This is a genomic window from Deltaproteobacteria bacterium (genome assembly GCA_029858205.1).
GTDB lineage: Bacteria > Desulfobacterota > GWC2-55-46 > GWC2-55-46 > DRQE01 > JAOUFM01.
The window spans coordinates 1-57,671 of record JAOUFM010000002.1 but is presented as its reverse complement, the minus strand read 5'-3'; the positions used below and the strand labels follow the sequence as shown (position 1 = coordinate 57,671).

50 protein-coding genes and 2 pseudogenes (1 of these 52 running past the window's edge) are annotated in these 57,671 nt (G+C 52.7%); 18 read left to right on the top strand and 34 right to left on the bottom strand.

Features of this window, described 5'->3' with window-relative positions:
• The 13 genes from OEV59_01735 to OEV59_01675 form a co-directional block, all read left to right on the top strand.
• Positions 1 to 1,001, top strand: partial view of a hypothetical protein gene (locus OEV59_01735; GenBank protein ID MDH4226464.1) — the final stretch only. The gene continues 2,173 nt to the left of window position 1, outside the view; the window shows 1,001 of its 3,174 coding nt (coding positions 2,174-3,174); its start codon lies off the left edge, out of view; it ends in the stop codon at positions 999 to 1,001.
• Between the two features lie 323 nt (positions 1,002 to 1,324).
• Positions 1,325 to 3,814, top strand: a complete 2,490-nt coding sequence (locus OEV59_01730; protein ID MDH4226463.1) for a hypothetical protein — start codon at positions 1,325 to 1,327, stop codon at positions 3,812 to 3,814.
• A 172-nt stretch (positions 3,815 to 3,986) separates the two neighbouring features.
• Complete coding sequence (locus tag OEV59_01725) at positions 3,987 to 5,774, top strand: hypothetical protein (protein ID MDH4226462.1); 1,788 nt, start codon at positions 3,987 to 3,989, stop codon at positions 5,772 to 5,774.
• Between the two features lie 11 nt (positions 5,775 to 5,785).
• Positions 5,786 to 6,253 (top strand): hypothetical protein, encoded by a 468-nt coding sequence (locus tag OEV59_01720; protein ID MDH4226461.1) that lies wholly within the window; start codon positions 5,786 to 5,788, stop codon positions 6,251 to 6,253.
• 13 nt (positions 6,254 to 6,266) lie between these two features.
• Complete coding sequence (locus tag OEV59_01715; GenBank protein ID MDH4226460.1) at positions 6,267 to 6,434, top strand: hypothetical protein; 168 nt, start codon at positions 6,267 to 6,269, stop codon at positions 6,432 to 6,434.
• Positions 6,435 to 6,473: 39 nt separating this feature from the next.
• On the top strand, positions 6,474 to 6,920 hold the full coding sequence (locus tag OEV59_01710) for a hypothetical protein (protein MDH4226459.1): 447 nt from the start codon (positions 6,474 to 6,476) through the stop codon (positions 6,918 to 6,920).
• Between the two features lie 14 nt (positions 6,921 to 6,934).
• Positions 6,935 to 7,633, top strand: a complete 699-nt coding sequence (locus OEV59_01705; GenBank protein ID MDH4226458.1) for a hypothetical protein — start codon at positions 6,935 to 6,937, stop codon at positions 7,631 to 7,633.
• A 12-nt stretch (positions 7,634 to 7,645) separates the two neighbouring features.
• On the top strand, positions 7,646 to 8,437 hold the full coding sequence (locus tag OEV59_01700) for a hypothetical protein (GenBank protein ID MDH4226457.1): 792 nt from the start codon (positions 7,646 to 7,648) through the stop codon (positions 8,435 to 8,437).
• Between the two features lie 47 nt (positions 8,438 to 8,484).
• Positions 8,485 to 9,273 (top strand): hypothetical protein, encoded by a 789-nt coding sequence (locus tag OEV59_01695; GenBank protein ID MDH4226456.1) that lies wholly within the window; start codon positions 8,485 to 8,487, stop codon positions 9,271 to 9,273.
• 58 nt (positions 9,274 to 9,331) lie between these two features.
• Complete coding sequence (gene glgA, locus OEV59_01690; protein ID MDH4226455.1) at positions 9,332 to 10,783, top strand: glycogen synthase GlgA; 1,452 nt, start codon at positions 9,332 to 9,334, stop codon at positions 10,781 to 10,783.
• 168 nt (positions 10,784 to 10,951) lie between these two features.
• The gene (locus OEV59_01685) at positions 10,952 to 11,188 is read left to right on the top strand and encodes an ANTAR domain-containing protein (GenBank protein ID MDH4226454.1); all 237 of its coding nucleotides are present in this window, start codon (positions 10,952 to 10,954) and stop codon (positions 11,186 to 11,188) included.
• 5 nt (positions 11,189 to 11,193) lie between these two features.
• A complete protein-coding gene (locus OEV59_01680) occupies positions 11,194 to 11,910 on the top strand; it encodes a gamma-glutamyl-gamma-aminobutyrate hydrolase family protein (GenBank protein ID MDH4226453.1) in 717 nt (238 codons plus the stop codon).
• Positions 11,911 to 12,048: 138 nt separating this feature from the next.
• Complete coding sequence (locus tag OEV59_01675; GenBank protein ID MDH4226452.1) at positions 12,049 to 13,329, top strand: ammonium transporter; 1,281 nt, start codon at positions 12,049 to 12,051, stop codon at positions 13,327 to 13,329.
• An 18-nt stretch (positions 13,330 to 13,347) separates the two neighbouring features.
• On the opposite strand, the gene OEV59_01670 is transcribed toward OEV59_01675, so the two are convergent.
• The 21 genes and pseudogenes from OEV59_01670 to OEV59_01570 all read right to left on the bottom strand — a co-directional run bounded on the left by OEV59_01670 (position 13,348) and on the right by OEV59_01570 (position 35,224).
• Positions 13,348 to 13,584: a sulfurtransferase TusA family protein gene (locus OEV59_01670; GenBank protein ID MDH4226451.1), complete on the bottom strand. Its 237-nt coding sequence runs from the start codon at positions 13,582 to 13,584 to the stop codon at positions 13,348 to 13,350.
• Positions 13,585 to 13,591: 7 nt separating this feature from the next.
• Positions 13,592 to 14,086 carry a DsrE/DsrF/DrsH-like family protein gene (locus tag OEV59_01665; GenBank protein ID MDH4226450.1) on the bottom strand — a complete coding sequence of 165 codons (495 nt, stop codon included), beginning with the start codon at positions 14,084 to 14,086 and terminating at the stop codon, positions 13,592 to 13,594.
• 64 nt (positions 14,087 to 14,150) lie between these two features.
• Complete coding sequence (gene thiE, locus OEV59_01660; GenBank protein ID MDH4226449.1) at positions 14,151 to 14,819, bottom strand: thiamine phosphate synthase; 669 nt, start codon at positions 14,817 to 14,819, stop codon at positions 14,151 to 14,153.
• Between the two features lies 1 nt (position 14,820).
• Positions 14,821 to 16,626: a pentapeptide repeat-containing protein gene (locus tag OEV59_01655; protein ID MDH4226448.1), complete on the bottom strand. Its 1,806-nt coding sequence runs from the start codon at positions 16,624 to 16,626 to the stop codon at positions 14,821 to 14,823.
• Positions 16,627 to 16,670: 44 nt separating this feature from the next.
• Positions 16,671 to 17,594, bottom strand: coding sequence for a site-specific DNA-methyltransferase (locus OEV59_01650; GenBank protein MDH4226447.1), 924 nt, complete (start codon positions 17,592 to 17,594; stop codon positions 16,671 to 16,673).
• Between the two features lie 67 nt (positions 17,595 to 17,661).
• Positions 17,662 to 19,080: a sigma-54 dependent transcriptional regulator gene (locus tag OEV59_01645; GenBank protein ID MDH4226446.1), complete on the bottom strand. Its 1,419-nt coding sequence runs from the start codon at positions 19,078 to 19,080 to the stop codon at positions 17,662 to 17,664.
• Positions 19,077 to 20,159, bottom strand: coding sequence for an ATP-binding protein (locus OEV59_01640; GenBank protein ID MDH4226445.1), 1,083 nt, complete (start codon positions 20,157 to 20,159; stop codon positions 19,077 to 19,079). The genes OEV59_01645 and OEV59_01640 overlap by 4 nt, the downstream gene beginning before the upstream one ends.
• A gap of 109 nt (positions 20,160 to 20,268) precedes the next feature.
• The gene (gene mtnA / locus OEV59_01635; GenBank protein MDH4226444.1) at positions 20,269 to 21,306 is read right to left on the bottom strand and encodes an S-methyl-5-thioribose-1-phosphate isomerase; all 1,038 of its coding nucleotides are present in this window, start codon (positions 21,304 to 21,306) and stop codon (positions 20,269 to 20,271) included.
• Positions 21,307 to 21,389: 83 nt separating this feature from the next.
• A complete protein-coding gene (locus tag OEV59_01630) occupies positions 21,390 to 22,982 on the bottom strand; it encodes a transglycosylase SLT domain-containing protein (GenBank protein MDH4226443.1) in 1,593 nt (530 codons plus the stop codon).
• Positions 22,983 to 22,994: 12 nt separating this feature from the next.
• Positions 22,995 to 24,506 (bottom strand): B12-binding domain-containing radical SAM protein, encoded by a 1,512-nt coding sequence (locus OEV59_01625; protein ID MDH4226442.1) that lies wholly within the window; start codon positions 24,504 to 24,506, stop codon positions 22,995 to 22,997.
• Between the two features lie 131 nt (positions 24,507 to 24,637).
• Positions 24,638 to 27,478, bottom strand: coding sequence for an excinuclease ABC subunit UvrA (gene uvrA, locus OEV59_01620; GenBank protein MDH4226441.1), 2,841 nt, complete (start codon positions 27,476 to 27,478; stop codon positions 24,638 to 24,640).
• 247 nt (positions 27,479 to 27,725) lie between these two features.
• Complete coding sequence (locus OEV59_01615) at positions 27,726 to 28,100, bottom strand: hypothetical protein (protein ID MDH4226440.1); 375 nt, start codon at positions 28,098 to 28,100, stop codon at positions 27,726 to 27,728.
• A 5-nt stretch (positions 28,101 to 28,105) separates the two neighbouring features.
• On the bottom strand, positions 28,106 to 29,197 hold the full coding sequence (locus tag OEV59_01610; protein MDH4226439.1) for an ankyrin repeat domain-containing protein: 1,092 nt from the start codon (positions 29,195 to 29,197) through the stop codon (positions 28,106 to 28,108).
• A 31-nt stretch (positions 29,198 to 29,228) separates the two neighbouring features.
• Positions 29,229 to 29,537 (bottom strand): annotated as a pseudogene (locus tag OEV59_01605) (redoxin domain-containing protein).
• Positions 29,538 to 29,555: 18 nt separating this feature from the next.
• Complete coding sequence (locus OEV59_01600; GenBank protein MDH4226438.1) at positions 29,556 to 29,786, bottom strand: hypothetical protein; 231 nt, start codon at positions 29,784 to 29,786, stop codon at positions 29,556 to 29,558.
• A gap of 31 nt (positions 29,787 to 29,817) precedes the next feature.
• A complete protein-coding gene (gene lptG / locus OEV59_01595) occupies positions 29,818 to 30,888 on the bottom strand; it encodes an LPS export ABC transporter permease LptG (protein MDH4226437.1) in 1,071 nt (356 codons plus the stop codon).
• Positions 30,888 to 32,060, bottom strand: coding sequence for an LPS export ABC transporter permease LptF (gene lptF / locus OEV59_01590; GenBank protein ID MDH4226436.1), 1,173 nt, complete (start codon positions 32,058 to 32,060; stop codon positions 30,888 to 30,890). Before lptF ends, lptG begins: the two co-directional genes overlap by 1 nt.
• Before the next feature lie 546 nt (positions 32,061 to 32,606).
• Positions 32,607 to 33,011, bottom strand: a pseudogene (locus tag OEV59_01585) (very short patch repair endonuclease).
• Positions 33,011 to 33,934 carry a DUF4928 family protein gene (locus tag OEV59_01580; GenBank protein ID MDH4226435.1) on the bottom strand — a complete coding sequence of 308 codons (924 nt, stop codon included), beginning with the start codon at positions 33,932 to 33,934 and terminating at the stop codon, positions 33,011 to 33,013. Before OEV59_01580 ends, OEV59_01585 begins: the two are co-directional and overlap by 1 nt.
• On the bottom strand, positions 33,934 to 35,058 hold the full coding sequence (dcm, locus tag OEV59_01575; protein MDH4226434.1) for a DNA (cytosine-5-)-methyltransferase: 1,125 nt from the start codon (positions 35,056 to 35,058) through the stop codon (positions 33,934 to 33,936). Before dcm ends, OEV59_01580 begins: the two co-directional genes overlap by 1 nt.
• Positions 35,030 to 35,224: a hypothetical protein gene (locus OEV59_01570; GenBank protein MDH4226433.1), complete on the bottom strand. Its 195-nt coding sequence runs from the start codon at positions 35,222 to 35,224 to the stop codon at positions 35,030 to 35,032. The genes dcm and OEV59_01570 overlap by 29 nt, the downstream gene beginning before the upstream one ends.
• 1,108 nt (positions 35,225 to 36,332) lie before the next feature.
• Here OEV59_01570 and OEV59_01565 point away from each other — a divergent pair.
• Positions 36,333 to 38,261, top strand: coding sequence for an aconitate hydratase (locus OEV59_01565; GenBank protein ID MDH4226432.1), 1,929 nt, complete (start codon positions 36,333 to 36,335; stop codon positions 38,259 to 38,261).
• A 94-nt stretch (positions 38,262 to 38,355) separates the two neighbouring features.
• Here OEV59_01565 and bioD read toward each other — a convergent pair whose 3' ends face one another.
• From bioD to bioA, 3 genes are all read right to left on the bottom strand, one after another.
• Positions 38,356 to 39,039, bottom strand: coding sequence for a dethiobiotin synthase (gene bioD / locus OEV59_01560; GenBank protein ID MDH4226431.1), 684 nt, complete (start codon positions 39,037 to 39,039; stop codon positions 38,356 to 38,358).
• A gap of 109 nt (positions 39,040 to 39,148) precedes the next feature.
• On the bottom strand, positions 39,149 to 39,883 hold the full coding sequence (locus OEV59_01555; protein ID MDH4226430.1) for an ankyrin repeat domain-containing protein: 735 nt from the start codon (positions 39,881 to 39,883) through the stop codon (positions 39,149 to 39,151).
• Positions 39,880 to 41,253, bottom strand: a complete 1,374-nt coding sequence (gene bioA / locus OEV59_01550; protein MDH4226429.1) for an adenosylmethionine--8-amino-7-oxononanoate transaminase — start codon at positions 41,251 to 41,253, stop codon at positions 39,880 to 39,882. The genes OEV59_01555 and bioA overlap by 4 nt, the downstream gene beginning before the upstream one ends.
• Positions 41,254 to 41,388: 135 nt before the next feature.
• Between bioA and OEV59_01545 the strand changes: the two genes are divergently transcribed.
• Positions 41,389 to 41,958: a hypothetical protein gene (locus OEV59_01545; GenBank protein ID MDH4226428.1), complete on the top strand. Its 570-nt coding sequence runs from the start codon at positions 41,389 to 41,391 to the stop codon at positions 41,956 to 41,958.
• 80 nt (positions 41,959 to 42,038) lie between these two features.
• Here OEV59_01545 and OEV59_01540 read toward each other — a convergent pair whose 3' ends face one another.
• The 7 genes from OEV59_01540 to bioB all read right to left on the bottom strand — a co-directional run bounded on the left by OEV59_01540 (position 42,039) and on the right by bioB (position 50,692).
• Positions 42,039 to 42,608: a LemA family protein gene (locus OEV59_01540; GenBank protein ID MDH4226427.1), complete on the bottom strand. Its 570-nt coding sequence runs from the start codon at positions 42,606 to 42,608 to the stop codon at positions 42,039 to 42,041.
• Between the two features lie 106 nt (positions 42,609 to 42,714).
• Positions 42,715 to 44,727, bottom strand: coding sequence for a hypothetical protein (locus tag OEV59_01535; protein MDH4226426.1), 2,013 nt, complete (start codon positions 44,725 to 44,727; stop codon positions 42,715 to 42,717).
• Positions 44,728 to 44,897: 170 nt separating this feature from the next.
• The gene (locus OEV59_01530; GenBank protein ID MDH4226425.1) at positions 44,898 to 46,955 is read right to left on the bottom strand and encodes a hypothetical protein; all 2,058 of its coding nucleotides are present in this window, start codon (positions 46,953 to 46,955) and stop codon (positions 44,898 to 44,900) included.
• Between the two features lie 43 nt (positions 46,956 to 46,998).
• Positions 46,999 to 47,817, bottom strand: coding sequence for a methyltransferase domain-containing protein (locus OEV59_01525; protein ID MDH4226424.1), 819 nt, complete (start codon positions 47,815 to 47,817; stop codon positions 46,999 to 47,001).
• 2 nt (positions 47,818 to 47,819) lie between these two features.
• Positions 47,820 to 48,563: an alpha/beta hydrolase gene (locus tag OEV59_01520; GenBank protein ID MDH4226423.1), complete on the bottom strand. Its 744-nt coding sequence runs from the start codon at positions 48,561 to 48,563 to the stop codon at positions 47,820 to 47,822.
• Positions 48,556 to 49,710, bottom strand: coding sequence for an 8-amino-7-oxononanoate synthase (gene bioF, locus OEV59_01515; GenBank protein ID MDH4226422.1), 1,155 nt, complete (start codon positions 49,708 to 49,710; stop codon positions 48,556 to 48,558). The genes OEV59_01520 and bioF overlap by 8 nt, the downstream gene beginning before the upstream one ends.
• Positions 49,711 to 49,714: 4 nt before the next feature.
• On the bottom strand, positions 49,715 to 50,692 hold the full coding sequence (gene bioB / locus OEV59_01510; protein MDH4226421.1) for a biotin synthase BioB: 978 nt from the start codon (positions 50,690 to 50,692) through the stop codon (positions 49,715 to 49,717).
• A gap of 451 nt (positions 50,693 to 51,143) precedes the next feature.
• Here bioB and OEV59_01505 point away from each other — a divergent pair, with 451 nt between their 5' ends.
• Together OEV59_01505 and OEV59_01500 are read left to right on the top strand one after the other, a co-directional pair.
• A complete protein-coding gene (locus tag OEV59_01505; protein ID MDH4226420.1) occupies positions 51,144 to 52,295 on the top strand; it encodes a HAMP domain-containing histidine kinase in 1,152 nt (383 codons plus the stop codon).
• Positions 52,296 to 52,445: 150 nt separating this feature from the next.
• Positions 52,446 to 53,522 (top strand): tellurite resistance/C4-dicarboxylate transporter family protein, encoded by a 1,077-nt coding sequence (locus tag OEV59_01500; GenBank protein ID MDH4226419.1) that lies wholly within the window; start codon positions 52,446 to 52,448, stop codon positions 53,520 to 53,522.
• 1 nt (position 53,523) lies between these two features.
• Here OEV59_01500 and OEV59_01495 read toward each other — a convergent pair whose 3' ends face one another.
• Together OEV59_01495 and OEV59_01490 are read right to left on the bottom strand one after the other, a co-directional pair.
• Positions 53,524 to 54,795 (bottom strand): replication-associated recombination protein A, encoded by a 1,272-nt coding sequence (locus OEV59_01495; protein ID MDH4226418.1) that lies wholly within the window; start codon positions 54,793 to 54,795, stop codon positions 53,524 to 53,526.
• A 60-nt stretch (positions 54,796 to 54,855) separates the two neighbouring features.
• Complete coding sequence (locus OEV59_01490; protein ID MDH4226417.1) at positions 54,856 to 55,461, bottom strand: thioredoxin family protein; 606 nt, start codon at positions 55,459 to 55,461, stop codon at positions 54,856 to 54,858.
• A 149-nt stretch (positions 55,462 to 55,610) separates the two neighbouring features.
• Between OEV59_01490 and OEV59_01485 the strand changes: the two genes are divergently transcribed.
• Positions 55,611 to 57,011 (top strand): TldD/PmbA family protein, encoded by a 1,401-nt coding sequence (locus tag OEV59_01485; protein MDH4226416.1) that lies wholly within the window; start codon positions 55,611 to 55,613, stop codon positions 57,009 to 57,011.
• An 8-nt stretch (positions 57,012 to 57,019) separates the two neighbouring features.
• On the opposite strand, the gene OEV59_01480 is transcribed toward OEV59_01485, so the two are convergent.
• Positions 57,020 to 57,667 (bottom strand): phospholipid scramblase family protein, encoded by a 648-nt coding sequence (locus OEV59_01480; protein MDH4226415.1) that lies wholly within the window; start codon positions 57,665 to 57,667, stop codon positions 57,020 to 57,022.
• Positions 57,668 to 57,671 lie beyond the last annotated feature (4 nt).

Below are 57,671 nucleotides of genomic sequence, written 5' to 3'. Positions count from 1 at the left end.
ATGGAGCGGTAAGCGATCAATTCGGTTTTTCAGTCGCATCATCCTCTGACGGCAATACTGTCGCAGTCGGCGCGCCTTACGACAATATTGGTTTTGCTGATCAGGGCTCTGTGTATGTAAATAAGTGGAACGGAAGCTCGTGGGTCGAGGCAAAGCTTACGGCATCTGATGGCGCGCAATGGGACTACTTTGGCTATTCAATTTCCGTGTCTTCTGACGGTAATACTGTCGCGGTCGGCGTGCCCGGGGACGATGTTGGGGTGAAGCAAGACCAGGGCTCTGTATACGTATACAAGTGGAACGGAAGCTCGTGGGTCGAGACCAAGCTTACAGCCTCCGACGGGCTGACATCGGATTTCCTGGGCATTGCAATCGCCGTGTCTTCCGACGGAAATACTGTCGTATCCGGCGCGTATTACGGCGATGGCGTTGCAGCAATGAGCGGCTCCGCGTATGCTTACAAGTGGAATGGAAGTTCGTGGGTGCAAACAAAGCTTACTGCCTCCGATGGAGCGGGAAGCGATCAATTCGGCGGTTCAATCTCGGTGTCTTCTGACGGCAATATTATTACAGTCGGCGCGGATTTGGACGATGTTGGCGCGAATATAGACCAGGGCTCAGCGTATGTATATAAGTGGAACGGAAGTGCGTGGGTTGAGACAAAGCTGGTTGCATCCGACGGGCTGGCAGGGGATTACTTCGGCTATTCAATCTCCATGTCTCCTGACGGGAATGTGGTCGCAGTCGGCGCGACTGTTGACGATAGTACATTTATAGACCAGGGCTCTGCGTATGCATACAAGTGGAACGGCAGTTCGTGGATAGAGACCAAGCTTATTGCCACGGACGGGCTGGCAGCCGATTGGTTTGCCACGGCTATCGCCGTGTCCTTTGACGGCTCTACGATTGCAATCGGCGCGTATGGTGACGATATTGGCACGAATACACTCCAGGGTTCGGCGTACGTATTTAAGTGGGACGGCTCGACCTGGGTGAGGTAAGGTAGTTATAACGCCGTGTTGCGGGGCATAGTAGCAGGATACAGGCGGGTTTTACCGTATCCCCCCCTTTTTTTTTGCTGCTGTGAACATGCGGTTGGCGCGAGTATGACCGGCAGAGGATAAACGTATATTGCGTGCTGTTTTTCCTGCGGCGTGAAATAAGGCATGGTCGTATGTCTACGGGAATGCGAAAATGTAATGTCATGTAAAAAGTGTTGCAATTGGTTTGTGGGCATGGTAGTTTGCCGCGGTATTCTTTTGTTAAAAGCAGGAAGCTGGGCAAGGTATTGTAATCCATAAACCATGACAAGGAGAGCCGCAGCATGAAAAACATTGTGAAGCACCTGTTGTCAGCATTCGCCATACTTATTTTCTTCGCGTTGCCGTCTTACGCTGCAGTGCCGGGCACCATGAGCTATCAGGGCAAGCTTACAAACAACGGGTCAGGCACGCCTGTCACCGGCCCGGTTAATATTACATTCAAGATATATAATGTGGCTTCCGGCGGCTCTGCTCTCTGGACAGAGACCATAAACAGCGTCCAAGCGGCGAACGGTATCTTTACCGTTACGCTTGGGCAGACCACGCCGATTACGTCGACAATAATAAATGTGGCAGACCTTTATATAGGCGTAACAGCAGGCTCGGACCCTGAGATGACTCCGAGACAAAAGCTATCGCTCGTGCCATTTGCGGTTAGGGCTGCGGAGGCCGATAGTGTTGCTTGGAGCGGCATAACAAGCGTTCCAGCGGGCCTTAGTGACGGTGATAACGATACGCTCGGAGGGCTTACCTGCGCTAACGGGCAGGTTGCAAAGTCGAACGGAAGCGCGTGGATATGCGTGGCAGATGCCGACACGACTTACACCGCAGGCACAGGGCTTATGCTTACGGGCACGCAGTTTAGCGTCGCAACACCGCTTTCTCTTAGCGGCGCTAACGCCGGAGGAAGCATAATAACCGGCTCGAATTCGAGCACAACCATGAATTCATTCGGTGTAAAAGGCGAGAGCACTGCCTTAAGCGGTTTTACTCATGGCGTTATCGGCACGAGTTCCAGTCCTAACGGTGTCGGCGTGACAGGTAATGCGAGCAATACAACCGGAAATAATTGGGGTGTATACGGAGTAAGTAACAGTTCCACCGGTTACGGCGTGTATGGAGGTAATGCGTCAACAGGTTATGCCGGGTATTTTAACGGCAAGACGCATGTGCAGGGAAATTTGACGACGAGCGGTAACCTTACGGTCAGCGGTATGATATCCGGTGACGGGTCCGGGCTTACCGGTGTTACGGCTGCTGCATGGGGCAGCATAACAGGCATGCCAGCGGGCTTTAGCGACGGCACGGATAACGACACGACCTACGCCGCAGGAACGGGGCTCATGCTTACAGGCACGACCTTTGGCGTTGTACCCGCAGGAATAACGTCAAGCCATATTGCCGACGGAACGATTGCATTGGCCGATTTAAACCAGAACGGCTGCACGACCAACCAGATAATGAAATGGAACGGCGGCGCGTGGGCGTGCGCGGCAGATGTTGATACCGATACGACATATTCAGCAGGCACGGGGCTTATGCTTACCGGCACATCATTTAGCGTTGCGGCTCCTCTTTCTCTTAGCGGAGCAAATGCCGGGGCGGGTATAATAACCGGCACGAACACGAGTGCAACCTCTTCTTCAGCCGGCTTAAGCGGTATTAGCACTTCCACGACCGGCCTAATCTACGGCGTATCCGGCCAAAGCGATAGCATGAGTGGCAGAGGCGTGTATGGTGTGGCTAGCGCCGCGAGCGGCTTTACGATGGGCGTAGCAGGTCAAAGCGTCAGCACGGGAGGCACAGGCGTAGTTGGATGGGCAAATGCTGCGAGCGGCCCTACGACGGGCGTAGCAGGTCAAAGCGACAGCACGGAAGGCACGGGCGTGCTGGGTGCGGCTAACGCAGTAACCGGTATTACCTATGGTGTATATGCCCATAGCGCCAGCACGAGCGGCACGGGCGTGCTGGGTATGGCGACCGCTGCAAGCGGCGCTACCTATGGCGTATATGGCCATAGCAACAGCACGAGCGGCGTGGGTGTGCAGGGTTATGCGAGCGCAGGAACCGGTATTACCTATGGCGTATATGGCCGGAGCAGTAGCCTTTCGGGCTTTGGCGTGTATGGATTTAACTCGGGCGGCGGGTATGCCGGGTATTTTAGCGGTAATACCTACGTGTCGGGAAATTTTACTGCAAGTGGTACAAAGAGCTTTATTCAGCCTCATATAAATGACCCCGGTAAGCAGATAAACTACGTTGCTACCGAGAGCCCGGAGGCGATGGTCACATACCGCGGCACGGCAAAGCTTGTTAACGGAGAGGCAACTGTAATACTGCCCGATTATTTCGCAATCGTGGCAAACGGCTCTACAGTGCAGGTGCAGGTAACGCCAAAGAGCGCCGACACCTACGGCATAGCGGTGATAGGCGAAACCAACGAGACCATAAAGGTGAAGGAATTCAAGAACGGCACAGGCAACTTCGAGTTCAATTACTTTGTCACTGCCACGAGGGCAGGGTTCGAGGCGCATGAGCCTGTTGAGCCAAATAAGAACTTCAAGCCAATGGCAAACGAGACAGTAAACGAGTTTGAGAAGAGGTTCGCGGGCAGCGACCTCGGAACCACTGCCATAAGGAACATGCTCATCAGTAACGGCATACTCAAGGCCGACGGCAAGGTGGATATGGCGGTTGTCGGCAAGCTCGGCTGGACATTTGCAAAGGGTGATTCGAGCGGCGCTACCGTGGCGTCCAGCAGCGCGAAGTAAGGCTATTGTTAGTGCGCCGTAAGGCGCGCTTTCTTGCGGACGTGAACACGCGGCAACCGCGTAAACGAAGCTGGAAAACAGTTGATTTTCTTTTTAATAGGAAGTAAACTCGTATATATAGACCGGGGGGCTTATGAGACGAAAAATTCATGGTTTGGTTAGGATGTTGTTGGTGGCCACCGCAGTCATTGCCTTGCCGTTATATGCTGCGGCAGAGGAGATGACCAGCACGAATTACAAGCTCAATCCGGACGTAATAGGCTCCTCCGGCGGCGAGATGTCAAGTCCGAGCTATAAAGTCAACGCCACCTCCGGCCAGGCTGCCGCAGGGGCGCTAATTGGCGCAAGCGGCGCGACGTATGCCGGATACTCAGGGTTTTGGAACACCGCGACCCTCGGCATCGTGCAGCCGGTCGGCTCGATGCAGGTAGACGGCGGCGCAACGTACGCATCAACGGCAGCGGGGCGCACCCTTACGTTCTCTCCGACCACCCCGAACGGCGCAATCACAGAGATAATGTTAAGTAACGACGGCGTCTTTGATACCGAGACATGGGCCGCGTATTCGGCCTCCATGCCGTGGGCGCTTACCTCAGGCGATGGGTCAAAGACCGTTTATGCAATGTTTAAAGATACAACAGGCATAGTGTCCGAGGTCTCAAGCGATGCGATAATACTCGATACTACCGCTCCAACAGGCGGCTCGCTTACGGCAACGCCTGCCAACTACCAGATAGATCTTAGCTGGTCCGGGTTCTCGGACGCGCAAAGCGGAATAATCAAGTATAAGCTTCTTGGTTCAACGGGCTCTGTTCCGGCAGATTGCTCAAGCGGCACGGTGCTTCTCGATAACAGCTCGGCTACGAGCTATGCCGTAGCAGGCACGGTAAACGGCACGGCGTATTATTACCGCGTGTGCGCCGCCGACGAGGTGGGCAATATGTCGGCCGGAGTAACAGGTTCGGCAACGCCAACGGCTCCGGCAGGCGTAAGCTACGTGGCATACGACAACGGAAGTTCCGGCTCTAACGACACGCTCCCCGGACTTTCGCGTAAAGACAACGGAAAGGATTCCGACAACAGCAGCACAGGCAGCAAACCGAAGGTCGATATCGAGTACACGTTCTCGATTGTCGTGCAGGACCCGGGCGGCACGCCGCAATCGGTGACGGTCTACATCTCCAATAAGAGTAATCCGACAAGCGCTGCAGATTACCAGGCCTACACGATGACCTGCACCGGAAGCTACAGCGCAGGCGCTCTCTGCACCTTTACAACAAAGCTTGGCCCGCAGGTCGTGAATTATTACTTCGAGACCGTGCTAAACGGCGGCTCCACGGTTGCACAGGGCGGCAGCGGCGTTCCCAATAGCGGCCCGACGGTCGGTCTGCTTACCGGATATAACATAATCGGCATACCGAGGAACATAAACGCCTTTAATCTCGACGGCGGAACCAACCTCGGAGAGTCGCATACCTACAGGTGGAAGTCGACGGGGCTTGCGGCAAGCTCGGGCTCATATGAGCGGGTGGACGATGTAGCCAATCCGGGCCTTACCAATTACCTCAAGTACGGCGAGGGCTACTTCATGTGGCACACGGGCACCAGCCCGATTACGGTGCCAGAGCTTGCGCTCTACGCCGACGTGCCCGGCCCGACCGTCACGCTGACGCTTAGCCAGGGCTGGAACATCATATCCAACCCGTACATAGGAAATGTGCTCCTTAGCGGCGTAAAAGTGCAGAAGAACGCCGAGACGCCGGTAAGCTGGTCGGCGGCAACGGGCAGTAACTGGCTCGCGAACGCCATCTATTACTATAACGGCTCCGATTGGGGCTCTACGTATACGAGCGAGAGCGCGGGAGGAACGCCCAATGCGACCCTCGTGCCGTTTATCGGGTACTGGGTGTATGTGAAGGATTCGAGCGCAACATATAAGCTCGTAATAACCAAGCCATGACGGAGGCAAAGATGAATATAAAAACAGGTACGATAAATATATCGCTTGCAGTTCTTTTGCTGCTCTTTGTTTTTGCCGCTCCCGCATTTTCAGGGGACTCATGGGAGGCGCGTATAACGGTTGCGGCAGGGGACGCGGAAAATAAGCTCAGCTTTGGCCAGAGAGCGGACGCCACCTCCGGTGTTGACGGCCAGTACGACGTTCCGGCGCTTCTTGCCGGCGGCGTTAAGGCGTGGTTTGGCAATGTAGAGGGCCCGCTCTGGAGGGACATACAGGCTGGCGGCGCGTCGTGGACGCTAAGTGTCGAGGCCGCCAATAATGGCGCCAAGGTGACGCTAAGCTGGGATACGGCAAAGGTGCCCTCGGGCGTAAAGCTAAAGGATCTTAGAAGCGACACTGTTGTTGACATGCACACGACAGGCGAGTTCGTTTATACAAACGACGGTAAAAGGCGCGACATCGCCATAACCGCCAATTAAGGAGACCTTGACCATGACAAAATACAGCTTCGGACGTATTGCCCTGGCGCTGCTCCTTTCGGCATCTCTGTTTGTCTTCGCCGGTTGCGGCGGCGGAGGCGGCAGCAGCGGCGGCGGCGGAACCACTACAGGCGGCGGAGGCGGCACGCTTACTCCTCCTGTTCCTCCTCCTACTCCGTAATATCGAACCGTATAGATGCTCAGGTACGGGGTTTTAAGCATGTTCTTCCGGCGGTTTTGCGGCATAGTGGCTCTGGCCATTATCGCGCCGCTTGCCGCCGGAGTTGTTTTTGCAGGCAGCGCAGCCGGTTTTATCCTTACCGACGACCCGCTTGGCAAGGCCGACTCCGCGCCGTTTGGCTGCAGGGATAAAATTTATTTATACGCCGAATTCATCTCCCTGTCGCCGGGCCCTCACAAGGCCGAGGCGCTTTGGTATAACCCCAGGGGAAAGTTCCAGGACCGCTCTGTCCACGAGTTTGCGACCAAACAGGGCGAAGGCTACGCAGTGCGGCTCTGGATAGAGATGAACCCGTCGTTTGGGGGCAGGGCGCTTGGCGGCATCGATCCTTCCATAGGCATGAAGGACTTTATCGGCAATTGGACGGTCGAGCTCTTACTCGACGGTAAGCGTGTTGGAGAGAGAAGTTTTGCCGTTATCTGTTAGGAGCGTGGCGCGTTGTGCCTGAGAAGTCTTCACGTTTTAGCCATACAGTCATTCCCGTAATCATTTTGATAATCCTGTTGGCTGTCTTGCCGTTTGCCTCAGGCGTCATCCCGGTTCTCCGTTTTACAAAGGAAAGAATAGAGGTCTACGTCAAGGGCGGCTCTGTCGAGGTTATAGCATATTACTGCTACGAGAACCCGCACCCGGTGCCTGTTATCCAGGGCATGAGGGTGCCGTTCCCTGTTGATTCCGCTCACCCGGGGCCGTGGAAGATTTCGATTGAAAGGGTGGAGGCCTCGGGCGAGGCTGCAAGGCCGCTTTGCGACGGTGTCGTTGGCGCGGGCGAGGCCGGGCCCATCGAAGAGACGCCAGGCGCATTTACCTTTGGCGCCGTAGACTGGAGGTTTTCCTCTTCAGGGGATGCGCTGTTTAGCCTTTGGCTTGCCTCAAAGGAGAAGGCCGTTATAAAGGTCGTCTACGCGCAGGAAGCTTTAGAAAATAACGCGAGCTACATACTCGTCACGACAAAGCCATGGGGCGCTCCATTGGAGCATGGCGTTTACAGGCTTTACCAGCGAGGCATTAGCGTGGTATCATCAAATTATTCGCTTAGACAATACGGCAGGGATGTTCTGGGCTTTGAGAAAGCGGAGTTCATGCCCGAAGAGGACTGGCGCTTTGAGTGGAGTAGCGGCGCTCTGGCGCATAAATAAGGAAGAGATACCATGAAACAACGAATCTTTTTTCTGGTGCTGGCGATTATTTTCTTGAGCCCTTCCAGTGCCTTTGCAAATATCACTCCGGCCCCTGAGTCGCTTCTGGCCGAGATGCTTATAATCCTTGCCGTCGTAGTTTTTACATTCATCGGCGGCGGTTACGAGGTGCTCGGGGTAAAGAACAAATCAGAACGGCACATTGGCTGGTTTGGTATGATAGTCTTAGGCGTTGTTTGCATAGTGGTTTCAATGCCGCTTGCATCCGTTGCTGTTCTTGTCATGATTCCTCTCGGGGCCTTTGGTGTTTTCAGGGGAATTAAACTGATATTATGGGGCAATGCTTCGCGCCGCGGCCGCCAAAGGCCAGAATACCTTGCTTCGGCAGATTCAAGGCTCTTTATTGTCTCGGGAGCGCTGCTCATTGTCTCGGTTGTAGTGTTTTGCGGGGTGTTCGTGTACGGCACGTATAAATCCATATACCATCTTAAAGCGAGCAGCTATGTATTCGAGGCAAATCAAGGGGCCATGGACTCGTATAAGGCGTTGTCGGCGTATGCTGCGAAGAACCCGAAGAAGTCGGGGATCGTTACGTGCTATGAATTGGCTAAGCACGGTTTGAGGTTGCTAATGCCCGAGTTGCTAAGCTGTTCCTCGGATGTAATGCTCTCGAAGGGCAGGCCCGTATCCGGCGCGGTAAGGATAATTGTAAATACTAGATTCGATAGGGCGGCAAGCATGATAGGTAAGCCGGGTGCGGCAATTACTTTCGACGGCAAGCTCGACATGGCGCGGGCCCGGTAAAGGGTAGATGCGGTAGTGTTTAAATAAAAAATACGGAGGATACGATTGTGAAACGAATAGCGTTTGCTGTGTTCATGTCTGCGATGTTTTTTCCTTCCAATGCCTTTGCCAACGGCACGCCGCACCCGGTATCGATGCTCGCGGAGCTGTGTCTTTTTCTCGCGCTTATTCTTTTTACGCTTATTGGCGGCGGCTATGCGATACTGAAAGCAAAGGACAAGCCCAAATGGTATAACGGATGGGCTCTCTGGATAATCGTAGGCATAGTGACCTTCCTTTTCTCGGCTATCAGCGCAATAGGTGCGCTTGTCGCTCTTATCGTCGGCATACTCGGCATTGTAAGGGGCGTAAATATGATAAGGTGGGGTGTTGCCGCAAAGCCGGGTAAAGAGAGGCCCGATTATCTTGTTGCTGCAAACTCAACGCGCCTTATCTCAAGCGGCACGCTGCTAATTATTTTTGTTTTGGCGCTTTGGGTGTTGTACCTGTATGGCATGGTAGCTTCGATGGATCCTTACAGGGCCAGAGGCTATGCGGCAACGGTAAACGCAGACGCAAAGAATGCGTATGTGGCCATGCTTTCCTACGGCGAGGCAAATCCCAAGAAGTCCGGCCCTGTTTCCTGCGAGGACATGGAAAAGGCCGGGTTTCAGAAGTCCACTATTACGTCATGTTCCTCTGATATTGTTATATCAAAGGGCAACCCCGTCTCCGGCGCCATACGCATAAGGCTCAATATGGAGCCTAACCGCGTTACGCGAAGTATCGAAAAGCCCGAGGCCACCATGACCTTTGATGGCAATCTCGACAAGGCAAGCGTGCATAAGGCTCAATAATGCTGTTTTTAACCGTTTGCCGTTGCAAGCAGGCGCGGCTTTTGTTAACATATAGCCTATGTCCGTACGTGTCATCATAGTCTCGTCCGAGGTAATACCGTTTTCAAAGACAGGCGGTCTTGCCGATGTCGCAGGCGCGCTTCCCGTGGCGCTAAAGAAGCTTGGCGCAGAGGTCTCGGTATTTACTCCTTTCTATAGAGAAGTCGCGGATAAAAAACTTAAGTTAAAGAACACCGGTAAGGTCGTTTCCGTGCCCATAGGCCGCCGCGTTGTCACCGGAGAGATACTCGAAGGCGAGACGCAGGGCGTGCCAGTGTACTTCATAAAGAAGGACGAGTTCTTCGATAGAAGCTTTCTCTACACCGCCCCCGAGGGCGATTACTTCGACAATCTTGAACGTTTCACATTCTTCTCGCGCGCCGTGCTCGAGGCCGCCCATGTGCTTGGCCTTAAGCCCGATGTCATACATTGTAACGACTGGCAAAGCGGCCTGATACCGGCCTATATAAAAAGCGTTTATTCTCACTCCTACGGCAACACGGCAACGATGTTCACCATCCATAACCTCGCGTATCAGGGTACGTTCCCGGCGGCTCTTTACGACACAATCGGGCTCCCGGGCGAGATGTTCTCGATGGAGGGCTTCGAGTTCTACGGACAGCTTAACCTTCTAAAAGGCGGCATAGCGTACTCGGACGTGGTCACAACAGTTAGCGAGGGGTATGCCAGAGAGGTGCAGACAAAGGAATACGGCTGCGGTTTGGAGGGCATGCTCAAAAAGCGCGCCGCTTCGCTCCACGGCATACTGAACGGCGTTGATTACGACGTGTGGGACCCGTCGGTAGATTCTTTAATCGTTAAAAAGTATTCCGCCGGAAGTCTAAACGGTAAGGTCGCCAACAAGAGCGCCCTTACTGCCGAGTACGGGATTACCACAGGCCCGAAGACGCCTGTCATCGGGTTGATATCCCGCTTTGCCGACCAGAAGGGTTTCGACATACTTAGCGACGCAATGGAGAGCATCATGGCCATGGATGTATGCATGGTCATACTCGGCTCAGGGGATGTGCGTTATCAGCGGCTATTTGAGGCGTTGGCAGTTAAGTTCAAGGGCAAGCTCGGAGTTAGGGCGGCCTTTGATAACAGGCTTTCGCACCTTATCGAGGCGGGAAGCGATATGTTCCTCATGCCGTCGCGCTACGAGCCCTGCGGCTTAAATCAGATATACAGCCTTCGCTACGGCACGGTGCCTGTAGTAAGGGCAACCGGCGGCCTTGACGACACCATACGCGACTACGCAGGAGGCAGCGGCAATGGTTTTAAGTTCAAGGACTATTCCTGGAACGCGCTTCTTGATAAGCTTACCGAGGCTGTTACGCTCTATAAGAAAGACCAGGTTGCGTGGCAGTCGCTCATGAAGAAGGGCATGGCCGAGGATTTTTCATGGGACCGTTCGGCAAGGCGTTATATGGAGCTCTACGGCAGCGCCCTGGCCGAGAAAAAGACGTAGTTGTATGGCTTTTTAGATGTGTTATCCCGTCAAAAACGGCTGCCTAAAATTTAGGCAGTGTGTGCTGTGAAATTAAGTTACTTTCCGTATTCCCCTGTAAAATCCCAGCTAAAACCAATAGAATCAGCTTAAAACCCTTTGGCACGAAAGTTGCAATTTATACTAGGCATGAAGCCCGGTGCTGATACAGAGGAATTGGAAACACTTAGAAAAGAGGTTGCTGAGCTTAAGGGCTCTCTTGAGGCGCGTAAGATAATCGAGCGCGCAAAGGGCATTCTCATGGAAAAGGACGCTCTTACAGAGAACGAGGCATATAAAAGGCTTCGCACCATCAGCATGGATAAACGGATATCCATGAAAGAAATGGCCGAGCTGATACTGCTTGCGCACGGCCGGGCAGGGTAGTTCCGATGCCATCCGTTATTAAGAGAGCGCTTATAATAAAGCAGGTTCCTCACGAAGGCCCGGGCCTGATACTCGATTGCCTGAGGGCTCTTCGTATCGGGTACATGGAGCTTAATGCCTTCAGGGGAGAAGAGATACCTAAAGTGCTCGCCCCCGATACAGCGCTCATAGTAATGGGCGGGCCAATGGGCGCGTATGACGAAGATAAGTATAGGTTCCTGACCCCAGAGTTAAGGCTAATCGAGTATGCCTTTAAGCACAACATCCCGACGCTTGGCATATGCCTTGGCGCTCAGCTCATGGCAAAGGCAGCTGGCGCAAGGGTCTATAAAGGCAAAAAAAAGGAAATAGGCTGGTACGATATGGAGCTTATAAAGGACGGCGAGAGGGATTTTATGTTCGCCGGCCTGCCTTCAAAGACAAAGGTCTTTCAGTGGCACGGCGATACCTTTGATTGCCCAGAGGGCGCGGTTAATCTTGCGAAGAGTAAATTGTTCGAGAATCAGATGTTAAAGATAGGGAAAAACTCATATGCCCTTCAGTTCCACCTTGAGGTAACAGAAGCCATGATCCATGAGTGGCTTATTGAGAGCGGCAATGTAAAAGAGCTTAAAGGGCTGGATTACATAGACCCGAAGAAGATAAAGCGCGAAACCCATGAGTATTCTCTTGCGCTTGCCCGCACGGGGAGGGCGGTATTTTCGAGATTCCTTAGAGGTTAGGTAAAATTTGTCGCCAGGGCCCCGATGGAGCGGCCCTTAAGGCGCATGGCGTGTGATACGGCTGAAAGCAGCGGCGCTTTCTCCTTACGGAGAAAGCGCCGTTTTTTTATCAAATAAAACACCGGAGGATTGACTGTTATGAAAAAAGCTCTCATTAGCGGCTTCGCGGCAATGCTTCTTATGCAGGCAGGCTCGGCTTATGCCGATGGCGGCGTCTCGTTTGACAAGGCCGATACGCTCTGGGTGCTTATATCAACGGCACTTGTGATGCTGATGGTGCCCGGGCTCGCGCTCTTTTACGCGGGAATGGCGCGGAGAAAGAACGCGCTCTCCATGATGATGCAGAGCTTTTTTATGCTCGGCCTTATCGGGGTTTCGTGGGTGGTCTGGGGCTATACGCTCTCCTTTGGCCCTGATGTGATGGGCGTTATCGGAAGCGTTAAGCACGCGCTCTTTAGTTTTGGAGGCGCTGACCTTGGCGGCAGGACAATACCAAACGAGGTCTTCGCTATTTTCCAGGGCATGTTCGCGGTTGTTACGGTTGCGCTCATTACCGGAGGCGTTGCCGAGAGGATGAGGTTTTCTGCAATCGCGCTCTTTAGCCTTCTCTGGCTGACATTCGTATATGTCCCGCTTTGCCACTGGGTCTGGGGTGGCGGCTGGCTTTCTTCCCTTGGCGTAATGGATTTTGCCGGAGGGCTTGTCGTGCACGTAAGCTCAGGGTTCTCGGCGCTTACCGCCTGTATAGTGGTTGGCAAACGGCATAACTACGGCAGAGAGCTCATGGCTCCGCATAACCTTCCGCTAACACTCCTTGGCATGGGGCTTCTCTGGTTTGGCTGGTTCGGCTTCAACGCCGGAAGCGCACTTGGCGTAAACGACGTTGCTGTGATGAGTTTTGTTACGACCAACGTCTCGGCTGCCGCAGGAGTGCTTTCGTGGACAGTGATAGAAAAGCTTCATAGAGGCAAGCCCACGCTCCTTGGCGCCGTGTCCGGGGCGGTAGCGGGGCTTGGCTCCATAACCGGATGCGCTGGGTTTGTCGGCGTTGGCGCTGCCATGATAGTCGGGCTCGCCGGGGGCGCGCTCTGCTACTACGCGGTAAGCGTATTAAAGGTGAAGTTCAAGTACGACGATACGCTCGACGTCTTTGGCATACACGGCATAGCCGGGATGTGGGGAATCGCCTCTCTCGGGCTTTTTGGCTCCATAGGCGTAGAAGGGCTCTTTAGCTCGGGCTCTGCTCACTTTTTATTCGTCCAGCTTATGGGCGTAATCGTGACGGCGTTATTCTCGGTAGCCGCGACATTGGCGCTTTTGAAGATAACCGGAAAGATAACTAAACTTCGCGTAAGCAGGGAAGACGAGGTCGAGGGGCTCGATCTCTCGGAGCACGGCGAGAGCGGGTATAATCCGTAAATAACGGGAGGCTGTTTTTCAGGCCTTTTTTAAGTATATCTTTATCGTCGGCGCTTCCTCGACAAGCGAGAGAAGCTCGTTGCCGGTAGATTCCGCCCACACCGGAAGGTCTCTTTTGGATATCGGGTCATCGGTGATAATTTCAAGCACCTCGCCGCTCTTCATCGTCTCGAGCGTGAGAGCTGTTTTTACCGACGGCATAGGGCAGCTAAGCCCTCTGGCATCCAGCGTTTTATTTACGTTAAAGTCTGTCATTGTTCTCCTATATGAAAAGGTTGATTTCCGATTCCTTTGCTTTTGCGATGTAAGAAACAGCGCCGATAATGTCGTCGCACTCGTCTATGAAGTCTTCTTTCGTAAGCCCCATGACCGTCATGCTCATTTCGCAGGGGTAAAACTTTACGCCAAGGGCCCTGGCCGTCGAGATGAACTCTTTCAGGCTCGGCACCTTTTTCTGCCCCATCATGACCTTTAGCATAGCAGGGCCCATGCCTGCCATGTTCATCTTCGAGAGGGCGAGCTTTTTTGCGTGCCCGTAGTTCATGATGTTTAGCATCTTCTGCATCCAGTTCTGCCCTTTTATGAGGCCGCCTTCCTTCTTTATGACGTTCAGGCCCCAGAAGGTGAAGAATATGTTTACGCTCATGCCCATCGAAGCCGCTGCCGTCGATATGACAAATGCGGCTATTGCCTTGTCGAGATCTCCGCTGAAAAGAACGATTGTTACCGAGCCTTTGTTTTTCGCCTGTTCGTTCATACGTCTCCTTTTAACCGGTTAATCAGTTCATTTTATAACGCTTTGCCGCAGGTTTCAACGGTATTTATTCGTGTCTGTGTTTTTGCGCAGCGTTTATTATTGTTGCGAGGAATGCCGCTTTTTCCGCCGCGTCCGGGGCAGTGAGTATAGCCGATATCACGGCGCAGGCGTCTGCTCCTGCAGCCACTACGTCGCGGATGTTCTTTTCTGTTATGCCGCCTATTGCGGCAATCGGCGCTTTCGTAAGGACACGCGCCTTTCTAAGCCCCTCGATGCCGACGGCAGGGCGCGCGTCCTTTTTCGATACGGTCGGGAATATCGGGCCAAAGGAAATATAGTTTATTACGCCCTCGGTAAAGAGCTTGTCAGCGTCTCGCACCTCGGCCTCGTTGTGTGTGGAGAACCCGATGATTGTTTCTTCGCCAAGAAGCTTTCTTGCCTCTCTTGGCGGCAGGTCGTCCTGGCCTATGTGTATGCCGCCTGCCCCGGAGGCAAGCGCGATGTCTATTCTGTCGTTCACCATGAAGAGGGTCTTCTGGCGCGCTGCTACCTCGCGTATCTTCTTTGCCGCGATGAGGGCCTCGCGCGCAGGCACGTCCTTTGCCCGAAGCTGCACCGTGCGTGCGCCGGAGGTAATAAGCTTGGCGGCCAGGGCCGCGGCGTTTTCCGGCCTCACGTAGGCAAGGTCTATGACAGCGTAAAGGCCGCGTATCTTTTTCCCTGTCCCGGGCATATTATCTCTTGAACCTCCTTCTAAGGGTGAGAGCGAATATGGTCGTCTGGAGATAGAATATTATCCGCCCGACGAATGTTATGACGAAAAACCACCAGTTCTCCGAGTTCATGGAGGAGAAGGCCGAGTCCTCTGTTGCTTTCCAGAACGGCGAGGCGAAGTTCGCGTAGAGCTTTATGAATGCAGATACGAAGCCGTCGGTAGAGGCGTCGACGAACGAGGGGCTGTAATAGTCGAGCGAGGCCATTGCGAAAAACGTCAGGCAGCTTGCGAGAAAGAGCGTATAGAAGAGGGCGCGCCCGGGCCTCTCGCCGTACCCGGAAGAGATGCGGTACAGGTTCGTTAGCGACAGCGCCCTCCAGATGGCGTTAAATCCCATGCGCATGGTCTCCATCTCGCCGTAGTGGAAGTTCCCGGCCTGAGCGTAGCTTCGCTTGGTCTCCAGGTTGTTCTTTAGCTGCGTGTACTGGTCGGCGAGGTCGTCGAGTGCGCTCTTGAACTTTACCGTGCCGCGTCTTAGTTCTTTTCTTTTTATACGGTCTTTTAGTATTCTTTCGGAATAGAGCACATCCCTGGATCCATCGGATAGCCAGTTTACGGCATTTAGTTGTACGTTCGAGAGCGTGACGCCGTCGAATACGGACTTATGGAGGTTCACGCGGCGAAAGGTGAGGTTCTTGGATGAGTCCGTCGAGAGCGCGCACCAGGACACGAGCGCGTCCTCGTCGAAGACGTGCAGCAGCTCAGGCGTTCTTATAGAAAGCCCTTTTGTCCACGCAGGCGCGGCTATCTCGTAGGGGCCTATGTTAGACGATGCGCGACTGCGCTCGAGCTCGGCCTCTCTGGCCTCTATGAGAGCGTCCAGAGGGATAGTCTTCGGGTTCGCCTTTGTGATGTCCGAGAGCCATTTTATCTCGCCACCTTCGAAGGAGGTCTCTCTGAAGGCCGAGTTCTCGAATGTGACGTCGAAATCCTCGGAGTCCTCCTTCTTGCCAGATCCCTTGAAGTAGCATCTGCTAAAGAGCGTTTCGCCTGAGGATGGGAAGCGTACGAGCGAAAAGTCCACGCCGTGCCTTGCAGCGAAAATGCATTCGGAGAAGACAAGCATCCTTGTCTCTGCGAAGTCGGCCTCGTAGAAGAGCACCCGTCCGTCGTTAGTAAATACGTTTTCCGAGAACTCCGCGCCGTCGCGGCATGTGAACGCGGCGTATGAAAAAGTTGCGCTCGAGTCGTTTATGAAGTTATTTCTGTAGAAGTGAACCTTGCCGGAATTGGCGAATTTCGTCCGGGTAAAAGAGACTATCCGCTTACACGCAAACGAAATGCCTGAGAAGAGCACGTCCCTGCCGTTTTGGAATGCCGCGTCCGAGAACTCGACACCCTTTAGGTTCTTGAACACCGCTCCGGTGAAGTTCACGCTGCCGCTGTTTTTAAAGACGGCCGAGAGGAAAAGGGCGTTTCCCTGCCCGCTAAACGATGCTTGCGAGAAATCCACGTTTCCGGTGTTGTCGAAGCTTACCCCCGAGAAGTTCGTCTCAGAGAGGAATATGGAGGAAAGGAAGGAAACGTCTTCCTTTTCAGTGTTGTTTTTGGGTATGAACCGTGCCCCTGAGAAATCAGCGCCGTCTCTAAATATCGCGCCCGAGAAGTCGGCTGCACCGTGAAAGACCGCGCCCTTAAAATCGGCAAGCGCTTCAAAGACCGCGCCCCTGGCGTTTATGCCGCCCCCGAAGACGTGGCCGCAAAAGTTGGCGGTCTTCTGTACTCCGCTTATAGAGGCCTGTTTTGAGTGCAGTGTGGTAGCCATTTTCGCATCCCTTCTGCTTTAATTATATATCGGGCCGCGGCTGTTTACAATCCGCTATTTCGCGCCTTAAGGCGTCTGGATGCGGTTTTCGCCGCAACGGGCGAGGAGTCGGCGATTATCCATTTTCTTTTAAGCGCCGTTGCCGCCGAAGCGGTCGTGCCCGAGCCTGCGAAAAAATCCATCACCAGGTCTCCTTCGTCGGTCGAGCATTCGATTATGCGCCTTAGAAGCGTCTCCGGCTTTTGAGTGGGGTATCCCGTGCGTTCTTTTAGTGGCATGTGCATGGCGTCCGGGATGTCGCTCCACACGTCGCCAACCGGTATTTTTTCGACAAACAGGTTGCCGCGCTTTTCAAGGAAGTACTTTATGCGCACCTTGCCGTTTTTCGTGGTATGCACGCGCCCCTGTTTTTCAAGGGTTGCTATGCTTTTATCGGTGTAATCGCCGCGAGGCGCCGTCTTGAATACGCGGCCTTTTTCGTCCGCCCGGTACCCGAGGGCGGCGGCCTCTTTTAGCGTCATTTTTCGTTCAATGTAGAGTTTTTTGAGTTTTGCTCTTTTTGTTTTGCCGTAGGCGTATATGGAGTCGTGGTTCCTCGCGAACTGCCCTGATACCGCCTTTGCCCCGCGCCCGCCGTAATGCCAGACGATTTCGTTAAGAAAGTTTTCTGCCCCGAATATTTCGTCAAGAAGCGTCCTTATAAGGTGGCTTGCCCGCCAGTCGCAGTGCACGAATATTTTTCCGGTGTCGGCAAGGAGGGTGTGCATGAGTGTCAGGCGCGGCCTTAGCATCTCGAGATAGCCCTCACGCGAGAATTTATCTGTGTACGCGAACTGTTTTTTTCCTTTGCCGCTGCGCTTGGAATAGTCGACGCCCGAGAGAAAGGGCGGGTCTATATAGATAAGCATGGCGCTTTTGGCAAGCCCGGCTGCGCTAAGCGAGGCCATGACCTCCAGGTTGTCGCCCATGATGAAGCAGTTAGAAAGCCGGGCAGTGGGTTTGGTTGCGGTAGAGCGCTTTGCCATAATGAGGGGCCTATCCCTGTTTCATGTCCTTCTTTGTTATTTTCAGGTCGTGTATTTTTTTTCTAAGCGTATTTCTGTTTATGCCGAGCATTTCTGCGGCCTTTACCTGGTTAAAGCGGGTCTTTTTTAAGACGAGCTTTATAAGAGGGCGCTCGAGAAACGGCATCACAGCGTCGTAGAGGTCTCCGGCTGACGAGCTTTTCGTTACAAAAGGCTCGAGCCTTGCCTCTATGAGTTCTTCGATAGAGTCTTTTTTAGCCTTCTTGCCTGGAAGCGCGAGGTCGGTTGGCGTAAGCACCTCTGCGCCAGATAAGAACGCGGCCCGCCGAAGCGTATTTTCGAGTTCCCGGATGTTTCCTGGCCACTGGTACTCCTCCATTGCCGCCTTTGCCGCGGCCGACAGAGACTTTCTCGCTGCCCCTGTCTCCTTCGCTATCGCAGCCAGAAAGTGCTCTGTTAGAAGCTCTATGTCGCCGCGCCTTTCCCTTAGCGGAGGTAGCGTTAGCCCGACGACATTTAGCCTGTAGAAGAGGTCCTCGCGAAAACGCTTTTTCTCTACCATTGCCTCGAGGTCCTGGTTTGTCGCGCTTATGATGCGTATGTCCACTTTTATCGGCGCTTTTCCGCCAACGCGGTAGAACTCCTTATCCTGAAGGGCCCTTAAAAGCTTTGCCTGAAGCCCCATTTCCATGTCGCCGATTTCGTCAAGAAGGAGCGTGCCTGTGTTTGCGAGCTCGAACTTGCCTTTTTTCGCCTCGGTTGCGCCCGTGAACGCGCCTTTTTCGTGGCCAAAGAGCTCGCTCTCCAGTAGTTCTTTTGGCACGGCAGCGGAGTTAAGGGCGATAAATGGATTATCGCGTCTCTGGCTGTTAGAGTGTATGAGCCTTGCAACGAGTTCCTTGCCAGTGCCGCTCTCGCCCCTTAGGAGCACGGTCACGTCCTTTGAAGCTATCCTGCCTATTGCCTTGAAGGTGTCGAGGGCCTTTTTGCTTTTTCCTATGAACCGTAGCGCGCCTGCCTCGGTGGCCTCGTAAAGGCGTTCTCTTAGTTCGGCCACTTCGCCTCTAAGGCGCATGTCCTCGACTGCCTTGTCGAGTATCACCTCGAACTCGTCTATGTCGATTGGTTTGGTGACGTAGTCAAAGGCCCCGCACTTCATGGCCTCTATCGTGTTCTTCATCGTCGAGTCCGCTGTCATGATGATAACCGGCATGGAGGGCCGCGTTTTTTTGATTTCGTTTAGCACGTCCAGGCCGTCCATCTCCGGCATGTTTATGTCGAGCACCGCTATATCGGCCTCTACCGCGCGTTTTATGGCCGATGCGCCGTCCGGTACGCACACTGGCCTTAGCCCTTTTTCCTTTAGAAATATCTCGAGCAGCCGGAGTATCCCTTTGTCGTCGTCGGCCACGAGTATTGTTTTGCTCATTTCACGGTCTCCAGGGGTAGATATATTTTAACGCTTGTGCCGCCTATAGGCGAGGGCTCGATCCTAAAAAACCCGCCGTGTTCCTTTATTATCCTGTACGAGAGGCCAAGGCCCATGCCGCTGCCGCCTTTCTTGGTCGTATAGAAGGGCATGAGCACCTTTTCCAGGTCTTCCTTTGGGATGCCTTTGCCGTTATCCGTTACCGCGATCTCTACGAATTTTTCTTCCTTTGACCCGGACTCTATGACATGGAACTCGGTTACCATGCGGCTTGAAATGGTAACCTCGCCGTTTCTTCTGGCCACTGCCTCGCACGCGTTCTTTATGACGTTTACGAATACCTGTGTTAGGCGGCCCTCGTTGCCGAGTACAGGCGGCAGGCTCGGGTCGTAGTTTCTTATAAATAGCGGGGCGTCGGCGCCGGATTCGAAGCTCTTTATCGCGTTGTCTATGGCCTTGTGCACGTTAACGGCTTTCTTGCCGCCGCGCGGCTTGCCAGATAACCCAAGCATGTCGTCCAGGATGGCCGAGAGGCGGTCCGAGGATTCAGTGATTATGGAGGCAAGCTCAAGGTGCTTTTTCTCTTTTAGGCGTTTTGTGAGCATCTGCGCTGCGCCGCGTATGCCTCCAAGCGGGTTCTTTATCTCGTGGGCAACGTGCATGGCAAAGGCCTCTATCTTTTCGAGGTCTTCTTTTCTCCTGCTTTCGGCCTCTATCGGCGTTACGCCGCCTGACTCCCTGATAAAGCAGACAACGCCCGAGAGAGCGCCGCTTTGGTCGGTGACTGGCGCTGTCGAGACCTTTACCGCGAGAGGCTTTGAGATGCGTCTGGTGACGAGCCCCTCGTGCGAGTAAAACCGCATTCCCTCATCAAGGCTTCGCTTTACGAGTTTCACTATCCACTCGTTTAAGGAGAGGGCCTCGTCCGCGTTTTTCCATATGACGCGGCCCCGCGATACTTCGAGTATTCTCTCGGCCGATTGCGTAAACACCTCGACCCTCATCTTCCTGTCGACGAATATGACTGCGTCTGGAAGGCTCTCGAGAATGTTTTCGTGATGTGTGGGTTGGTTCTGCATGCCTGCCTAATATTTAGGCATCTTAACAGGTGGCGCTGATAAAGGCAATAGCTATGATTTTAAGCCCTTTTCCTGCCCTTTCAAAGGGCAGGAAAAGGGGCAGGGGCCGTTATTTCCCGAATAGCTTCTTTATCGATGCGTTGTAGGGCGCTGTTGCAACGCCTTTTTCGGTTATTATGCCGCGTATGAGGGACGACGGAGTTACGTCAAAGGCAGGGTTCTTAACCTTTACGCCCTTTGGAGCAGTGCGAACGCCTCTTACTTCCGTTACCTCGGTCGATTCTCTTTCCTCTATCGGTATGAGCGAGCCGTGCTTAAGGGAGGTGTCAATGGTCGAGAGCGGGGCAGCGACGTAGAACGGTATCTTGTGCGCCTTTGCGAGCACCGCAACAGAGTAAGTTCCTATCTTATTGGCAGTATCTCCGTTTGCCGCTATTCTGTCCGCGCCGACGACCACGGCGTCGATGAGGCCCTTTTGCATCATCGCTCCGGCCATGTTGTCGGTGATGAGAGTAACGTCTATGCCGTCCTCCATGAGTTCCCATGCGGTAAGGCGCGAGCCCTGCATAACCGGGCGCGTTTCGTCTGCAAAGACGCGTATCTTTTTTCCGGCGTCCACTGCGCCCCTTATTACGCCAAGTGCCGTGCCGTAGCCTGCTGTTGCAAGGGCTCCTGCGTTACAGTGCGTTAGCACGGTTGAGTTATTTTTTATGAGCCTTGCGCCGTTTCTGCCCATGGCCTTGTTTATCTCTATGTCGTCTTTGAGTATCTTTTTTGCCTCTGCCTCGAGCCTGGCTTTTATCTTTGCCATGCCCTGGCCTTTGGACTCGGCAAACACGCCCTGCATGCGCTTTACTGCCCAGAAGAGGTTCACGGCAGTTGGGCGCGTTGAGGCGATGAGGGAGCATATCTTTTTAAAGTCGGATGCAAAGCTAGCGTCGGTCTTTGCCGTGCTCCGTTTTGCGCCAAGCGCTATGCCAAGGGCCGCTGAAACGCCTATTGCAGGCGCGCCGCGTACCACGAGCCTCTTTATCGCGCTCGCAACGTCTCTATAGTCGGTGTACTTCCTGTATACGACAGTTGTCGGCAAAAGCGTTTGATCGAGCATCACGACGGCGTTATTCTTCCACTCAACTGTTTTGAACATTTTGTTTTGTACCTCTTTTGTCGGATTATTTGGCTCTGCGGTGTTTTTTTGCGGTTAGTTCAAGATAGCGCGGCGCGAAACGGTTATTTGCGGCCTGTCTTTGCGATAGTGGTCTTTTTCGGCGTGACCTTTAATGCCGGGTCTGTCTGCGCCTCGGCTCGGCCAACGGCCCTTACGGGCACGGCTATCATCGTGCCGTTTTTAAGCGAGCGCACGTTCTTTATGTTGTTCAAATACAGTATCGGCTGCACGCTCGTGCCGTATTTACGGGCAATCGTCGAGAGCGTTTCGCCACGTTTTACCTTGTGCATGTGGAACCTCAGGCGCTCGGGCTCCGGAACCTTCTGTATATTCTCGAGGAAGGCCGCCTTTGTTCCGACAGGGAGCTTTATCTTGTAGTTCTTATAGTCTGGCGGCGTGAACCAGCGGTTAAGCTCCGGGTTCAGGCGCTTTAGTTCAGTTGCGGTTGTGCCTGCCGCTTTTGCTATGACGTTTATGTCGGTAGAGTGCCGTATCTCGACAGTATCGTAGACGTAGTCGCTTTCGGTGTTGGTCGGCATGAAACCGTAGCACTCTGGCTCCTTGGCTATTATTATGGCCGCAAGGTACTTTGGCACGTACTCCCTTGTTTCCCTTTTGAGGGCGCGTTTATTGGAGGCTATGTCCCAGTAGTTGTCGGCCTTGAATCTTCTGAGTGCTCGTTCTATCCTGCCTTCTCCCGCGTTATACCCGGCTGCCGCGAGGTACCACGAATCGAAGCGGTCGTAGAGGTCGTTTAGATAGTCTGCGGCCGCCTTGGTGGCCTTTTCCGGGTCTTTTCTTTCGTCTATCCACCAGTCGACCCTTAGCCCGTATTTTCTCGCTGTTCCGGGCATGAACTGCCATATGCCTACGGCGCCGGCCCGTGACTTTGCGTGCGGGTTATAGCCGCTCTCTATGAGGGCCAGGTAGGCGATGTCTTCGGGGAGCCCCTCTTTTTCGAGTATATCGAGCACCATGGGCATGTATGCCTTGCTTCTGTCTAGCCACTTTGAAAAGATGTCCTTGCCGCGCGTCTGGAAGTATCTTTTGAAGGCGTCCACTTTGGCGTTTGAAAGCACGGGGACGAAGTTCGTTGCCGCTTCCTGGGCCTCGCTGTCGCTTTGCGGCGCCGCTGCCGTAGCGGTGTTTTTATCGCTCTCTGCAGGCGTGACCACGGCGGGTATTTCCTCGAGAGGTTCAGCGTACTCGCCGGCGACCTCTGCGTCGACGGAGGCTTCATCGCCGATATCGGTTATTTCGGCCGCATCAGGCGTGTCGGTTTCGGCGTCAACGGCAGGCTTTAGCGAGCCGTCCTGGCCGTGGCAGCCTTCGCAGTTCAATTTTATGCCGAGAGCTTCTGAATTTTTCTCGACCTCCCGCGGATAATCCATGGAGGCGAGGGCGCGCGAGAAGTTTTGCGGGGTTCTGGCCCTGCACGCGTCGCACGGCTTTGCGGTTGCAATTGCTTCAAGCAGAGCGCATGCGCGTTCGATATTGGAGGCGTTATTGCCCCAAAGAAGCGCCGGGGAAATGCCTGTTTCTCCGGTATTTGCCGATGCGGGGCCGGCGCCGAGGCCAAAGGCCGCGAACGCGGCAAAAGCTGCGATGGCGGTTTTTAGCGCTGCCGTATGTCCGGATGCGGCAAGTGGTCTCATATGCGCGGCGTTTTAAAAAGATTCCTTCGTTTTTGGTTGTGTTGAGCCGAGGCGGGCAAGTTCTATCCGGTGGAATTTTTCCTTGATGTCGTCGGCGCTCTTCTTTGCGGCTATCTCTATGGCGCGCCCGGCCTTGGTAATCGAGTGCGTGTAGTCGATGAAGTACTGGTTCTTGCTAATCCACTTCCTTATGAGGTTTCTTCCGTAGGCCTTGATGGCCACGTTGTGGATGTCCATACGCACCAGACGCTTGGTTATCTGCCAGAGCGTGTAGAAGTCCTTGTATGCCTGCATCGTCTCGCTCTGGAGCTCGAAGTAGCTCATCTTCTTTGGCGAGTATACGACGTGGTGGGCGTCGTAGATGCTCCAGTCCTTGGAGAATATGCGGCCGTCCTTGTCGAGTTCGTGGTGGAGTCTCGTTCCCGGAAGCGGAGTGAGTATCATGAACTGGATGCTTTCGAGATCGTTTTTCTTCGCGAACCTCACGGTCTCGTGTATGGTGCTTACGTCGTCCATGTCCGAGCCGAAGACGAACATGCCGTGTATGCGTATGCCGTTCTTGTGTAGTATCTTTATGCAGTGCTCTATGTCGCCGACCGATTGTTTCTTGTTATAGGCCTTGAGCGTTTCCGGGTTAACCGATTCAAACCCTATATAGACGGTATGGCAGCCGGCCCTCTTCATGAGGTCTATAAGCTCGGCATCCTTTGCCGTCTCGACCCTGACCTGAGCGGTCCACTTTGGCGTGAGCCCTCTTTTTATCATTTCGGTCAGGAGTTCCTTGGTGCGCTGCCTGTTGGCGGTAAAGTTGTCGTCGTAGAAGAACACCCACTCCGTGCCGCGCTTTAGCTGGTACTCGAGCTCTTCCATTACCTTTTCCATGCTGCGGAAGCGGTACTTTTGGCCGAACATCTGCGTAACCGAGCAGAAGCTGCAGTCGTAGGGGCAGCCCCTGGATGTCATTATGGGGGTAAGAGAGAGCTTTTTGTTGGCTTCCTGTTCAAGCCCGTGAACGATGGAGAAGTCGGGTATTGGCAGCGTATTTACGTCCTTGCACGAGGCCACTGTGCGGTTATGCACTATGGCGCCGTCCTTTTTAAACGACAGCCCGGGGATGTTCTCGAAGCCTTTGCCGGCTTCGAGCGTTTTTACGAAATCCACGATTATGTCGTCGGCCTCGCCGCGTATCACGTAGTCGCAGTGCTCGAGCGCTTCTTCGGTCATGTAGGTGACGTGGGGGCCGCCCATGAAGACCGGAACCCCTGACTTCTGAAGAACCTTTGCTATCTCATACGACCTCGGCGTTGTCGAGGTTATGGATGATATCCCTACCAGGTCGGCGCTCAAAGCGTCTTCCAGATCGAGGTCCTCGACCGTCTCGACATAACTTTTTACATCGTAGCCGGCGTTCTTCAGGATTGTTCCGAGAAGTATCGTGCCAAGACGCGGCAGCGCTGTTCTCGAAAATATGTGGAAATCGGGTGAACGCGACTCTATAAATATGATTTTCTTTATTTTTTTCATGTGCATCCTTTGTTGGATTGGGACTACTTGGACAGCCTATATGATACTCTTATACGCACGTTATGTCAAGGAGAGAAAGACCCCTGTGTGTCATTTTTACCACAGTCAGGGCAAAAAGCGCTTCACCATGCTCAATCGGTTTCAGCAAGCGCCTTGGCCAGGAACCTGGCTGTGCGGCTTTTTTTGCTCTTTGCGACATCTTCGGGCGTGCCTATTGCCGTTATCTCACCGCCGTTTGCCCCGCCTCCGGGGCCAAGGTCTATGATAAGGTCCGCTGTCTTGGCAAGCTCCATGTTGTGCTCGATGATGAGGACCGTGCTTCCGGTGTCAACGAGCTTGCCAAGCACTGTGATGAGCGTGCGTACGTCTTCTGGGTGGAGCCCTGTTGTCGGTTCATCCATTATGTAGAGGCATCCGCCCTCGTAGCCGGGGCTAAGCTCGCGCGCGATCTTTAGGCGCTGCGCCTCGCCCCCGGAAAGTGTCGTCGCAGGCTGCCCGAGCCTTAAGTACCCGAGCCCAACGTCGCGAACAATGGCAAGTTTGTCGGTTATCTTCGGAGTGGATTTGAAAAACCGTGTCGCCTCGTCAAAGGTCATGCCAAGCACGTCGTTTATGTTCTTTCCCGCAAGCTTTATCTCAAGCACCTGAGGTTTGAATCTTTTTCCTGCGCATGCGCTGCAGCTCGAGTACACGTCCGGGAGAAAGTACATCTCGAGCTTTTCAAACCCTTCTCCGCCGCATGTCTCGCACCTGCCGCCCGGGACGTTGAAGCTGAAGTGCCCGGCTGTCAAGTCCATGGCTGCCGAGGATTTTAGCGATGCAAAGAGCGTTCTTATCTCGTCGAAGGCGCCGATGTATGTTACCGGGTTGCTTCTTGGCGTCTTGCCAATTGGCTCCTGGTCTATGAGCTTTACGGCCGTTACAAGGCCCGCTCCGGTAAGAGTGTCGAACTCGAGCGGCCGCTCGGCCTTTTCGCCAAGTTTCTTTGCCAAAGCGTTATAGAGCGTGTCGACTATAAGCGTGCTTTTCCCAGAGCCCGACACCCCTGTTACGCAGGTCATGGTCTGGAGCGGGATTGAGAGGTCTATGCCCTTTAAGTTATTACCCCTCGCGCCCTTTAGCTCTACTGTGCCGCCCTTGCCCTTACGCCGCCACGAAGGTGTTGAGATGCGCTTTGCCCCTGTTGCGTAAAGGGAGGTGAGGGTGCCAGGGTTTTTCAGGAACTCTTCTCTTGAGCCCGAGTACACGAGCCTTCCGCCGAACTCGCCTGAGCCCGGGCCGAGCTCGACAATATGGTCGGAGGCCCTGACAAAGCTCATGTCGTGCTCGACTATGACAACGGTGTTGCCTATGCCTGATAGTTTCTTTATCGTTTCTATAAGCATGTCCACGTCAGAGGGATGGAGCCCTATGGAGGGCTCGTCCAGGATATAGAGGACGCCCGTCAGGGACGAGGCAAGCTGCGTACTGAGCTGAACGCGCTGCGCCTCGCCGTTCGATAATGTACGGCTCATTCGGTCGAGCGTTATGTACTTTAGCCCGGTCGAGGAAAGAAAGCCGAGCTTTAGCATCACCTGGCGAAGCGGCTCTGCCGCTATCTTTTTTTCGGCAGAGCCGAGCTTTAGCGAGCCGAAAAACCCGATTGCCTCTTCTATGGTAAGGCTGCTTGCCTCGGCGATGTTCTTGCCGTTTATCGTAACGGCCAGGGCCTCTTTCTTAAGGCGCGCTCCGCTACACTCGGTGCACACGTTCATGCCCTTGAACCTGGAGATAAAGACGCGTATGTGGAGCTTGTACTTCTTTGTCTCAAGGTGCTTGAAAAAGTCGTTTATGCCCTCGAAGTCATCGGTGCCGTCGAATAAAAGCGCCTTTTCTCTCTTCGAGAGCCTCGAGTAGCGTTTATTCACGTCTATGTCGTAGGCCTCTGCGTTTGCCATGAGTTCGTCGTGCCACCACCTGTACGCGGGCTTTGTCCACGGCTCGATGGCGCCGTCAGAGAGGGTGCGCTCCTTATTTGGCACTATCTTATCTTCGTCGTAGTTAAGCGTGTTGCCAAACCCCTTGCACACGGGGCAGGCGCCAAGCGGGTGGTTAAATGAAAAGAGTATCGGCGAGGGCTTGTCTCCGGGCGCATGGCAGGCAACGCACCTTAGTTCGCGCGAAAACTCGAGCTCGTACGTCTTATCCGCGCCGTATGCCTCTGCCCATGCCCTGTTCGAGCCTTCCTTGAAGGCCGTTTCAAAGGCCTCTGTTATGCGCGAAAGGTTTTCCGGCTTTACTTCGACTCTGTCGGCTATTACCTTGATATTGCCGGCAAGATTTTTCGGCGCTGCTTCTTCGCTTATATCAATTGTTTCGCTGCCCTGACGTATCTTTACGAACCCTTTTTTAACGAGCGGGGTTATCGCGTCCTTGGCGCCTTTCTTTATTTCAAAGTAAAACCCTATCGCAGCCTTTTTGCCGGTATGCGCCTTTATAAGGCCTTCTGCCGCGCTCTCGGGCGAGTTGGATGCAACGTCATTGCCGCATTCAACGCAGTTGAGTTTGCCTATGCGGGCGTACAGGAGCCTGAGGTAGTCGTTTATCTCCGTCGAGGTCCCGACAGTTGAGCGGCTCGTTCTTACCGGGTTTTTCTGCTCGATTGCCACGGACGGCCGTATGTTGGTGATCTTATCCAAGTCCGGGCGGTCCATCCTTTCGAGGAATAGCCGTGTGTATGTGGAGAGCGATTCCATGAACCTCCACCTGCCTTCGGCAAAGAGAGTATCGAAGACGAGCGAGGATTTTCCCGAGCCGCTTAGTCCGGTGACTACCGTGATTTTGTCGTGCGGAATGGAGAGGGAGATGTTCTTAAGGTTGTTTTGACGAAGCCCTTCGATGACGAGGGTGTCGATGTTGGCCCCGGCCGCGTCTTCAGGGGTCTTGAAGAACATCTCTTCCGGTATATGCGCTGTCTTAGTGTGCTTACCCATAGTATTGGGCCCGGGATACAGGCGCAACTTATAAGTATAAGGCATTTTGCCAGGAAAAGCCAGAGGGTAATGAGATGGCCAGCCGATTTTTGCGCCATACTTCGTTGAGGCGGTTTTTCCTTGCTCGACGTATTACCAAAATACGCCTCTGCGAAAAAACCGCCTCTGCCTCGTCTGACGCAAAACTTGGCTGGCCGAAAGGGTGTGTGGTTTTGTGCCCCAATTTGCTGGCTTGTTATGTGGTTGTTTAGAAGACGTCGATGCCGAGGGCTTTAAAAATCTGCCACATTATATACAGTAGAAGGCAGTATACGGGGAGTATCACTGCAGCTTTTGCGAGTAATACCGGAATTCTTGCGGCGCTGAATTTGATAGGTTCTGTTTTTGTGTTTTCCTTTTCTTCTTTTTTCAGGAACAGGCCAGCGGCTGCTTCGCCGCCTATCCAGAAGGCGATCAATAACAGGTAGCCCGGTATCAGCAGCCAGATATTGCTTGTTTTGATGGCTGCTTTGGTTACGGGCAGTCCCATGAAAAGGTCTATCATGAGACCAAAAAGCAGGATTACTATTGTCATGGCGGCAATCCCAAATAGCTTTTCGAGTTTACCGGGTAACCCGTTCATTGGTTTTACTTTGCTCCGTGTTTTTTAAGAAGGTCCTGCATCTTTTGCCGCAATTGCTCGTCCCCGATTTTCTTTGTTCGTACCAGGGGCGTTTCAAGGGTATTTGTCGTTGCGTTGACGTTTGCGCCGTTTTTGATGAGTATCTCGGCGATGTCGGTAAAACCCTTTCCTGCGGCGAGATGCAGCGGCGTTTCGTGGCGCATTGTCGATGCGTTAATGGCCGCGCCGTTCTTTATGAGGAATTCTGCCATGTCCTTAAGGCCGTATTCTGTGGCCATGTGCAGAGGCGTTCCGTTGTGCCATGTCGTAATGTTCACGTTCGCGCCGTTTTTGAGCAGAACTTCTGCAATGTCCATATGGCCGTTTGCAACGGCAATATGCAGCGGCGTTGAGTTGTAGATAGAGCCCGTCCCGTTTACGTTCGCGCCTTTTGCAATAAGAAGTTCCACTGTTTCTTTATTCCCGGAGGTTGTTGCAAGATCAAGCGTGGTTGTTCTGTAAGATGTCCTCGCCTTTATGTCGGCGCCGTTTGTCAGCAGAAATGCGACCGCATCTTTGTGACCGCCCCATGCGGCATAGTGAAGCGGCGTTCTTTCTTCGTCGTCCCTGGCGTTTACGTGCATGCCCCTGGCAAGCAGGAACTTGATAGTCTCTATGTTGCCGCCGCCGGCAGCGAAGTGGAGCAAGGTGCGCTTGTTCGATGTCGTCTTATCCGGGTCTGCGCCGCTGGAGATTAGCAGTTTTACCGATTCCGTGCTCGCGTGCTTGGCCGCCAGGTGCAGCGGCGTAACACGGTCCACGGTTCCATGGTCGTTTGGGTCCGCGCCGGCATAAAGGAGGAGTTTTATGATCTCGTGTTGGCCGTTTAATGCCGCAAAGTGCAGCGGCGTCTGGCCGTTGACGTGGCTTGAGTGCGAGTCTTTGTAATAGCGGCTGTGTATATTCACGCCCGCTATGAGAAGCTTTTTTACCTTTGCCGCGTCCCCGGTTGCGACAGCTTCGTGTATCTCGTCCGAAAATGAGCTTTGTGCCGTAAGAAAGAGCGCTGCCGTAATTATCGCGGCAAAGACAATTGGTTTTACGGGGTATTTTTGCACGGTATGCCTGGCGGCTTGCGCTCGCCGCTCTTTAAGGGGTTTTGGGTGCTGCGTGTGTTCCCGGCAGTATCAGGCTGATGTCCTTTTCCAGGTCCTTACTCGAGAATGTCGTGCCGTGCCAGGCGCGTATGACCCCGGATGAGTCCACGTGCACGATTCCCGCGCCAAATGTTATGACAAAGGCCTTGGCAACAGAGCCGTCCGAGTCGAACCCGACGGGCCACGGCATGCCGAGCTCGGTCGCAAACTTCTTTATGTTCGCCTCCGAGTCCTGTATGCCGACCCCGATTACCTCGACCTTGCCTTTATTTGCCTCGTAAGCCCTCTTCACGAGAGGGACCTCGTCCTTGCACCTTAGTCACCAGCTTGCGAAGTAGTAGAGGATGTAGGGCTTGCCGCTGAGCTTCTTCGAGTCTATCTCGGGCCCGGCTGCCTCGTTGTTCATTACGAGCTTTAGCTTGAACTCGGGCGCTGGCTTGCCGATTAAGTCGATTCTTTCGCCGCAGCCTGTTACGAGCGCGGCAAAGAAGATGAGGGCGGCTGCCAATGTTTTGATTCTACCAAACATGATAGTTTTGCATTTTAGCATTTTTTTTGGGGATTTCAAAGCGCCAATCGCGCTACTGCTTTACGTAGCTGAACATGAGAGCGCCGATAGAGAGGAAAAGAACCGGCGTAAACCACGCTGCCACCACAGGCGGCACCGCGCCCTCCATGCCAAGGGATTTGCATAACCCAAACACTACCCAGAAGGCAAAGCCGATTGCGAGGCTTAGCGCAACACCCGCGGCCATGCCCGCGCCTCTTCCGGTCTTAAGTGCGAGAGGGATGCCGATAATGAGCATCACGAGGTTTACGAACGGGAAGCTGAGCTTCGATTGCAGCTCCACCTTGTGCGCGGTCGTGTCGTACCCGCCGCGCTTAAGGCTACGTATGTAGCGCTTTAGTTCCTTATACCCCATTGCCTCTATGCCTTTTTCGGCCTTTGCAAACTCTGATGGGTTTTTCACGCCGCTAAGGAGCGCTGCATCGGCCTTTAGCGCGCTTGGCGCGCCGTTTTTTACCTTCCATGCCGTGGTCTTGCCCGAGGCCTTCCACGTAGACCCTGTCCACGTTGCCTTTTCGAATGTGGCGACCGCCTCGAGCGAGAACGGCTTTTTTATCGAGTACGCGGTTATGCCCTCGAGTGATTGTTTTTCCACGTCTATCTTTTTTACGTTGTATATGACCTCGCCGGACTTAAACCACACGCCTCTGCTGCCGAAGGCGAGTTCCTTGCCTTCTTTTTCCTCCATCATTACAGTGGCCGCGCCTTCTGTAAACGGTATGACGCGCTCGTTTAGTATTATCACGGCAACGCTTATGACGGCTGCCGCGATAAATAGCGGCACGAGCACTCTCGTAAGCCTTATGCCGCCGGCCTTCATGGCGCTTATCTCGCCGTGCTTATTAAGGAGCGCGGTAGAGATGAATGCCGAGAGAAGAAGGGCAATCGGCATGGTGAGCGTAAGAAATGACGGGACCTTAAAGGCAAGGTATTTAAGCGTCAGCGCGGCCGTGAAGCCGTGCTTTAATAGCTCGTCGCTCTTCTCAACAAGGTCGATTACGAGAAACAGCGCGGTCATGCCGCCGACGGTGAGGACAAGGATTTTCAGGAATTCCTTAAGTACGTATTTCTCGATTGTCTTCATCAGACGCTTCCCCGTTTTGCGAACCTGTCGGTAATCGAGCCGATTGCCGCGCCGATATGATGCACGAGCGCGATGCTTCTTTCCTTTTGCGCGCGCCTGAAAAGCCACGCGCCTGCTACGAGCATTATGCCGACCGGAGCCCATGCCGCAAGCTCCGGCGCTATCTTCGCGCTCTCGCCAAGGGACTCGAATGTGCGCGTAAGGATGTAGTATATGACGATTACGGCAATCGCTATGCCAAAGCCCGTGAACTTCGCGCTCCTGACCTTCTGGAGCCCAAGCGGCAGCCCGATAAGCGCGAAGGCGAAGATGGCCGCCGGCACGGCGAACCGCTTATGTATGTCGAGCGTTATCTTGTGTGTGGGCATGTTGCCGTCGATTGCAAGCTGCAGCTTGGCAAAGAGCTCGGGGAGGGTGAGGGCGTTGCTTCTAAGCTTGTTGCTCGTTGTACTTGAGAGCACGAGCCCGAGCCCGGTCCGGTAGCTATCGAAGGCCGCGAAGCGGTACGAGCCGTCGTCGTGTATCTTCTGCACTGCGCCGTTTGCCATGTACATGTTCACGGAGGCGCCGTCCTCGCTCCTTGCGATAACGCCTTTTTCCGCGATTATCACCACAGGCGGGCCTTCGTCAGGCTCGCTTGCGATGAGCACGCCTTCGAGCTCTCCGGTGGTTTTATCCACCTTGTCGACGTAGAAGGTCACACCCGCGAACTTATCGTAGAAGGTCTGCTCCTCGAACACGCTCGATGCGTGCTCGTCTGCGATGTCTAAGAGTATTCTCTCGGTCGTCCGAAACCCCCAGGGGAAGAGGTAGAGGGATGTAAGAAGCGACGCGGCAAAGGCGAACACAGCTACCAGCAGCACGGGCTTAAGGATGGAGGTAAGCCCGACGCCGGAGGACTTCATGGCCGTTATTTCGCTGTCAAAGCTAAGCCTCGTTGCGGCAACGAGCACGCCTACGAGAAATGACATCGGTATTGTGAAGACAAGGAACGTGGGTATTATGGCGACGAGCATTATAAAGAAGCGGTCAGGGGAGATGCCCTGGGTGAAAAATATCTCGATTAGCCGGATTAGGCGGCTTAGCATGGCGGTAGAGGTGAGCACGCCGAGGGATAATAGGAATGGCGTTACGATTTCGAGCGCGATGTATTTTGTCAGTATTCTTGGCATAGGAGGTACGTTTTTCCAACCTAAATAGTACTAAAAAGGGGTTGGAAAAACAATATCATATAGAAACCCGCGATTTGGCCGTGATGCGTCGTTGTGCGTGAATTTTCGATCCTCGACGTATCGGACGTGATACGCCTCTGGTCGAAAATCCCCGCACGCCTCGCCTGACGGCCAACTTGCGGGTTTATGTTTAGGCAAAGACCGCGTCCCCGTCTGACGCGAAACTTGGCGGCCTGTGGGGGTGGTGTGGGGCAGTCATTGCGAGGAGGCCGAAGGCCGACGAAGCAATCTTACCCTCGGGGTTTTTAGAGGATAAAGCTCCGGACCCCTCTCCTTAATCCTCTCCCCGGACCTTGACGGGGAGAGGGATTTTTATATTTGGGTGCAGGCCCTCGGCCTGCCCAAGGTGATTGGGGAGAGGCAGGCGTGACGCCTGCACCCGGATGTAAAAATTGGTCATTCCCGCGCAGGCGGGAATCCAGTGTCTTTAGAAGACTTGCCCCTGCGGGGCGGCTTTTGGTCTTTATCTTTTGTGATGTGGGGGGCTTTAAGGAATGAATGGAGTCGTTTGGAAAGTTTTTGTGTGTTATTGATTTCACACTCCCAGATAACAAGAATTTTCCATCCTAGTGCTTCTAGTTTGGCATGATGCAGGGTATCTCTTTCCACATTCTTCTTGATTTTATTGCCCCAATAACTAGCATTTGTTTTGGGTTTGCGGTTTCCTCTGTTGCAAGTATGTCCATGCCAGAAGCAGCCGTGGACAAAAATTATAGCTTTGCGAGAATGGAAGATAATATCGGGTTTGCCTGGAAGTTCTTTGTGATGAAGTCTAAAGCGAAAGCCGAGACGATGTAATAGCGAGCGAATTTTTAGTTCGCTAGTTGTATTTTTTCCCCGAATGCGCCCCATGATCCAGCTACGTTTTTTGGGCGAAAAAACGTCTGTCATTAGTTAATAGTAATTTTCAAGCTGGGATCGGTTTCGCATTCGTCGACAATCGTGTTGTATTCTTTTATTAGTTGTTCTATTGTTGTTCGGCGACCTGTTTGTCCGAATTTGCCAATTTCGTATATGTTCCCGGCGATGAATTGTTCGGCATCGAAAATGTCTACTCTGTCTGCAATATTTGCTTGTTTGGTAAGGTCTTCGGCAAACGCTACTCCGTGGTATCTAGTTATAATGAGTGGTTTTATGCCGCTATCAAGATTTCTTTTGCATTTTCGAATCAATGCTTCAGTTGGTGCGGTGGTTACATGTATGGCTACATCGTCAATGCGAAAATCCGCATCTTTTCCAGAAGCATTGTCTGCAACGCTGGCACCACGGTGCTGTGGTGCGGTGTCAAGCAGAAGGTTGAGTTTTGCTCCTACTAGATGTTGTAGCATTGTGCCAACGAAAGTGGAACCGCTTAGCTCTGCTTGTCGTTTTTCGGCTTGTGTCAGCAAGTCTCTTATAATAGTGCGAAAAGATTTTGATGCGTCAAATCCTAAGGTGAAAGGTTTGCTAGAAAAAAAATCTTTTACTCGCTCGACCCACCACGCTTCTAATTGCTCGAAATCTATAGGGTTTATTGCATGCAACTCGTTAAGGAAATCCACATATTGCTTCATGTTGCCAACACTACCCCTACTGGTACGTCCGCCTTCTTCGGCGAGAACACGTTCGACGCCATAATCTTTTAAAATGGATTGTACAGCGGCTTTTCCCAGTCCCATTACTTGTCCTCCGCCGTCTGTAAGTAGTTCGTCTGGGTTGAGTGGCATACCTTTTTTCTTTGCATGCCGTGTTATAACTAATGCAACGCAAAGTGCCCCTTTTCCCTTTGTGTCATATGCTTTGGCGAACTCTTCGAGTTTGCTATTTAATGTCATTAAAACCCTCTTTCTTGAATTAGCTTGGTGAGTGGAAAAAGTAAATTTTTTGCGAGATACCGTGAAACAGGTACTGCTACGGCATCACCCATGGCTTTGTAGCCATCGTTATAACTGCCTGGTAATTTGTAATGCTTAGGGGCTCCCATAAGGGCAGTAACCTCTTTAAGGGTTAGCAACCGGGTTTTTATTGTTTCGTTTTCTTTGATGACTAAAAGTTGACGACTGCTGCCACCTTCTGGAGTTCGTAAGCAGCCAGCTACGCCGTCAAAGCGTAGTTCCAAAACTTGTTTTCCGTAGCGAATACGTTTGTATCCTGGGAAAACATTTTTGTAATTTTTGGAGTTGATCATTATTTTTTCACGATGTTTTTCTGGCAATAAGCTTAAAAGATACTTTTGCTTTTGTGGTTCATCGCAAGGGGCATCGTATTCGATTAATTCGCTTAGTTCGTTTTTTCTGGTTGGTGGTTCGGGAATGTTCCACCATACCCATTTTTTGAGCTTTTTTGCCGCTCGTATAAGGGGCGGAGTGTGGCACCAGCCGGGATTATTTAGTTCGAAAAACTCTGTTGGAATGCTAGCATCAATGGCAACAATAAAAATTCGTTTCCGCGACTGAGGAACCCAGTGCGCCGCATCTAACATGACAGCCCCAACCTTATAACCGCGTTCAACTAAAGCATTGTGAAGTAATTTGTAATGTTCACCGTTGGACATCGAAACCAATCCGACGACATTTTCTGCTACTACCAGAGGCGTTTTTTGTGGTAATTCGTCCATTACGCGAAGCCATTGCCATACTAGGCCACTACGAGACGAGGAGAGCCCACCCATATTGCCTGCTAATGAAAGGTCTTGACATGGGAAGCTTCCCCAAGATAAAGAGGCTCTTGGAAGGTTGTTGCCATTAATTTTTTCTATCGGTCCTAGATTGAAAATTTTTTCATCGTGATTGGCGCAAAAAACCTTTGCTTTCTTTTTGCAGATGTCATTTGCCCACACAGTTTGAAAGAAATCTTTTAAGCCTTCGGCCACAAGTCCACTACCAGCAAAAAAATCTAAACATGCGGGCTTTGTATTTTGTGTCAAATGCTCAATTCTCTCTTTGTGCATAATTGCCATTTTTTATTACCTCAATATCTGAAACGGAATCCTCAATGAGATGCGCTACAAACTCTTGTATTGTAATGTCTTTAATGGCACATTTGATGCGTAATTGCTGATGTGTTTCTTCTGGCAATGTAATATGAACTTTTCGATTAGTGTTCGCTTTTGTAAGCTTTTTCATGGGGTACACCTCGGTTAAGCTTTTTACTTTTAGAGCAGTTTTGTACCAATGGTAAAAACATACCTTAGGTATGACGGCTTGTCAATGGTGATTATGTTTATAGTGTTTTTTAAAAACCGTCCAGTTTTATGCCAGACGAGGAAATGGCGGTTTTTTCGCAGAGAGGTTTATCTCTCCTATAAAAATTCCTTATAAAATTCCTCTCCCCAATCACCTTGGGGAGAGGATAAAGGTGATGGGTACGGTGCTATGTCTTATAAAAAACCGGGGTATGGGGCTAAGCGACGGGCTTAAGCGGGCCGCATAAGGGGCGGACGTATTGCCGGGGTCGCATGAGCGAAGCGATTTAAGCGGGGCAATACGTGAGGCGGTTATGCGGCGGGGTCGCAGCCCTCGCACGCCCCATACCCGAAAGCCGCCCCGCAGGGGCAGATATTTTAAAAATGGATTCCTGCTTCCGCAGGAATGACAAAGTGTATAGTGACGAGATCCTGAAACAAGTTCAGGATGACAGCAAAAATAGGATTGCTTCGCCGCGTTGCGGCTCGCAATGACGACATTACAGCGACACTGGATTCCCGCCTGCGCGGGAATGACAAATGTTTATATTTGGGTGCAGGCCCTCGGCCTGCCGGGAATGACAAATGTTTACATTTGGGTGCAGGCCCTCGGCCTGCCGGGAATGACAGACACGAAGGATGAGATTGCTTCGCCGCGTTGCGGCTCGCAATGACGACATTACAGCGATACTGGATTCCCGCCCAGAGGAGAGCGGGAATGACGGGAGTGGGGCGGGGCGGCGGCGGTCTTTTCCCCCCTCCATAAACCGCCCAGTTGGCGGTCAGGCGAGGCGTGCGGGCATTTTTGCTCCGCAGTCGTATCACGTCAGATACGTCGAGGAAGCAAAAATGAACGCCAACGAAGCATCACCGTCAAATCGGCGGTTTCCCTCCAATGCTATTGACTTTTATGATGGATTAATGTAACTTATTTGTCCTCTGTTTCGCCCCCAGACTTCCTTCAGGAACCCGGGGCAATTCAGGGAAAACGCAGGGAAAACACATACATTTTAACCACCCTAAACCATATATAAGGAGGGCTTCAGAACGTGGGAAAGAATATTACGCAAAAGATAATAGACAGCCATCTCGTAAGCGGCACGCCTAAGGCAGGCAACGAAGTGGCTATCCGTATCGACCAGACCATCACGCAGGACGCTACCGGCACCATGGCGTACCTTCAGTTCGAGGCAATGGGCGTGCCAAAGGTCAAGACCAAGCTCTCTGTCAGCTACGTTGACCACAACACGCTCCAGTACGGAGGATTCGAGAACGCCGACGACCACCGTTTTCTTCAGACCATAGCCTCCAAGTACGGCATCATGTACTCGAGGGCAGGTAACGGCATCTGCCACCAGGTGCATCTTGAAAGGTTTGGAAGGCCCGGCGAGACGCTTCTTGGCTCCGACTCCCACACCCCGACATCCGGCGGCCTCGGCATGATGGCCATGGGTGCAGGCGGCCTTGACGTAGCGGTTGCCATGGGCGGCGGCGCGTTTAACCTGATATTCCCGAAGGTAGTGCAGGTAAAGCTTAAGGGCAAGCTTAAGCCGTGGGTGTCGGCAAAGGACGTAATACTTGAACTACTAAGGCGCTTGACCGTTAAGGGCGGCGTTGGCAAGGTATTTGAGTACGGCGGCGACGGTGTAGCTTCACTCTCGGTACCAGAGAGGGCCGTTATCACGAACATGGGCGCGGAGCTTGGCGCAACTACTTCCATATTCCCAAGCGACAAGAACACAAAGGCATTCCTTGCCGCGCAGAAGAGGCCAAAGGATTATAAGGAGCTCATCGCCGATAAGGACGCTGAGTACGACGAGGTAATCGAGATCGACTTGGCAAAGCTCGAGCCCATGATAGCCCAGCCGCACAGCCCGGATAACGTGTGTAAGGTAAAGGAAATCGAGGGCATGAAGGTAGACCAGGTCAACATCGGCAGCTGCACCAACTCCTCGTATAACGACCTTATGGTCGTTGCCGAGGTCTTAAAGAAGGGTAAGCACAAGGTAAACCCGAACGTCAGCACAACGGTATCGCCGGGAAGTAAGCAGGTGCTCGACATGATAGCGCATAACGGAGCCCTCGCAAGCCTTATCGAAGGCGGCGTGAGAATACTCGAAGCAACATGCGGCCCGTGCATAGGTAACGGCCAGTCGCCGCCCTCGGCTTCGGTATCGCTTAGGACATTTAACAGGAACTTCGAAGGCAGGAGCGGCACCAAGGACGCAAAGGTGTTTCTCTGCAGCCCGGAGGTCGCAATCGCAGCGGCAATTACCGGTAAGATAACCGACCCGAGGAAGCTCGGGAAGTACCCGAAGATAAAGACCCCGAAGACCTTCCTCGTTGACGATTCGATGGTGTTAACGCCTTCGAAGACCCCGGATAAGGTCGAGGTCATGAGGGGCCCGAACATTCAGCCGCTTCCGGTGCAGGCGAAGCTCTCTGACAGCATACGCGGCAAGGCGCTAATAAAGCTTGGCGACAACATCACGACAGACCATATCACTCCGGCAGGCACGTGGCTAAAATACAGAAGCAATGTGCCTAAGTACTCGGAGTCGGTATTCTCGGCAATAGATGCCAAGTTCCACGAGAAGGCAAAGGCCGCGAAAGGCGGCTTTGTCATCGGCGGAGAGAACTACGGCCAGGGGTCTTCGAGAGAGCACGCAGCGCTTTGCCCGATGTATCTTGGCATAAAGGCCGTCATCGCAAAGAGCTTTGCGCGTATCCATAAGGACAACCTCGTGAACTTCGGCATCATGCCGCTTACGTTTGCGAACGCGGCTGATTACGATTCCATCTCGGATGGCGACGAGCTCGAGCTTTCGGGCCTGACAAGCGGCCTTTCGAAGGACACGGTGACACTTAAGAACGTCACCAAGGGTAAAGAGATAAAGCTAAAGCACGGCTTTACTCCTCGCCAGGTGGAGCTTATCCTCGTAGGCGGCACGCTAAACTACACCAAGGGCGCTGCTTAAGAGACAAGCATAGACTGTAAAAGGACCGCGGCCCTTTGCCTCATGGCAAAGGGCCGCGTTGTTTTTGTGGTGCGCGCTTTTGCGCGCGCGAATCTTAGAGCGAAGCCTGGGTGAATATTTTTGCCGCTTTTTCTTCGGGGTGGTCTTTGTCGATTATGTTTGGCATCTCGCCGATGATGCGTACTCCGCGGCTTCTTAGCTCCTGGCAGTTGTGCATGCGGCTGTCGTCAAGTAAGCCGTCCGGATGGTTTAGCACAACGCCGTTTACCTTGATGTCCATGCTCTCTGCGTGGCGTATGGTAAGGAGCGTGTGGTTTATGCAGCCAAGCCGCGAGCTGGATACGATGATGATTGGAAGGCCAAGGTATTTTATCAGGTCCGCCATTGTCGCGTCCTCGTTTAGCGGTACAAGGATGCCTCCGGCGCCCTCGACTATGACCACGTCCGCTTGCGTCGCGATTTCGTTATAGCACTTCTTGATTTTCTTTAGGTCTATGGTAATGCCTTCGAGCCTAGATGCTACCGACGGCGCAAGGGGTTCTTTGAAGCGGTACGGGTTTATTAGGTCAAGAGGCGCGTCGAACCCCGAGGCGTCCTTTAGCATAAGGGCGTCTGCGGGAATGAGCTCTCCGTTAGAGCCCTTGCACCCGGTCTCAACCGGCTTCATCACGCCGACTTTTTTACCCGCTGCCCTGTATGCCGAGGCAAGGGCGCATGCAACGAATGTTTTTCCGACTTGGGTATCTGTGCCTGTTATGAAGATGCCTTTGGGGCCCATAAGATTTCTCCGTTTGTGCGGCTGGTTTAGATAAAGCCCTTCTTTTACGCCAAAGTGTAAAACGTTTTTGTCAGCTTATAAATACATTATAGCAAAGATTTTTTATAGTTCAACGAGGCTGCTTGGCTGCTTCGAGGAGTTCGACGATGTCGGTGAGCCCTTTTCTCTTAGCCAGGGTTAGCGGCGTATTGCCGCTGTTGCTCATTATGTCAGTGTCGGCATTGCTTGCGATGAGAATGCTTGCGATCTCGGCGTTGTTGTTTTCGGCTGCGCCGTGGAGCGGGGTTTCTCCGTTTTTATCTTTTGCGTTCGGGTCCGCGCCGTTATCGATAAGTATTTTTACAGCCTCCGTGTGCCCGGCGCGTGCCGTTATGTGGAGCGCGGTAAGCTTGTTGTTGTCTCGTGCGCCGACGTCGGCTCCTTTCGATGCCAGCCGCCGCAGCGTTTCCGGGCGCCCTTTAAGTGCGGCATTATGCAGCACAGTGGTGCCGGTCTTGGTTTTGGCGTTTATGTCCGCGCCGTTTGCGATAAGAAGCGAGGCTATGTCCGTGCGGTTTGCGCGCACCGCAATGTGCAGCGGCGTTGTTCCGTCTTGCATTTGGGCGTTTACGTCCGCGTTCTTCGATATAAGTAGTTCGGCAATATCCTTCTGCCCGAAAAATACAGCCATGTGAAGCAGCGTGACGTTGTTATCGAATTTTGCGTTTACGTCTGTTGCCGGCTCCTTTAGAAATTTTTCTGTTTTTGCTTTGTCGCCTTTTTCCACTGCATCCGCAATGCCGTCGGCAAATGCAGGAGGTGCGGCAGTGAGAAGCACGAAGAGCAGGGTAAGTAGCTTTTTCATGGTGTCCTTTGTCCGTACATGTCATGCCGGTGCAGGACCTTTTTGATGGACTTATGCAGTACCGACAGGATAGTTTTTAGTTCCGCAGCTTTTATGGAAAGCGGCGGTATGATGATTATGGTGTCGTTTATCGGGCGTATGATTACGCCCATCTTCTCGGCCTCGCTGCATACGCGCCTTGCGACGCGAAGCCTGGCAGGGAAGGGCTGCTTTGTTTTCTTGTCCTTTACGAGCTCTATTGCAGCCATCATGCCGCATTGCCTCACGTTGCCGACGTGCGCCATGCCATTGAAGGCCGCGAGGCCGTCTTTGAGGAGCTTGATTTTCGGCGTGAGTTTTTTTATGGTCTGTTCTTTTTTGAATATGTCGAGGCTTGCGATAGCGGCGGCGCACCCGAGCTGGTTTCCTGTGTACGTGTGGCCGTGGTAAAAGGCGTCCGGGCTTTCCTTTGTCCCGAGAAATGTTTTATAAATTGCCTCGGTCGTAAGTGTCGCGGCTAGCGGCAGATAGCCTCCGGTTAGCCCTTTGGCAAGACAGAGAAAATCAGGCCTTACGTCCTCGTGCTCGCAGGCAAACATCCTTCCTGTGCGGCCAAAGCCCGTGGCCACTTCGTCCGCGATAAGAAGAACGCCGTATTTTTTCGTTAGCCGCCGTATCTCTTTTAAAAAGCCAGGTGGCGAAGTGACCATGCCTGCTGCGCCCTGGATAAGCGGCTCGATTACGCAGGCAGCGATTTTTTTGCCGTGCTTTTTAAGAATTTTCTCGAACTCCGCTACGCAGGCGAGCTTGCACGACGGATACTCCTTTTTTAGAATGCAGCGGTAGCAGTGCGGGTACGGCGCCCTGAAACTGTCGAACATGAGCGGCTTATAGCGTCCCACGAACTCGTCTATCTCTCCGACACTCATCGAACCAACGGTATCGCCGTGGTACGCGCCGGTGAATGCTATGAACTTCGTCCTGCCGGATTTGACTCCGGCGTAAAAGGCCATCTTTAGCGCTATTTCAACGGCAGTTGAGCCGTTGTCGGAGTAAAATACCTTTGTAAGCCCCTTTGGCGCTATTTTTACCAGGCGCTTTGCAAGCTCTATGGATGGTACGTTAGAATACCCGAGCAGCGTGGAGTGTGCGATCTTGTCCAGCTGTTTTTTTATCGACGCGTTTATTTCCCTTTTGTTATGGCCGTGGACGTTTACCCATAAAGACGAGAATGCGTCGATGTAGCGTTTGCCTTCTGTGTCGATGAGGGTAGAGCCAACACCTTTTTCTATGACAACGGGCGTTGAGCTTTCCCATTCGAGCATCCGTGTAAACGGATGCCAGATAAGACGTTTGTCAGCTGCCCTGAGTTTTGCGCTCTTTGAATGCATACGCCGTAGTTTAGCATTTCCCGGGTATTTAGACAAGAAAGCGGATACGGCTTGAACATGCGCGCTTATCGTGGTATATGGAATGGGCCGGTGTTGCAGAGGCACGAGAACGTTATAATCCGGTAAGGAGGTTTTATGGTCTTTTATACGGCAAGAAGAATGTTTGTTTTTACGCTGACAGCGATGCTCGCTGCTGTTTTGGCAGGGTGCGCTTCTGCTCCTGTCAAGGAGGAGAAGCAGAGCGCGCCTGGAAATGTTTACCGGAACGCCGAGCACGGGTTTTCAATAACTTTCCCCAAGACATGGGGCTTCAAGGAAAACATGTACGATACTATAGTCATAGGCGTGAGCCCAAGGGAGAACGATGCCGATAATATGACAGAGAACGTGAACGTTCTTACAGAGAAGCTCTCGGGCGAGATTATGACTGTGGACGCATACATGAAGGCTGCGGACGCCGGCATAGCAACCAAGGTCACGGATTATGCCAGGCTCGACAGCGGCAGTCTGCTTATAGACGGCAACCAGGCAGGGTGGATGGTCTACAGGCACGTGTATGAGGGCGCAGAGTACAAGGCGCTTATATACGTGATATTGCATGGCGCCAAGGCCTTTGTCGTTACATGTACGGCCACACCCGATAGTTACGCCGGTTACGAGGGAACCTTCAGGACGATAGCCGAGAGTATCAGGTTCGACAAATAGGGCTTTTACTTTGACTGAAAATGAAAAGGCCGACGCATGAAGCGCCGGCCTTTTGTTTTTGCGTTCTACGAAGCGATTTTTTACATTGAGAACTTTATTGGTTGATTCTCTCGTTCCGCGGGGTTTATCTTCCAGAGCTCTTTTGCCTTGTATCCCAGAAGCGCGGCTACGATAACGTCCGGGATCTGCTCTATGCGTATGTTGTAGATGTTGACGCTGTCGTTGAAGAGCTCTCTTCTGTCCGATATCTCGTTTTCGAGCTCCGAGACGCGGCCTTGGAGCTGCCTGAAACCTATGTCGGCCTTCAGCTCCGGATAGTTCTCGCTGACCGCAAAGAGGCTCTTTAGTGTCTGCGAGAGGAAGTTCTCTGCCTGCCCCTGCTCGGCCACTCCGTGGGCGTTCTGTATGGCGGCACGCGCCTTGGTGACCTTTTCAAGGGTCTCTGCTTCGTGCTTCATGTATCTTTCGCACACGGCAACGAGCTTTGGTATTTCGTCGAAGCGCTGCTTCAAGAGGACGTCGATGTTGCTCCAGTTCTTCTCGACGTTGTTTTTTACCGTGACGAGCCCGTTATATATGCTCACGGCGTAGAACAGCATGGCGATGAAAATAAGCGCGACGGCAACGATTATCGCAAGTGTGATGCTCATTTTCGTATCCTCCTTTTGTCTCAGGCCGTCAGGCCGGGTAGTTCTGTCTGCTTTCTAATATATACTTGACTGCGCCCAATTGCAACGGAAAATAGATGCCTGGCGGTTATTTTTGTGGGAAAAACTTTATGGCGTATTTGGCGATCTCCTGCGCGATATCCGGGTGCAAAAGAATCAATGTGCTGGTACTTACGAGCAGTATTCCTGTGGCAAGCAGAAATGGTATCTTGAGCCCGATGGACTCGATAATCTTGTTTTCGGGTTCGGTTGAGATATAGAAGAGCCCGCCATGTGGATGTTCGCCGATGACAACCGAATCTTTTGCGTTTTTTTCTTTGGTGGCTTCGGCGTCAAGTTCCTCGTCGATGTGCTTTGCGATATCGTAGCATTCGTGTGCATCGATTTTGCTATCGTTATTTTTGTCGAACATTGCCATCTTCTTCTGGTCGGCCTTTAGTTTCCTCAGTTTTGCGAGTTTCTTTTCTGTTCTCTTTTCGGCAGATTCCTGTGTTCTGTGCGCATAACCTTTTACATAAAGGTTTGTCCCGGGCCTGATGATGGTTTCGACCACTTTGTCCCCGTATTTTTTAAGCGATTCAAGTTTCGCTCGCAGCCGCCAGCTGGAAAATGTTTTTTCAAGTTCTGTCTGCAGGATGGCGCCTTTTGGCAGCACTAGGGCTTTGCCGCTGTCGTCCTCTATTATGAAGGGGACGTTGCCGCTATAGCCGACCTCTATGATTGTTTCGCGCGGAAGATCGGTTGTGTATATTTCGTATTTGAAGTACACGCATGTTCTTTTTGAGAACGGGGCTTTAAGAAGGTAGTGCATTCTTGCGGTACCCTGCACCTCGACCTCGCCCATGGGCATGGTGCCGATTTTGCTTGTCGGGCAGTTCTCTAAGTCGCGCTTTCTTTTTATGAGCACCAGAGAGTGCGAAAACATGACAAGCCCGAGCGATAGGAGGCCAAGGAATACCGGAATGGAGTTTTTCGTGAATAACACTATGACGGGCGATAGGACGAGGAGGCTCAACGTGACAGATGTCCATCTGCCGTACCATGTCGGTCTCATTAACGGCGCTGCCCAGGGGACGCGGTTTAGTATGGAGCCGTCTATGCTGCGGTCCATTATTATGGCCCCAGGTATTGCTTCTTGGGCTTTATTTATTTCATCCATGAAAGACGTTTCTTGCGGCAAGGCCGTTTTTTGGGCGGCATTTTCAGTGTCAAAAGGCGGCGGTGTCGGTATTTTTATCTCTATCTCCTCTTGAAACAACGGCCCTGTTATGAGAAGTCCGTCAAAGGCCGCAAGCGGCGAATAATGGTCTGTCAGCAGTATCGCTTCCATTTCCGAGAAAAGCCCGTTCTTTGCGCAAAGGAGTATGAAGCGTGAGTAAAGCCTGAAGTCCTTAGTCGAGTCGCCATGAATAAAGGGCAGCGATGTGTCGCCAAAGTATGCGTCGAGGAGGAAAAGGTCGGCGCTATTGTTTATCATTTCGAGAATGACCGGGAAGTTCTGTTCCGCGTCGTTATTTTTACAGCGGACGAGACCGGTAAAGTCGAAGTGTGTTGAGTCTATCTCGATTGGTGTGTCGCTGCTTGCGCTGAATACTGTCATCATGGGGGACATTGCGAATATGCACTTTAAAAGGTCTTCGGTTGGCTTTCCGGCTTTGCCGCCCGCCGCGGCCTTGGTAATGCTCTCTTGTTTCAAGTCCTCGGTTTTTTGCGCCGTGAGCACGGCTATGCACAGCGTTGTTTGGTCTATCGTCAGTATGACTTCTCCTTTATTGTTCAGAAGGCTTATTGTCTCGCCTTCGTCTTTTATGTATGCCGCACGTATAGGGGGTGGAGCGGTGTTTATGTCTCCATCGTGTATCACGGTGGCAAGGTATTTGTCTGCCCGTAAAGCTGATGCCAGATCCATCAGTTTCTTGCCGTCAGTCGATGAGAGCAGTATTCTGGGAGAGAAGCCGGTCATGCTCCGGAGTATGTCGCCTTTTTTGAGGCCGGTTATGGTTGTGAGTTTGTCAAGGTGCTTTGCTACGGTATCTGGCTCAGCCGATACCGGGCGCACAACAAGATGGAAGAGGTCGTGCTGTCTAAAGGTGGCTTGCATGGCAAAATTGTACCAAAGAGTTGTTTTAAAATAAAGAATCTTCCCGTTGTTCCATGGGGCAGGGCAGCGTATCTTTATGCAGTATTTGCCGCTGTTACAATCGTTATCGATATTCTTGATGCGTTTTTAGACGCGTCCGATTGCAACGGAAAATAGATGCCTGGCGGTTATTACCGGAAGAATTCCATGATGTATTTTGCAATCTCCTGCGCGATGCCAAGCTGTACGATAAAAAATATGCCGGTACTTGTCAGCAGTATCCCTCCGCCAAGGAGAACCGGTATCTTGAACTTCATGGAAGATAAAAGTTCTTCTTCCGACTTATCCGAGATATAGAAGAGCCCGCCCGATGGGTGTTCGCCTATGGCCACGGCGTCCTTTGCGCTTCCTTCTTTCATAACCTCGGCCATGAGCTCGTCATCCAAGTGCTTTACCGCCGTGTCCCATTCGCTTGAATTCAGTTTGCCGTCGTTATCTTTGTCGAACTTCGCCATCTTCATGGGGTCTGCCTTAAGTTCCTGGAGCTTGGCGAGCCGCTTTTTCGTTTTTTCCTCGGCAGAGGACTTTCTCCTGTGCGCGTACCCTTTGACGTAGAGGTTCGTTCCGGGGGTAACGATTGTTTCAACAATTTTATCGCCTGTTATCATCCTTGCGGCAAGGAGTTGCTGATACTGCGAACCCGAGTACGTGCTCTTGAATCCGGCATGAAGGAGCGCGCCCTTGGGTAGCACCTGTGTTGTTCCGCTCTCGTCTTCTATGATAAACGGGACGTTGCCGCTGTAGCCGGATTCTACGAGCACTTCTCTGGTGGATTTATTTGAGCGCACTACCTTGTATACTTCGTAGCGAAAGTGCACGCATTCGACAAGCGAGAACGGGGCCTTTAGAAGGTAGCGCATCCTGGCAGTGCCCTGCACCTCGACCTCGCCCATGGGCATGGTGCCTATCTTGCTCGTCGGGCAGTTCTCGAAGTCGCGCTTTCTTTTCATGAGCACCAGAGAGTGCGAGAACATGAGAAGCCCGAGTGATATCACGCCTGGCAGCGCGATGGCCGGTTCTTCGCCCTGGAATGCTATTGCTAGAGACAGTGTGGCGATGCTTATGTTAATGGCGCTCCAGAGGGCATACCATGTCGAGCGCATAAACGGCGCGGCCCACGGCGCGCGAGAGAGAACGTAGCCCTTTAAGGAGAAAATGCCGGGACGCTCTACTATCACGGCCTCTGGAAGTATGGCCACCGCGGCCTCCATAGCGCCACCGGCTGCCGCAGTCTGCGGCGCTGCGCCTTGCTGCGCGGTTATCTTCTCAGCGATGCTCGCACTGCCGGGAATCGGCTGCTGCTGCGCTGTTTTTGCGTCCATCTTTCCCGTGACAAGCGGCCCTATCATGAAAAGCCCGCCGAGGGCGGCTATGTGCGATTGTCCTTTTATCTCGACCGTGGATTTTATCTCCGCAAACAGCCCGCCCTTTGCGCAAAGGAATATGAAGCGCGAGTACAGGGGAAAGCTCTTTATGGTCTCGTCCGGTAGAAACGGCAGAGAGGTCGCGCCAAATCCTGTGTCCAGAAGCAGCAGCGCTACGCGGCTTTTTATTTTTCCGAGTATGACCGGGAAGTTTTGTGAGGCAGCGCCCTTATTTTCGCCCTCGAGGCTCGTGAAGTTGAAGCGCGTTGAGTCTATTTCTATCGGCGTGTCGCTTCCTGCCGTAAATATGGTCATCACCGGGTGCATTGCGAAGATGAAGCGCAAGAGGTCCTCTTCGGATATCGAGGCCTTGCCGCGCGATGTTACTGCCATAAAGCGCGCCTGCCGTAAGTCCTCTATCTTCTTTGCCGTGAGCGCCACTACACATCTGCTCGTTTTGTCCAGGGAGAGAAGCGTCTTGCCGTTTATGTCAAGGAGGCTTATTACGCCGCCTTCGTCCTTCATGGACTTTGCCGCGATGGGGGCCGGGCCTGCCTTTATCTCACGTTTGTGTATAACGACGGCAGGGTACTTGTTGGAGCGAAGTGCGGAGGCTATCCTCGCAAGCTCCTTGCCGTCGGTTGCAGTATGCAGCACGCGCGGTGATGTTCCGGTCAGGCGGTGTTTTATGTCGGCCTTATTTAGGCCCGTTAAGTTAGCGAGCTCGTCGAGGCGAGTTTCAACGATTGCGGGCTCTGCGGATACAGGGCGCACGGCAAGGTAGAATAGATCTTGTTGCTCGATAGGGTCTTGTGTTGCCTGCATTGTTGGATTTTACCACTAAGCGGGTGGAAAATTAAGTATATTTTTATGTTTTGCTGATAGGGTCTTTTACGGCCGTTACGAAGTACACCTCGTATGTCGCCATGATGGATGTCTTGTCAGGGGAGGGGAACCTTTCGGCGTAGACACGCGAGGCTTCCTTTAAAAGCGCAGGGCTAGTGAACACGGCCTTTTCCGGGTCTGCCGGAGCGATTGCGCCGATTTTCTTTAGCGTCAAGAGCAGCTCGTTAAAGCTTCTGTACGCGCGCTTTCTTGTGCTTCGTTCCATGTGTATGCCCGAAAACCCGGCCTTCGAAAGAGCGGTCTCGATGTCAATGGCTGCGGCGAAGTTATCGGAGCTCGGCATTCTGGCATCCTTATCTGTTGCGAGTATCGCAGCGCCGATACTTTCCCTTAGCTCGCGCATGGTATCCGGGCCAAGTGTCGAGAACGCGAAGCGGCCGCCGGGCCTTAGCACGCGCTGTGTTTCCCTGAAGGCCGCGCCAATGTCCGCTGCCCACTGATACGACAGGCTCGAGAGAGCGGTATCAAAGCATGATGCGGCAAACGGGAGCCTTTCGAAATCCGCGGTAACGAGCATGTTGGAGCTTCCGTTTAGCTTCTCCTTTGCGACCTTTAGCATGTCTTCTGCTATGTCAGTTGAGAAGACGTTTATGTCCGGCCATTTCTTCTTTAGAAGCCTTGCGACCGCTCCCGTGCCTGAGCCGATGTCAAGCGTTAGCCCGGGGTGTGCGTCGATTAGCTCGGCAAGCTCTGCGGCTATTTCCTTTTGAAATGACGCGTGGCGGTCGTATGTGGCGGCTGCGCGCGAGAATGATTTTTTTACAAGCAGTTTGTCGAACATTTTTAGATACCCTTTAAAAACGCCTTTATCGCGCCGATAAAGGTTTCTTCCTCTGTCAAAAACGGCGCGTGCCCCGCGCCCTCGATAATAACGTGCGTTGAATTCTTTATCTTTTTGTGCAGCCAGACCGAAGCCTCAAGCGGAACTACCTCGTCAGCACTTCCGTGAATAAGGAGGGTCGGGACATTTATTTTTGCAGCGTCATCTTTTAAGTCTGTTTCCATAAGCGCGGTGAGGGCGTTTGTAACTCCGTTATAGTCGAAGCCACCCGATGTCTCGTATTTTTCGATAAAGGTCTTTGCCGCATTTGTTTCCATTTCTTCGGGCGTGAAGTTCAATCTGTAAAAGCGTTTTAGTGTGGCAGCCGGGTCTTTTTGCATGTCAACGCGCATTCTTCTTGTAAGCGCCCGGCTCTGCGCGAACTCGAAGCCTTCGCGTTTTACAAACGACGGTGTCGGTGCAATAAGGATAAGGGCCTTTAAGTTAATAAGCCCGTCTGCCGCTGCCTTCATTAATACCTTTGCCCCAAGCGACCAGCCGATGCCGATTGCAGGTGAGGCGCCGGCAGCTTTTGTAAGTGCCGCGAGCGCAGGAGCGAGTGTAGGCGAATCCCATGCGGCGGCCGCTTTGCTTTCGTGCGATGGCAGGGTAAGCGTGGCAGCGCCATCCATGCTGTTTTTTACGCCATCCCACACGCGTGCATCCGTTGCCCAGCCGTGCACGAGTATTTTCTTTACGTCAGCCATGTAGCGTCTCTTTTACTGCTATAGCTGCCTTGATTATATCTTCCTTAGAGTGCGCGGCACTTACGGTGATTCGAAGTCTCGATGTGCCATCCGGCACGGTCGGAGGCCGCACTGCCTGTATGAAAAACCCCTTTTCAAGGAGCGCTCTGCTCGCAGTCGCGCATTTTTTAGCGTCGCCGGCATTTACCGGTATTATCTGCGTTTCGCTCTGCATGGTATCGAGGCCGTGCTTTTCAAGCTCCGCGCGCATCAGGGATGCGTTCTCCTGTAATAGCTTCACAAGCCCCGGTTCTTTTTCTATTATCTCTATTGCCTTTACGGCAGAGGCGCAGATCGACGGCGGCAGGGAGGTCGTAAACACGAAGCTCCTTGCGCTGTTTATAAGAAGCTCGATTATTTTTTTGTCGGCGGCTATAAAGGCCCCGAACGTGCCAAGCGCCTTGCCAAGCGTGCCCATCTGTATGATGCGCTCGTTGTGTTCTATGGCGAAGTGTTCGAGCGAGCCTCGTCCTGCTTTTCCGAGTGTTCCGGTAGCGTGCGCGTCGTCGATGTAGAGAAGGGCGTCGTATTTTTCGGCAAGCAGCGCCATGTCCTTGATTGGCGCAATATCGCCGTCCATGCTAAATACCGAATCCGTTATAATGAGCTTTTCATTCGCCTTGGATTTTTTCAGCGTATCTTCGAGCGAATTCATGTCAGCGTGGCTGTAGCGCGTGAGTTTTGCACGGCTCAGAATGCAGCCGTCAACGATGGAGGCGTGGTTCAGTTTATCGGAGAAAATCTCGCCGTCCCTTCCTATTAACGCGGGTATTGCCCCTGTGTTTGCCGCGTACCCGGAATTAAATAGAAGCGCTGCCGTGGTTTTCTTGAATGTCAGGATTTTCTCTTCGAGTTCTGTGTGCGGCTCCATCGTGCCAGATATCAGGCGGGCAGCGCCGCTTCCTGCGCCGTACTTTTCCGTAGCCTTTATGGTGGCCTCTATTACGCGCTTATCCTTTGATAGACCGAGGTAGTCGTTCGAGCAGAAAAGAAGGGCGTCTTTGGTGTCTATGGATACGCGCACTGCGTCATGGAACACGGTAGTCCTTAGCGTGCGTCTAAGTCCCTTTTCGTCGATTTCAATGAGAACTTTTTCGATGCGCTCCACGGCGTTACTTTCCCCTGGGCCGAAGCCCCAGGTCCTTTAGCATTGCCATGTCGTCCTCAACCGGACTGCCTTTTGTGGTGAGGTAGTTGCCGACCATCATGCCGTTTGCGCCGGCTGCGAATATGAGGGGCTGAAGGGTTTTAAGGTTCACCTGCCTGCCGCCGCAAACTATTATATCGTTTGCAGGCATCATCAGACGAAATAGCGCGATTATGCGAAGGCATTCCTCGGGGGTCAGGTTTTTTGCGCCTTCTAGCGGCGTGCCCGGCCTCGGGTTTAAGAAGTTTATCGGCACGCAGTCGGTTCCAGCGTCCTTTAATGTCACGGCAAGCTCGACTCTGTCGTCCCAGGACTCGCCAAGGCCGAATATCCCGCCCGAGCACACGTAGAACCCGAGCTTCTTTGCGCGTTTTATGGTGTCTAAGTCTTCATCGTAAGCATGTGTAGTGCAGACCTTCGGGAAAAAGCTTCTCGATGTCTCGAGGTTGTGGTGGTAGCTGTGCAGCCCCGCTTCTTTTAGAGAGAGCAGGGTTTCCTCATCCATTATGCCAAGCGAAGCACAGCTCTCGAGCCCGGTTTCCGTATTTATTTTCTTGATTGCGCCGCGAAGCTTTTCTACGTCCGAGCCTTTCGACACCTTCGTGCCGCTTGTGACTATCGAGAACTCTCTTGCTCCGCCTCTCGCAGCCTCCATTGCTTTTTCAGCTATTTCGTCGGAGGAGAGCATCGGGTACTCGGGGCTATTGGCTAAGTACTTTGCCGATTGCGCGCAAAATGAACAGTCTTCCTTGCAAAGCCCGCTCTTTGCGTTCACTATGCCGCAGAGGTTTATCTCCACACCTTTATGAAAGCGGCGTATGGCGTCCGTAACAGTAAGCAGGGCAAACATATCGGCCTCTTTGGCTGCTCTAAGCGCGTCCTTTGCATCCAGTCCAACGGCCTTCTCGCCAAGAGCCCGAGCTTTTTTTAGTAGTTCGTGCATGTCCGTAATTTTTACCACATGCCCGTATCATTGTCAACCTGTATGATGTAAGGGTTGACAATCGAGGCGCCATATCCTCCAACAAGCTGATTTGATTCAGTTTATCAGTATGAAGCTTAAGCGGCAGTAGCTGTTAAAGGTGCACGATCAGAGATAAAGACAAACAGAACCTGTATTTACCATACTGCGCATGTCGGTATATCTATTTGTATTTAAAGGATATTTTTGCGTAGCAGCTGCTGTTTGGTAATAGAGTGTTTTTTACAAGCCGATGGTTGTATGGCATATATACAGGGCTGATTAATAAATAGCAAAAATTATAAGTTAGAACAATTCAAAATATCCTTCAGAAACACGGTGTTGTGCACAAATGGGACAACCTTGTTGTATTTGTGCTATTTTTTGCCTTGCATTTCAGGTTTTATTTCTATAGAATAGTTCATGTTGCAATATGAGCGATAAAAGAGAGACATATTTCGCATCTGCAGAGCGGAGCACGGATAAGGAACTCGAAAGAGATATCACGTTCGTTGCCAACAGCGCCCTTGTAGACGGCATACTAAAGACCGTTGGCGGCATGTTCGTTGTCTTAAACGACAAGCGGCAGATAGTTGCGATAAACGACGAGATGCTAAAGGCCCTTGGCATAGAGGAAGTCAAGAAGGTCTTTGGCATGAGGCTTGGCGAGGCCATAAAGTGCATCTACTCGCACGATATGCCCGGCGGGTGCGGCACTAGCGAGTACTGCTCTACCTGCGGAGCAACGATTGCCATCGTCACGACCCTCGATAAGATAACCGGCGTTGAGAAGGACTGCTCCATCACTATCGAGCAGTCTGGCGGCAAGTCCGATATTTATTTAAGGGTGAAGACCGCGCCGCTTGAGTATAACGGGCGCACATTCTGTCTTGTTTTCATGCAGGACCTTACATATTTCAAGCGCTGGGCCGCGCTCGAGCAGGTGTTCTTCCACGACATAAGCAACATCGTAAGCTCGCTTCTTTGCACCTCGGAGCTTCTCTGGGAACAGCAAAAAGACAAGGACGGAAACCTTTCTAGCGAGTTGATGCGCATGTCGTCGTACCTCGCAAACGAGGTCTCCATGCAGCGCATGCTTGTTAACATGGAGCGCGACGTCTACAGGCCCGATATGCGCGTTATTGCGGTAAAGGACGTTGTAAACGAGCTCTTTGCCATGTATTCCAACCATGCCTCTGCCAAAGAGAAAAAGGTCTCCATAGCTCCGGTGCCAGAGGCATATATTTCGACCGACCGTTACATGATACTTAGGGTGCTTGGCAACATGCTCGTTAATGCCTTTGAGGCAAGCGAGCCGGGAGAGTCGGTTGGCTTGTCTGTAGAGGTCGTGGACGGCGAGGTCATGCTTTGCGTGACAAACAACGCCGTAATCCCCGAGCCGCTAACAAAAAGGATATTTCAGCGAAACTTCAGCACGAAGTCCGAGATAGGGCGCGGCATAGGCACATACTCGATGAAGCTCTTTGGCGAGGAGTTCCTTGACGGCAAGGTAGGTTTTACAAGCAGGAAGGGCGAGGGCACCAAGTTCTTTATCTCGCTAAAGGCCGCGGATAAGTCCGCATAAATCACGAAAACGATTTTCCAGTGTATGCCCTTTATGCCTTTAAAACGGCATAAAGGGCTGTTTTTTCCCTATACATATCCATGGGCAAAGTCCCATTAAGTGCGGCGCGGTTAATGCCGCCTTAATCTACTTGTGCTAAACTGTTCTCATATGACTACGGAAGAACTCGAACATAGGGATTGGCACGGCTATAGGCTTAAGTGGCTTCAAGGGCTCTACCCAGGCTACTTTGCCATGACCATGGCAACCGGCATAATATCGGTTGGCTTCGACGTGCTCGGCATGACGCGGTTCTCTGACTTCATGGCCGTGATGGCGCTTTTGACCTTTGTTGCCGTTTGCGGCGTGTATGCGTGGCGCATAGCGAAGTTCCCCGGGGCCGTGTGGGGCGATTTACTCAACCCCCGCCTTACCTTCAATTTTTTTACCTTTGTCGCTGCTACCTGTATCGTAGGGATGATACTCTACACGCACGGGTATGAAAAAACAGCCTTCGCCTTCTGGATACTGGCCCTTATAGCGTGGGCAGCGCTCTTGTACTGCAGCTTCGGAGTGCTCACCATATTCCACCGCGAAAAGGGCATCAATATAATGGACGGCGCGTGGTTGATCTGCATTGTAGGCACGCAGTCGCTCGTGCTCCTCGGGCTAAAGGTCATCACCGAGGTAGGCGAGTACGACAAGCTCATGATGCTTTGTCTTTTTCTTCTCTGGGGCCTGGGTCTCATGCTCTACGCCATACTGGTGGTGCTTTTTTCATACCGCATATTCTTTCTCGAGATGAAGACCGAGGACTACACCCCTCAGATGTGGGTAATCATGGGCGCAGCAGCGATAAGCGCGAACGCCGGAAGCGGCCTTGACATGGCCTCGCCGCTCATAACGGTATTATACGAGGTGCATGCCGTGATAGACGCAATCGCCCTTCTTACATGGGGCTGGGCAACGTGGTGGATACCTCTTCTTCTCGTAATCGGGTTCTGGAGGCGGTATGTAAAGGACATACCGTTTACATACGATCCGAGGCAGTGGAGCATCGTATTTCCGCTTGGCATGTATACGGTTGCAAGTTACCAGATTTCCCTTGCAGCCGAGTTCGAGCCCCTGCATCAGGTGTCGCACTACATGATATGGGCGGCGATATTCGTCTGGTCGCTTCTTATGATAGCGCTTTTGAGGCGCATTTTTGCGTGGCTTTTTCTGAAAAGGCCGGTTTCGGCAAGTTGAGCTATTTTTTTCTCTCAGGCGGTTTGTAGTATTTCTTCCCTTTAAGCTTCTCAGGCATGTAGTCCTGTTCGACCTTCGAGCCTTCGTAGTTGTGAGGGTATTTATAGCCCTTGGAGTACCCCATCTCCTTCATCATCTTCGTAGGGGCATTCCTAAGATGAAGCGGCACGGGCAGGGCGCCGTGTCGCTCGACATCCGCCTTTGCCTCGAGGTATGCCATGTACGAGGCATTTGATTTTGGAGCTGTTGCGAGGTAGGTAACCCCCTGTGCAAGAGGGATAAACCCTTCTGGCATGCCGACGAAATCAACAGAGTCCTTTACCGAGAGCGCAACCCTTATGGCCTCGGGGTCGGCGTTGCCTATGTCCTCTGAGGCGAATATGACCATCCTCCTCGCTATAAATAACGCGTCCTCGCCTGCCTCTACCATGCGCGCAAGCCAGTATAATGCAGCGTCCGCGTCGCTTCCCCGCATGCTCTTTATGAATGCAGATATGACGCCATAGTGCTCTTCGCCTGTTTTGTCATAGAGCACGGATTTTTTCTGCATTGCCTCTTTGACAGTATCTAGCGAGACAGTGCGCCTCTCTGCCTCTGGCTTTGTCATCATCACAGCGCATTCGAGGGTGTTAAGGGCTTCCCTTGCGTCTCCGTGCGAAAATGCCGCGATAAATTCGAGAGAGTCGTCCTCTATCTCGACATTTTGCGCCTTCAGGCCGCGTTCATTGTCAGAGAGCGCTGTTTTGAGAAGTGAGAGGATGTCTGAGTCGGAGAGCCGCTCAAGCGTTAGAACCTTGCACCTCGATAGAAGCGGCGCGTTAAGCTCGAATGACGGGTTCTCGGTGGTTGCGCCTATTAGCGTTATGGTGCCGTCCTCCACGTGGTGAAGGAAGGCGTCCTGCTGCGCCTTGTTGAAGCGGTGGATTTCGTCTACAAAGAGCACGGTCTTCTTGCCCTTAAGAAGGTTTATCTCTGCCTGTTTGGTTACGTCGCGAATTTCCTTTACCCCGGAAAGTACCGCCGAAAAGGACACGAACTCTGCGCCCGAGGATTCTGCTATAATACGCGCAAGTGTGGTCTTTCCGCTCCCGGGCGGGCCCCAGAGGATAAGTGAGGGCATGTCGCCGGAGGCAAGTATTTTTTTTAGGAGCTTATCCTCGCCAACGAGATGGGCCTGGCCCCTGTACTCACCGAGCGTTTTTGGCCGCATGCGTTCTGCAAGAGGGGACGGCCTGGCTGTCTTTTTTACCGGTGTCTTGTCGAAAAGTTCCATTCTTGGATTATACTATAAAGCAGGGCTTCGTAGAAGAGGGTAGGTGTTTTAAGGCGCGTCTTATTTCGATGCGTTGATTTCCGCGATGAACGAGTCCTCGCTCCAGTGCGAATTAACGCGTCTTGGCGCAGGGTTCTTTGGCGTTATTATGAAGAGAGAGGGATAATACGTTACCCCGTACTTGGTCGCAAGCGTGTACTCGTCCTTGCCTTTTTCAGGGTTTATGCGCACCTTTTTCACGTCCTTTAGCGCGTTTACTACGTCTGGCGAGCTAAGCACGCTCGATTCGAGTTTTTTACAGTACGGGCACCAGTCCGTGTAGAAGTACACGAGCACCGGCTTTTTGTGGCTCGGGCGCGAGTCCACCGCGTCGTCGTGGCCGCTCCTGCCGTTTCTCCATGTGGAATCGAGGCGGTTGTTTGTTGTCGTGGCGGACGTGGTGTTCGTAGTCGTAGAGGCCGGGGTTTTCGGGGTCTCTATTATATTGACAGTGCCGCCCTTTACCACCTCGGCCTTGGGCAGGTATTTGGGCGGGATGCTTTCCTTGTCCATGGAATAGTAGACCTCGCCCTTGTCATCGGTCCATTTATATATTTCCGCAAGGGCAGGGAGGGCCGAGATAAGCGTAATGGCAAAGGCAATTGTCAGTATGCGCAGTCTTTTCATGGTCTTTTGGGCGCCTCGTGCGCCGTGTATTTAATTATAGCTGTTATAAGGCCGATGTTCAACAGATTCCGCTATAAATATATCCTTGACCGCGTTGCCACTGCGTTGCTATACTTTTTTAGCGGCTTTACTCGCTCAAAGGAGATTTCATGACATCTGTTACAGGCAATATCGATTTTGCAAAGATTCTTAAAAAAGCCCTTTCAAGGGGCGGCTCTTTTGCAGAGGTGTATATAGAGGACACGTCGTCTACGTCAATCACCCTTGAAGAGGACAGGATAGAGAAGGTAGTTACAGGGCGCGACCGCGGCGCAGGGGTGCGCGTTATAGCCGACTTTAAGACCTATTACGCATATACCAATGATTTAAGCGACTCCTCGCTTCTTGACGTTGCCTCCACACTTGCCGCTGCGGTTGGGGACGGCGCGCCGGTAGCTGCCATGGACATGCGTAAGGTGCGCCTGGCCCCGGGGTTTGGCATAAAGAGCCCGGCAGAGGATGAAACCCTCGAGAAAAAGATACGTCTCGTGAACCTTGGCAATAAGGTGGCAAGGGGGTTCGATAAAAGGATAAAGCAGGTAAAGGTAGTATACGGCGACGGCGTTAAGAAGGTCGTAGTTGCCAATTCCCTTGGCGACCATGTCGAGGAAAATAGAAGTTCGATACTCTACCTTTGCCAGGCCGTTGCCGAAGAGGGCGGCGTCATACAGACCGGGTACGAGCCGGTCGGAGGGGTTGCGGGGTTCGAGATATTCGAGGAAACGCCGCCAGAGAAGGTCGCAGAGGTCGCGGCAAGACGCGCTGTCATGATGCTTGGCGCGAAAAAGGCTCCTGGCGGAAAGATGCCGGTCGTTCTTTCATTCGAGGCAGGCGGGACGATGATACATGAGGCCGTTGGGCACGGGCTTGAGGCAGACCTTGCGCAGGAGCGGCTCTCTGTGTATTCTGGGAAGGTCGGCGAGAAGGTCGCAAGCAGCCTCATTACGGTCATAGACGACGGCACAATACCCTTTAAGCGCGGCTCCGGGTTCTTCGATGGCGAGGGAAGCCCGACAAAGAGAACGGTGCTTGTCGAGAACGGCGTTTTGAAGACATACATGTACGACCGCCTGACAGCGATGAAGGATAATGTCGAATCTACCGGCAACGGCAGACGCGAGTCCTACCACCACAGGCCAATTGTACGCATGACCAATACGATGATAGCGCCTGGTAAGGACGACCCTGCCGCAATACTCAAGTCAGTAGATAAGGGCCTCTTTGTCAAAAAAATGGGCGGAGGCCAGGTCAATACCGTTAACGGGGATTTTGTTTTCGAGGTAACCGAGGGCTACCTTATAGAGAACGGTGTTGTCGGAGAGCTCGTTCGCGGCGCAACGCTTACCGGAAACGGCCCCGAGGTGCTAAAGAACATCGATATGGTCGGAAATGACCTTGGCTTCGGCATCGGCACCTGCGGCAAGGACGGACAGGGCGTACCGGTTGCGGATGCGCAGCCTACTCTAAGAATTCCGGATATAACCGTTGGCGGCGCGGTGGGTAAAGAGTAGGGTTGCTTTTAATTATGCCTTTCGAAGTACATGAAGTCTATTAGAAAGACCGCGCCAAGGAGCACTGCCTTTTTCTCAGCGTTTGCCGAGGTAGGGAACTCGACACCGAAGTTGTCTGCCGCAGAGAAGACCTCCTTTAGCGCGCCAGACCAGTTCTTTACTATCTTTCCTGCTTCTTTTTCGTTCTCGTTTATGAAGAATGTCCAGGGCTTGAGTATGGGGCCAAATAAGGAGTACATGGGCAGGCCCATGGCGTCCTTGACCGTGTATTTGCGCCTTAGTATCGAGAACTCCCTTTTTACCGAGCCAGCAATCCTTCCATCCGGATGAAGCACGTCGACAGAGTGGTAATAAAAACGAAAAGGCCGCTTTATTGTTAGGGTGGCCTTGCCGTCCGTATCGAGTATCTCTATTGTGAAGGGCCGCATGGATTTTAGAAATAATCTTGCGAGCCAGCCTGTTATCGAGCCGCCTGTTTCGCCGGCGATGAGCACCTCTTTGCCGCTTTCGTCGAATATGGAGTACTTATTCCTGAAGTCGAACCCGGAGAGTATCTCGCCCCATTCCTTTTTCTGCCTTATAGAGAGTTTTGCCTGCGCGTCCAATATCTTCATGGAATTCTCCTTTGCTTTGTGCCGGTAAATTCTTATAGCCATAGTA

Bases quoted from the DNA above. Each gene is read 5' to 3' on its own strand.
- OEV59_01730 (MDH4226463.1), top strand. From the start codon at position 1,325: ATGAAAAACATTGTGAAGCACCTGTTGTCAGCATTCGCCATACTTATT.
- OEV59_01720 (MDH4226461.1), top strand. From the start codon at position 5,786: ATGAATATAAAAACAGGTACGATAAATATATCGCTTGCAGTTCTTTTG.
- OEV59_01715 (MDH4226460.1), top strand. From the start codon at position 6,267: ATGACAAAATACAGCTTCGGACGTATTGCCCTGGCGCTGCTCCTTTCG.
- OEV59_01710 (MDH4226459.1), top strand. From the start codon at position 6,474: ATGTTCTTCCGGCGGTTTTGCGGCATAGTGGCTCTGGCCATTATCGCG.
- OEV59_01700 (MDH4226457.1), top strand. From the start codon at position 7,646: ATGAAACAACGAATCTTTTTTCTGGTGCTGGCGATTATTTTCTTGAGC.
- glgA (MDH4226455.1), top strand. From the start codon at position 9,332: ATGTCCGTACGTGTCATCATAGTCTCGTCCGAGGTAATACCGTTTTCA.
- OEV59_01685 (MDH4226454.1), top strand. From the start codon at position 10,952: ATGAAGCCCGGTGCTGATACAGAGGAATTGGAAACACTTAGAAAAGAG.
- OEV59_01680 (MDH4226453.1), top strand. From the start codon at position 11,194: ATGCCATCCGTTATTAAGAGAGCGCTTATAATAAAGCAGGTTCCTCAC.
- OEV59_01675 (MDH4226452.1), top strand. From the start codon at position 12,049: ATGAAAAAAGCTCTCATTAGCGGCTTCGCGGCAATGCTTCTTATGCAG.
- OEV59_01670 (MDH4226451.1), bottom strand. From the start codon at position 13,584: ATGACAGACTTTAACGTAAATAAAACGCTGGATGCCAGAGGGCTTAGC.
- OEV59_01665 (MDH4226450.1), bottom strand. From the start codon at position 14,086: ATGAACGAACAGGCGAAAAACAAAGGCTCGGTAACAATCGTTCTTTTC.
- thiE (MDH4226449.1), bottom strand. From the start codon at position 14,819: ATGCCCGGGACAGGGAAAAAGATACGCGGCCTTTACGCTGTCATAGAC.
- OEV59_01655 (MDH4226448.1), bottom strand. From the start codon at position 16,626: ATGGCTACCACACTGCACTCAAAACAGGCCTCTATAAGCGGAGTACAG.
- OEV59_01650 (MDH4226447.1), bottom strand. From the start codon at position 17,594: ATGGGCGACAACCTGGAGGTCATGGCCTCGCTTAGCGCAGCCGGGCTT.
- OEV59_01645 (MDH4226446.1), bottom strand. From the start codon at position 19,080: ATGAGCAAAACAATACTCGTGGCCGACGACGACAAAGGGATACTCCGG.
- OEV59_01640 (MDH4226445.1), bottom strand. From the start codon at position 20,159: ATGCAGAACCAACCCACACATCACGAAAACATTCTCGAGAGCCTTCCA.
- mtnA (MDH4226444.1), bottom strand. From the start codon at position 21,306: ATGTTCAAAACAGTTGAGTGGAAGAATAACGCCGTCGTGATGCTCGAT.
- OEV59_01630 (MDH4226443.1), bottom strand. From the start codon at position 22,982: ATGAGACCACTTGCCGCATCCGGACATACGGCAGCGCTAAAAACCGCC.
- OEV59_01625 (MDH4226442.1), bottom strand. From the start codon at position 24,506: ATGAAAAAAATAAAGAAAATCATATTTATAGAGTCGCGTTCACCCGAT.
- uvrA (MDH4226441.1), bottom strand. From the start codon at position 27,478: ATGGGTAAGCACACTAAGACAGCGCATATACCGGAAGAGATGTTCTTC.
- OEV59_01615 (MDH4226440.1), bottom strand. From the start codon at position 28,100: ATGAACGGGTTACCCGGTAAACTCGAAAAGCTATTTGGGATTGCCGCC.
- OEV59_01600 (MDH4226438.1), bottom strand. From the start codon at position 29,786: ATGCTAAAATGCAAAACTATCATGTTTGGTAGAATCAAAACATTGGCA.
- lptG (MDH4226437.1), bottom strand. From the start codon at position 30,888: ATGAAGACAATCGAGAAATACGTACTTAAGGAATTCCTGAAAATCCTT.
- lptF (MDH4226436.1), bottom strand. From the start codon at position 32,060: ATGCCAAGAATACTGACAAAATACATCGCGCTCGAAATCGTAACGCCA.
- OEV59_01580 (MDH4226435.1), bottom strand. From the start codon at position 33,934: ATGACATTAAATAGCAAACTCGAAGAGTTCGCCAAAGCATATGACACA.
- dcm (MDH4226434.1), bottom strand. From the start codon at position 35,058: ATGGCAATTATGCACAAAGAGAGAATTGAGCATTTGACACAAAATACA.
- OEV59_01570 (MDH4226433.1), bottom strand. From the start codon at position 35,224: ATGAAAAAGCTTACAAAAGCGAACACTAATCGAAAAGTTCATATTACA.
- bioD (MDH4226431.1), bottom strand. From the start codon at position 39,039: ATGGGCCCCAAAGGCATCTTCATAACAGGCACAGATACCCAAGTCGGA.
- OEV59_01555 (MDH4226430.1), bottom strand. From the start codon at position 39,883: ATGAAAAAGCTACTTACCCTGCTCTTCGTGCTTCTCACTGCCGCACCT.
- bioA (MDH4226429.1), bottom strand. From the start codon at position 41,253: ATGCATTCAAAGAGCGCAAAACTCAGGGCAGCTGACAAACGTCTTATC.
- OEV59_01545 (MDH4226428.1), top strand. From the start codon at position 41,389: ATGGTCTTTTATACGGCAAGAAGAATGTTTGTTTTTACGCTGACAGCG.
- OEV59_01540 (MDH4226427.1), bottom strand. From the start codon at position 42,608: ATGAGCATCACACTTGCGATAATCGTTGCCGTCGCGCTTATTTTCATC.
- OEV59_01535 (MDH4226426.1), bottom strand. From the start codon at position 44,727: ATGCAAGCCACCTTTAGACAGCACGACCTCTTCCATCTTGTTGTGCGC.
- OEV59_01530 (MDH4226425.1), bottom strand. From the start codon at position 46,955: ATGCAGGCAACACAAGACCCTATCGAGCAACAAGATCTATTCTACCTT.
- OEV59_01525 (MDH4226424.1), bottom strand. From the start codon at position 47,817: ATGTTCGACAAACTGCTTGTAAAAAAATCATTCTCGCGCGCAGCCGCC.
- OEV59_01520 (MDH4226423.1), bottom strand. From the start codon at position 48,563: ATGGCTGACGTAAAGAAAATACTCGTGCACGGCTGGGCAACGGATGCA.
- bioB (MDH4226421.1), bottom strand. From the start codon at position 50,692: ATGCACGAACTACTAAAAAAAGCTCGGGCTCTTGGCGAGAAGGCCGTT.
- OEV59_01505 (MDH4226420.1), top strand. From the start codon at position 51,144: ATGAGCGATAAAAGAGAGACATATTTCGCATCTGCAGAGCGGAGCACG.
- OEV59_01500 (MDH4226419.1), top strand. From the start codon at position 52,446: ATGACTACGGAAGAACTCGAACATAGGGATTGGCACGGCTATAGGCTT.
- OEV59_01495 (MDH4226418.1), bottom strand. From the start codon at position 54,795: ATGGAACTTTTCGACAAGACACCGGTAAAAAAGACAGCCAGGCCGTCC.
- OEV59_01490 (MDH4226417.1), bottom strand. From the start codon at position 55,461: ATGAAAAGACTGCGCATACTGACAATTGCCTTTGCCATTACGCTTATC.
- OEV59_01485 (MDH4226416.1), top strand. From the start codon at position 55,611: ATGACATCTGTTACAGGCAATATCGATTTTGCAAAGATTCTTAAAAAA.
- OEV59_01480 (MDH4226415.1), bottom strand. From the start codon at position 57,667: ATGGCTATAAGAATTTACCGGCACAAAGCAAAGGAGAATTCCATGAAG.